We start from the raw sequence: 57,671 nt of genomic DNA, 5'->3' as shown, positions 1-57,671 counted from the left end.
TGATCCTCGGCCAGTCCGGCGCCCGCGCGGCCTACAAGGATGGCCGCGGATCGATCATGATGCGCGCCCGCCACGAGATCGAGGAAGGACGCGGCGACAAGCGTTCGATCGTCCTGACATCGATTCCCTTTCAGGTCGGCAAGTCCGGTCTGGTCGAAAAATCGCCGAAGCCGCGAAAGACAAGCGCATCGAGGGCGTCTCCGACATCCGCGACGAATCCAGCCGCGCCGGTGTCCGCGTGGTCATCGAGCTGAAACGCGACGCGACCGCAGATGTGGTGCTCAACCAGATCTGGCGCTTCACCCCTGCCCAATCGAGCTTCCCGGCCAATATGCTCGCGATTCGCGGCGGCCGCCCCGAAGTGCTGACGCTGCGCGACATCATCGAATCCTTCGTCAAGTTCCGCGAGGAAGTCATCACCCGCCGCACCAAGTTCGAACTGAACAAGGCGCGCGAGCGGGCGCATATCTTGCTTGGCCTGGTGGTTGCAGTCACCAATATGGACGAAGTCGTGCGGATCATCCGCGGTTCCTCCACTCCAGCGGAAGCGCGCGAATCCCTGCTCCGCCGCGAATGGCCGATCGCCGAGATTGCCGCCTATATCCGGCTGGTCGAAGCGACCGAAACCGATGTCGAGGGCGACAGCTACAAATTGTCGCCGGTCCAGGTGAAAGCCATATTGGATCTGCGTCTGCAGAAACTGACGGCGCTCGGCCGCGAGGAAATCGGCGACGAGTTGAAAGAACTGGCCGCCGCTATCGAGGAATATCTCGCTATACTGGCCGACCGGGCGAAACTCTACGCGGTGATGCGCGAAGAGCTGGAAGAAGTGCGCGACCAGTTCGCCACGCCGCGCCTCTCCGAGATAACCGCAGCCTGGGACGGTCTGGAAGACGAAGATCTGATGGAACGGTCCGAAATGGTCGTGACCGTGACTCATGGCGGCTATATCAAGCGGACTCCGCTCGACACCTTCCGGGCCCAGCGTCGCGGCGGCAAGGGCCGCGCCGGCATGGCGACCAAGGACGAGGATGCGGTCACCGAATTGTTCGTGACCTCGACCCATACGCCGGTGCTGTTCTTCTCGACCCACGGCAAGGTCTATCGCCTGAAAGTCTGGAAATTGCCCGAAGGCGGGCCGCAGACCAAGGGCCGGCCGATGATCAACCTGCTGCCGCTGGCAGACGGGGAAACCATTTCGACTGTCTTGCCATTGCCGGAAGACGAAGCCGAATGGGCCGATCTCCACGTCATGTTCGCGACCGCCAAGGGCAGCGTCCGGCGCAACAGCATGGACAGTTTCACCAACGTGCCGTCCAACGGCAAATTCGCGATGAAATTTGACGAAGACAGCGATGACCGCCTGATCGGCGTGAAACTGCTGACCGATGATGACGATGTCTTGCTCGCAACCAAGAACGGCAAGGCGATTCGCTTTGCCGGCGATGCCGTCCGCTCCTTCCAGAGCCGGACATCCACCGGTGTCCGCGGTATCGCGCTGAAGGGCGACGACGAGGTTATCTCGCTGTCCGTCCTGCGCGGTTTCGAAGCCTCGACCGAGGAGCGCGACCAGTATCTCAAGGCCGCTCCATGGAAGGATAATGAGAACGCACCCGAACTGTCCGCCGAACGGATGGCCGAATTCAGCGAGACCGAGGATTTTATTCTGACTGTCTGCGCCAATGGCTATGGCAAGCGCTCGAGCGCCTATGAATATCGCCAGTCGGGCCGTGGTGGCCAGGGCATTCTCAATATCGACAATATCAAGCGCAACGGCACGGTCGTCGCCAGCTTCCGGGCGCGGATGACGAACAGGTCATGCTGGTCACCGACCAGGCCAAGCTGATCCGCATGAAGGTCGCGGACATGCGGGTGATCGGCCGGAACAGCTCGGGCGTGAAACTGTTCGACGTCGCCAAGGGCGAACATGTCGTCGGCGCGGCCAAGATTGACGAGGAAGAAGAACCGGAAAACGAAGCGGAAGACGCAGTGGTCGAGGAAATGGTCGATCAGGCGTTTCCGACGGTGACGTTGCGGCTGAGCCAGAAGCTCCGGAAGAAGACAACGCCGAATGATCTAATGCCGTTCTTCCTGAGCTTGTCGAAGGACGCCTCTCACTAGAAAGAGGTGCTTCGACAGGCTACGCACGAACGGAAAATATCGAAGGGAAAGCCGATGAAGGTTACACCGTCCGGGCAGGCCTGCGGGGCCGAGGTAACTGGCATCGACCTGACCTTGCCGCTTTCTTCCGAACAGATTGAGCACATACGCATCGCCTGGCTGAAGCACCATGTCCTGTCCTTTCCGGGCCAGGCCATGGGTGATGATGATCTGGAGCGATTCACGCGCTATTTCGGTGCCTTCGGCCACGACCCGTTTTTCGACCCGATCGAAGGCCGCCAGCACATCGCCGCAATCCGCCGCGATGCCGACGAGAAATCTCCATTATTCGCCGAAAACTGGCACAGTGACTGGAGCTTTCAGGAGCATCCGCCTGCGGGAACCTGTCTGCTCGGCATCACCATTCCCCCCGTCGGCGGCGACACATTATTCGCAAACCAGCACGCTGCGCTGGATGCGATGCCGCCCGAAATGCGCGCTCGCTATGAAGGCCTGACCGCGATTCACAGCGCCCAGATGGCCTATGCCCCCGATGGTGCCTATGGCGAGAAGGACGAGGGCCGCAGCATGGCAATCCGTCCCGATGAGTCCGCGCGCGAAACCCAGACACACCCGCTGGTTCGCGACCATCCTGAAACCGGTCGCCCCGGACTGTTCAGCTGTCTGGGCTATATTATCGGCTTCGAAGGCGTGGCGCAGGAAGAAGCCCTGCCCCTGCTGCAGCAACTATATGCCTGGCAGAGCCGCGAGGAGTTTATCTATCGCCACAAGTGGCAAGCCGGGATGCTGGTCATGTGGGATAATCGGTCGGTTCTGCACTGCGCGACCGGTGGCTATGATGGGCACGACCGGCTTTTGCACCGGACCACGATTGCCGCTTATCAGGCGTGAACCGGATCGGCGCTGTCGGCAGCCATTTCGTGGCGCAGGGTTCGGACGATGCCGGTCGCGATCATGAACTGGCCGAAATAATATAGGGGCCAGACCAGCAGGGTCGGGATGAAGCTGTTTTCCAGTGCACCCATCCGCGCGAAGATCAGCAGGTCGGAAACCAGGAACATGATCGCCCCCGCGCCGACCTGATAGCGCGAAAAGCGACTGGTCCAGGCCATGGATGCCATCACCGCCACCGACAGGCAGTAGAGTCCGACAACCAGCGCGTCGGCCCTGTTGGATGGCAAAGCCCAGGCGATGAAGACCGAGAGCGGCACCAGAAGAATCGCGAAGATTTTCTGGCTCAGCCCCAATTTGTGGCGACGATAGCGCGAATAGAAACCGATGGCGATCAGATGGCCAATCATGAACGCGCCCGCGCCGATCCGCATGTCATATTCCAGCGTCATGTCGCCAATCGCGCCAAATGCCATGATTGCCCCGACGATCTTGCCATCCAGCCGGTGCAACCGGACCAGAGCGTAGATCGCCAGAAAGCTGACGCCGAGTCCCTTCCAGAGGACAATCAGCGGTTCCGGCAGTTCCGGGCTGTTGAGCACGCAGGCGAAATAATAGCTGATTCCGAACAGCAGGCTGAGCAGCAGGAACGGTCGGTTTTCGGCAAATGCACTTTTCATCGGATTCTGGTCTCCCCCTCGTCGCAGATGTCTCTAACACGCAACAAGCCGGACTGCCAGATTGACATTGCGGCGCTGGCGCAACACTAAGGCGCGCATGACAGATGTACATATTATTGGCGGCGGGCTCGCCGGTTCAGAAGCAGCATGGCAACTCGCGGAACAGGGCGTAAAAGTGCGCCTTTCCGAAATGCGGGGCGGCGGCGACATGACCCCGGCCCATCAGACCGAGGGACTGGCCGAGCTGGTTTGCTCGAACAGCTTCCGCTCCGATGACGCGGAGAAAAATGCGGTCGGGCTGCTGCATCAGGAAATGCGCGACCTCAATTCGATCATCATCGGGGAAGGCGACAAGCACCGCCTGCCCGCCGGCTCAGCATTGGCCGTCGACCGCGACCATTTCTCGGAAGGCGTCACCAAGCGGCTGAGCGAACATCCCAATATCGAGATTGTCCGTGAGCGAATCGACCAGCTGCCCGAAAGCGGTCTGACCATCGTCGCGACCGGTCCCCTCACAGCAATGACTCTGGCCGAGAGTATTGGCGCAGCCACCGGCGAGGATTCGCTGGCCTTTTTCGATGCGATTGCGCCGATCGTCTATAAGGACAGCATCAACATGGACATCGCCTGGATGCAGTCGCGCTGGGACAAGGTCGGACCGGAAGGTGACGGCAAGGATTATATCAACTGCCCGATGACCCGCGAGCAATATGAAGCCTTCATCCAGGGCCTGCTCGACGGCGAGAAAACCGATTTCAAGGAATGGGAAAAGGATACGCCCTATTTCGAAGGCTGTATGCCTATCGAAGTCATGGCGTCCCGCGGTCCGGAAACATTGCGCTTCGGCCCGATGAAGCCGGTCGGACTGACCAACGCCCATACCGGCGAGAGCGCCTATGCCGTGGTCCAGCTGCGGCAGGACAATGCGCTCGGCACGCTCTGGAACATGGTCGGCTTCCAGACCAAGCTCAAATATGGCGCGCAGGCGGAATTGCTCAAGACGATTCCCGGTCTCGAAAATGCCGAATTCGCGCGGATGGGCGGACTGCACCGCAACACGTTCATCAACGCGCCGAAGCTGCTTGACCAGGAATTGCGTCTGAAGAAAGCGCCGCATATCCGCTTTGCCGGCCAGATCACCGGCTGCGAAGGCTATGTCGAAAGTTCAGCGGTCGGCTTGATGGTCGGGCGAATGGTCGCGGCCGAGATCCGCGGCGAGCCCTTCACCCTGCCCCCGCAGACCACCGCGTTCGGCGCCTTGCTGTCGCATATCACCGGCGGTGCCGATGCGCGCGACTATCAGCCGATGAACGTCAACTTCGGTCTTTTCCCGCCCTTCGAGCAGCGGATCAAGAAGAAGGAACGCAAGGAAGCCTATACGACCAGAGCCCGGGCTGATTTCGCCCGGTGGCTGCAACCCCTGTCGTCAGAGGGCGTGCAACTCGCCTAGCATTTGCACCGCGACGCTGATCGTTTCGGCCTTGTCGTCCGGAATTCCGTGCGGGTCAGCCGGCCGTTTCCATCGCTGTCCGCGCCGGCAAAGCGCTCGCTGGTGGAAATCGCCCATTCCTCGAAGGTCAGCAGATTGTTGCCGTCCGTATCCAGCTTGCGGAACGCGTCGGTCCGGCTGCTCATCATTTCCAGACGGGTGATCGCCTCGTCGCGATTGCGGTCATAGCGGTTGAACCGCATTTCCTCCCGCGTCGCCTTATAGGCTTCCGGCGGCGTCGGCCCGACCGTCTCGCGTCCGGGTCGGCAACCGGCAGGATTTCGGGATCAGGCTGTTCCGGCGGTGGCGGTGCCTCGGGTATCGGAATATCCTGGCCCTCCGCCCCGATCCACAGAAACAGGCCTGCGGTCAGCAGCAGCAACATCCCGGCGGCACCGGCGAGAAATTTTGTCATGGGCCCAATCCGCTGTGGAGCGGCGACCGGTCCAGGGTCTAGCGGCCAGCAATCCCGTGCCAGATGATACGCGCGGCGCTGGCCGGACTATAAAGATCGGCAGCCAGTTGCCCCTTTCTAACATCGTGGATCATCAGTTTGCAGAGGATTGAGAGCGGTCGTCCGCTTCTGTCAAAATCCGGTGCGCCCTGGGATTTCACGATGGTGCTGCAGCGATCGAACGCCGATTGCCGCATCCCGGCATCCGAACAATGACGGGCAAAATCCCACAAGGCCCAGGCCCGCGCCAGTTCAGCCTGCCGGGGGTTCAGTAATTGCTCATCCGCGAGTCCGAACGCGAAGAAGCCACGACCGCGCGCGGCAGCATAATTTTCAAACTCGCGGTCGCCCCAGGGGAAGTCGTCCAGCATCGCTTCCCAGCCATCGAGCAACGTCAGAAGCGGCGCAAGATTCTCTCCCTGTTCCTCAAGCATATTGAGCTCAGCGACCAGCGGTTCGCCCGCCGGTCTCTCCGCCGCCGGCTTGGTTAAAATATCGCGCCACCAGGTTAACCGCATCTGTCCAATCAATATTTCCGAAGTCGACCGGATTATATCGGCGAAACGGGCATCGAGCGCGAACAGCAAAGCGTATCGGGGCCGTTGCCCCTGCTTTGCATAAGCGTGAATCAACCTGTGGATAGGCTCCAGTTGTAAAACCGTGTCAGACATGGACGTGGCGTCAACGGTTTTCTGCGAAAATCAAGGTAAACATGGCCTTAACCATGCCTATTGCGCCGTCACTAACCCTTTTCTCGCTATCAGGCACACCGCACTGAAATGGGATGGCGCTGCTGTTCGCATATAAATCAAGGGCATGGCATGGTTAACAGGAACAAGATGAAAACAGCGAAGTCTTTTTGCAAGAGCTGCGTTCAAATACTGCCGGCAACACGCTTGCCATGGCCGGCATGGCGATATTCCCGCTCGCCGCCATGATCGGCGGTGGTGTCGATGTCAGCCGTATCTATCTGGTGCAGACGCGTCTGCAGCAGGCATGCGATGCCGGCGCGCTGGCGGGCCGACGCCAGATGGGCAGCGGCAACTGGACCGCAACCAGCAACACGTCCGCCCAGAATATGTTCAAGGCCAATTTCGAGACCGACGCCTTCGGATCCTATGACGGGACATCCTCCTTTTCCGAAAATGCCGGAACGGTAACCGGCATTGCCTCGGTGAAAGTCGATATGGCGGTGATGCAGATGTTCGGCTTCGGTACCAAGGATGTGTCCGTCGAATGCGATGCTTCGATGAGCATTCCCAATACCGACGTCATGTTCGTTCTGGATACGACCGGGTCGATGAACTGTCCGGACACCGGCTCTTCCTATTGCAGCAACAACGGCAACAGAGAAGCTTCAAACGCCAGAATTCGCGGACTGCGTTCGGCGGTGAAATGTTTCTACGAAACCCTGGCAAAAGGAATAGCGACGAGGATTGCGGATCGACACCGGCTGCGGGCAGCGAGAACACGGCCCATCTTCGCTTCGGCTTCGTTCCCTACAGCACCAATGTGAATGTCGGGAAGCTTCTGCCCAATGATTATATTGCCGACCGCTGGACCTACCAGTCGCGCGAGGCGGTAACCCGGCTGGAAAATGTCGTCGTCGATTATACGCCGGGAACGCCATATCTCTATGGCAGCACATTCTATTACGATGGCGGCTGGAGCGGCAGATCAACGATCGACACCCATTATGATGTCCGCAACAGAAACGCCTGCAATGACCTTCAGCCCGAAGATTATGACGATATGTCGGATTCGGAAGGGTCCAGATATAATGAATATACCTGGACGTCGGGCGGTCAGCAGATCACCCGTTGGTATACCGACGTAAGAGGCAGCAGATATGATTATAGCACCAGCTACAGCAGCCGGAACGATCGGTGCCAAATCAGACTGCGGACGCGGGACATCGTCGAGCAACGTGAATATCGGCAGGTCAATACGCCAGTATATGAACAGCAGCAGGTGTTTTCGCATTATGATTACAAGCCGGTCACCTTCAACGTCAGCGGCCTGAAGGCCGGGGGATCGACGTGGAACGGTTCAGTCGATCTGCCCGTCGGCAACGAGGGTCTGGATACCGGCGTATCCTGGGATGGCTGTATTGAAGAACGGCAAACCGTCAGGACCACCAGTTTCAGCCCGATACCGGTTGCAGCCTATGATCTCGACATCGACCGCATGCCGACCACTGGCGATCCCGCCACCCAATGGGGCCCGCTTCTTGAAACTGCGGTCTGGGGCAGATATGACAACTATGGCAACCGGACCAGCGGAACGGTCTCCACATCCAACAATCTGAGCCGCAACTTTAGCTATACTTGTGCGAACGAAGCCCGCAAATTGCAGCGCTGGGATACACCATCCGATTTCGATGCCTATCTGGATGATCTCGATGCTATCGGCAGCACCTATCATGATATCGGGCTGATCTGGGGCGCGCGCCTGCTGTCGCCGACCGGAATTTTCGCTTCGGAAAATGCCGCATCGGATACCGGCGGAGCGATCGACCGTCACCTGATCTTCATGACCGACGGCGACACCGTGACCAGCAGCACGCAATATACGTCCTACGGGGTGGAATGGTATGATCGCCGCAGAACTTCGGCGAACAGCGCGCCATCGACCAGTGATCTGACGACCCAGGTCAACAGCCGTTTCCTGGCGATGTGCAACGCAATCAAGAACAAGAATATCACCTTGTGGGTGGTCTCCTTCGGCAATGGCGTGAGCGCTGGTTCGATCACCAACCTGCGCAATTGCGCCACTTCCGGAAAATTCTACAACGCCAGCAACAGCGCCGAGCTGCTGACCAATTTCCGCTCCATCGCAAACGACATCTCGCAACTGAGACTGACCAACTGATGCGGAATTTCCTGACCAAATATCGCGCCCTGAAAAAGGATGATGCCGGTGCAGCGCTGGTTGAATTCGCGCTGGTCGCGCCGGTCCTCATCCTGTTGATCATGGGCATGCTGGATCTCGGGCACCGGATTTACGCGACGGCGATCCTGCAGGGTTCGGTGCAGAAAGCGGCCCGCGATGCCAGTCTTGACGATGGCTCGGCAAATGCCAGCTCGATCGATGATCGGGTCAAGGAACTGATGCTGCCCGTCGTGCAGCCGGAACCGGTTTCGGACTTTGAATTTACGCGGAAGAATTACAGCGACTTTTCCGACGTCGCGCAGCCGGAAGATTTTACCGACAATAATGGTGACGGCGAGTGCAATAATGGCGAGCCTTATGACGACGTCAATGGCAATGACAGCTGGGACGCCGACCGTGGCGCGACCGGACAGGGCAATGCCAAGGATGCCGTTCTCTACACCGTCAAGGTGACTTACCCGCGGCTGTTTCCCATGGCCGAGCTGATCGGGCTGTCACAGGACGAAGTCATTCAGGCCAGCACCGTTGTCCGGAACCAGCCATTCGGTGAACAGTCTGACCGGGGAGGGATAAAGAATTGCAGTTGAACAGGAAACTCCGCCGGCGGAAGCCCTTGCTGTCCGTCAAACGCATATTGTCCGCTCTCGCGGTCAATACCAGCGGCCTTGCGCTCATCGAACTGGCCTATTCGCTGCCGATATTAATGGGTATCGGGATGTATGGCGCAGAGATTGCCAATGTCGCGATGGTGCGGATGCGGGTGAACCAGATTTCCATGCACGCCGCCGACAACGCCTCGCGTATCGGCGAAGGCTCGCTGTTGTCCGAAAAGAAGATTTACGAAAGCGACATCAACGACCTGTTTGTCGGCGCGGATCGCCAGGCGGGTAAATATATCGATATATTCGAACATGGCCGGGTCATCATCAGCAGTCTCGAAAAGCACAGCGATGGCGGCCAATATATCAAATGGCAGCGCTGCAAGGGCAAGAAAGTCCACCAGTCCAGCTATGGCACTGCAGGAGCCAATTCGGCCTCCCGCCCGGTGAACGGCATGGGACCCACCGGTGCCAAGGTAACCGCACCCGACGGACAGGCCGTGATTTTCGTCGAAATTTCCTACGACTATCAGCCGCTGATATCGAGCACCTTCACCAGCACCCGCACGATCACGACGCGCGGTGCCTTCAATGTGCGCGATCGCCGGGACCTGACGCAGATATACAACCAGACGGGCAGCGATCCGGTTGCCAACTGCAATGTCTATGACGGCGTCAACTAGACCCGGCTAGAACAGCGCGAACCTATTTGTAGCAGACCTTTTTCACCGCCGCGATGATCCGCGCGCTGTCGATCAGCGCCGCTTTCTCCAGATTGGCGGCATAAGGCAAAGGCACGTCCTCGTTCGTCACCCGCATCACCGGCGCGTCGAGATCATCGAAGCCCTGCTCCATGCACAGCGCAACAATCTCGCTCGCGATCGAACAGGTCGGCCAGCCTTCCTCGGCGACCACCATGCGGTTCGTCTTGGCCAGGCTCTTCAATACGGTTTCGGTATCCAGTGGCCGCAGCGTGCGCAGGTCGATGACCTCTGCCTCTATCCCCTCGCCTGCAAGCGTATCAGCAGCTTCCAGCGCCAGACCGACGCCGATCGAATAGCTGACGATGGTCACATCGCTGCCTTCGCGCATGATCCGCGCCTTGCCGATCGGCAGCGTATAATCCTCGATCTCCGGCACGTCGAACGAGCGCCCATAGAGCAGCTCGTTCTCCAGAAACACAACCGGATCGGGAGTCTGGATCGCTGCCTTGAGCAAGCCCTTGGCGTCGGCTGCATCATAAGGCGCGATAACGATCAGGCCGGGAACAGACGCGTACCAGGGGCCGTAATTCTGGCTGTGCTGCGCGCCGACCCGCGATGCCGCGCCATTGGGGCCACGGAAAACGATCGGGCAGCGCATCTGGCCGCCGGACATATAATTGGTCTTCGCCGCCGAGTTGATGATCTGGTCGATCGCCTGCATCGCGAAGTTGAAGGTCATGAATTCGACAATCGGCTTCAACCCGCCCATCGCCGCACCGGCACCGATGCCGGCAAAACCATGTTCGGTGATCGGCGTGTCGATCACGCGTTTCGCACCAAATTCGTCGAGCAGCCCCTGGGTCACCTTGTAGGCGCCCTGATATTCGGCGACTTCTTCGCCCATCACAAAGACCGTGTCATCCTTGCGCATTTCTTCTGCCATCGCATCGCGCAGGGCTTCCCGCACGGTGATCGAGGCCATTGCCGTGCCCGCCGGAACCGACGGGTCATCAGCCCGCGAGACCGGAGCCGACGGCGCGACCTCCATGATCTCGGGCTTGGCTTCTTCCGCGGATTCGGGCTTGGACTCTTCCCGGGCCGTGGCTGTTGGAGCCGGTTCGGCCTCAGAGCCGGCCTCTTCGTCTTCACCGGTCATTTCGGCGATCACGGTGCCGACCGCGACCTCGTCGGTTCCGGCCGCGACCAGGATTTTCGAGATCACGCCTTCGTCGACGGCTTCGAATTCCATTGTCGCCTTGTCGGTTTCAATCTCCGCCAAAATATCGCCGGAGCTGACTTCATCGCCTTCCTTGACGAACCATTTGGCCAATGTGCCTTCTTCCATGGTCGGCGAAAGGGCGGGCATTTTCAATTGGATAGCCATCAATATTGCTCCACCAGCACGTCAGTATAGAGTTCGGACAATTCCGGTTCCGGGGATTCTTCAGCGAAGTCCGCCGCCTCCATCACGGTTTTCCGGACCTTTTTGTCCATAGCTTTCAGATCTTCTTCCGCCACGCCCTGTTTCAGCAGCGCCGCCTTCAGCCGCTCGATCGGATCGGATTTCTCGCGCACGTCCTGCACCTCGTCGCGGCTGCGATATTTGGCCGGATCGGACATCGAATGGCCGCGATAGCGATAGGTTTTGAGTTCCATCAGAACCGGGCCGCCGCCGCTGCGCACATCCTTCAGCACTTCTTCGACCGCGCCGCGCACCGCCAGCACATCCATGCCGTCAACCTGCACGCCGGGGATGCGGAAGCTTTCACCGCGCCGGTAGAGCTGGTCTTCGGCAGACGAACGGTTGACGCTGGTGCCCATGGCATATTGGTTATTCTCGATCACGAAGATCACCGGCAGCTGCCAGAGCTCGGCCATGTTGAAACTTTCGTAGACCTGCCCCTGGTTGGAAGCGCCGTCGCCAAAATAGGCCAGGCAGACACCGCCGTCTTCCTTATATTTATGGGCAAAGGCGAGACCGGTACCGAGCGAGACCTGAGCCCCGACGATACCGTGGCCGCCGTAGAAACCATGTTCGACCGAGAACATGTGCATCGAGCCGCCCTTGCCTTTCGAAATGCCCGAAGCGCGGCCGGTCAGCTCGGCCATCACGATATTCGGGTCGATACCGCAGGCCAGCATATGGCCGTGATCGCGATAGCCGGTAATGACGCTGTCCTTGCCCGGATTGATCGCCGACTGCAGTCCGGTGACAACCGCTTCCTGGCCGATGTAGAGATGGCAGAAACCGCCGATCAGACCGAGGCCATAGAGCTGGCCCGCCTTTTCCTCGAAGCGGCGTATGAGCAGCATCTGCTCGTAGAAATCCAGCATTTCCGCCTTGCTGGCCTTGTAGATCGGTGCCTTCAGGCCACCGGTCGAATGGACGACCGGCTTGGGCTTTGCGGGTGCGCGCTTTGGCGCTGTAGTTTTTTGGCTGGGGTGGTTTTCCGGGGAGCTTTTGCCACGCGAGCGGGATCCTTTTTTGACTAGCAAATAGCATAGCCAAAACTTTTGCGTTACCCAAGCACTTAGGTTCAGCGCGCGATTAAATAAGCGAATTCCAGCGGCTGGCCGCTATTTCAACGGAACGATGATCTCGTCCGGATGGATGACATTCACCTTCTTGCGCAACAGTTCGCCGATCAGGTCCGGATCGGCGCCACGCGGATCGAGCAGTTCGACCCTGTTCCTCAGCGCGTCCCGCTCGGCTTCCAGCTTGGCCAGTTCGACGCCGCGCTGTTCCAGTTTTGCCTGATATTCGCCCCAGGCCAGAACGCCGGTTGGCCCGAGCACGGCATAGCCGGCAATGGCAAGCAGAGTCATCAGGGCGAAGCCTGGCCCGAGAGCCGCCTTGATCAGACCTGAAATTTTTCGTGCTGCGCCATGGATCACCTTGAATCAGAAAAGTGATTCGCTGGCAAGAGGCTTAACATCCATTTTGGCAGTTCAGCGCCCAAGTGCCCCCCAGAAACGAGGAACCGGCGATCAGTTGAAGATCGAGCGTCCCGCATAATGTGCGACACTGCCCAATTCTTCCTCAATCCGGATCAGCTGGTTATATTTCGCCAGCCGGTCCGATCGCGCCAGACTACCGGTTTTGATCTGTCCGCAATTGGTCGCGACGGCGAGATCGGCAATGGTCGAATCTTCGGTTTCGCCGGAACGGTGCGACATCACTGCGGTATAGGATGCATTATGTGCCATCCGCACCGCCGCCAGCGTTTCCGAAAGCGTTCCGATCTGGTTGACCTTCACCAGCAGCGAATTGGCCAGACCGTCGTTGATACCCATCGACAGACGCTCGGGATTGGTAACGAACAGATCATCACCAACCAGCTGCACACTATCGCCAACCGCATCGGTGATCAGCTTCCAGCCTTCGAAATCATCTTCCGACATGCCGTCCTCGATAGACTTGATCGGATAGTCCTTGCACAGGGCCGCCAGATAGTCCGACATTTCTGCAGGGCTGAGCACCTTGCCCTCGCCCGAAATATGATATTTGCCGTCGCGGAAAAACTCGGTTGCGGCGCAATCGAGCGCCAGCACCACTTCGTCACCGATCTTGAACCCGGCCTTTTCGACCGATGCCATGATGAAATCGAGCGCTTCGCGGGTCGACCCCAGATTGGGTGCAAAACCGCCCTCGTCGCCTACCGCAGTCGCCAGTCCTTTTTCGGACAGGCCTTTTTTCAGCGTGTGGAAAATTTCCGACCCCCAGCGCACGGCTTCCGACAGGCTGTCGGCACCGACCGGCATGACCATGAATTCCTGAAAATCGATCGGGTTGTCGGCATGTTCACCGCCGTTGATGATGTTCATCATCGGCACCGGCAGAACATGCGCCGAGACGCCACCGACATAACGGTAGAGCGGCAGACCGCGCGCATCGGCTGCAGCTTTCGCCGCCGCGAGGCTGACGCCCAAAATCGCGTTGGCGCCAAGCCGCGCCTTGTTGGGCGTACCGTCGAGCGCGATCATCGCCGCGTCCAGTTCTTCCTGGTCCTCGGCATCCAGATCGGTCAGCGCTTCCTTGATCTCGCCATTGACCGCTTCGATCGCCTTGAGGACGCCCTTGCCGAGATATTTGCTCTTGTCACCATCGCGCAGTTCGACCGCTTCATAGGCGCCGGTGGAGGCGCCGGACGGAACCGCTGCCCGCCCGAAACTGCCGTCTTCCAGCAAAATATCGACTTCTACCGTCGGGTTGCCCCGGCTATCCAGAATCTGGCGGGCATGAAGGTCGATAATTGCGGTCATGATGGGGCTCCGTTTGAAGGACAAATGATGGCCACGGCCTTATAGCGATGACCGGCTTCTTGCAATCCATTGAACCGCTTTTATCACTGCTTTCGCCCTTGATTCCGAAGCAAATGATACCATGTCGAATATAAGGGGACCGCAATTGGAACGCTTTCCGCTTGCGGAGTGTTGGCAAGAGACAAATGAAGAAGGAATATTGATCATGGCAGACGTCAAGAAATCAACCGAAAAGGCGCCGGCAAAAGCCGCAGCGAAAAAGCCCGCCGCGAAAAAAGCGACGACAAAAAAGCCGGCGACGACAAAGGACACTTCGGAACAGCGCACGACCAGGGCCCAGAAAGCCGCTCCGCTGAAAGCCGGTGCGACCAAGGCTGCAGCGACGAAAACCGAGACAACGAGTGATTTCAAGGACCGCGCGCTGAGCAAAGCCAAGTCGGCTGCCAGCCAGGGCAAGGAACGTACCGGCACCGCGATCGAGAATCTGAGCCGGATGATCGAGGACAGTGCCAAGACGATCGACGACAATGTCGGCGAGAAATATGGCAACTACGCCCGCTCGGCCGCTGATGCCGTCTCTTCCTTTGCCGAGAAGCTGAATTCCAAGGAAGTCGACGAAATTGTCGAAGACGCGCGCGAATATGTTCGCAAGAGCCCGGCTGTGGCGATCGGCGCCGCCGCAGTGGTCGGATTTCTCGTATCCCGTCTGATCAAATCAGGGATGGATGATAACGACGCATGAGTGTAGCATGGCGTCACCATATTCACGGGTGACGGATGTTGCAGGACAAGGAAATTCCAGTTTTGGATGAGGACCATCTTTCCGCCGACACCGCAGCTACATTTGCGGACGAGCCGGAACCTAAATCGCTAAAATCCCAGCTCGCCGGCCTGATAGAGGACGTGCGTATTTTGGCGCATGCCGAATTCGAATATTATCGGGTGAAACTGTCGGTCAATATGGCGGCAACCAAGCGTGTTGTCGCGCTTGCGGGCGTTGCGATTATCTGCGGATCGATGGCCATCATCGCTTTCATCCTTGGCATATTGCTGGTTCTGTCAGAATATGTTGGTCCCCTGGCGGCTACAGCCATTGTAACAGGTTTGGCTTTGCTTGTGGCTGCGGTTACCATGAGAATGGCGATAGCAAGGGCGAAAAAGCTGCCGCTGGATGAAACGGATGCGTGAGAATGACAATGCCGAACAAGAATGACGATATATTCAGCCTGCGCAATCTGGCGATCAACCGCGACCAGGCGCGCGCCAATCTGAAGCGCGATACAGCGGAAGCCAAAACGCGGCTGAAACCGGAAAATCTGATGGCCGAAGCAAAGCATAATGCAGCCGAGCGCGTTCGCAAAGCCGGGGCGAACGCGATCGACGGCGTCAGGGCTCACCCGGGACTCACTGCAACCGTCGCCGCCACCGCGACCCTGATCGCGATGCGCAGGCCGATTGCCAGACTCATCGCCAACCGCAAAGCATCCGAGCCGGATCAAACCGAGGAATAGACTATGAACAAACTGACCGACAATATCGACAAGGCCCGTGCAGCATCCCGCGAACGGCTCGAATCGGCGAGGGAAAAGGCAACGGAAAGCTCCGCCGTTGCCCGCGAGAAAATGTCGGCCAGCAAGGCCCGCGCGGCAGCCCTGCTCGGCGAAGGCCGCGAGAAAGCGGCGGAACGCGTCGCCGCGACCAGGGATGTTGCCAAGAAGGCCGTCGAAAAATCCGAAGAGACGATCACCAACAGCCCGCTGGCCATCGTCGCCGGTGGTGCGGCGCTGGGTGTACTGATCGGCGTGCTGCTGCCTAAGAGCAAGGCCGAAGGCAAATATGTCGGCGCCGCCGGGCGCAAGATCAACGAAACGGCAAAAACCGCCTATCAGGCGGCCAAGGATGCCAGCCGCGACCAGATTGGCGAGCTTGGCCTGACCAATGACAATATGCGCGAACAGTTCAAAGATATGTTTGGCAAAGCGATCGAGGCTGCTAAGACCGCGATGGCCGCAGCACAAGATGCGGTAAAAGAAGAACATCAGGGCAAGAAATGAACGAAGAACGCAGCAAAATGCATCTGGTCATGGGCGGACGGGTCAAAGATCCGCGCGGACTGGAATTTGTCAACCTCGACAAGATCGATCTCGTCGGCGTCTATCCCGACTATGAGGAAGCCGAGGACGCGTGGCGTTCAAAGGCCCAGATGACGGTTGACGACGCGGAAATGAAATATGTTGTCGTCCACCTGCACAAGCTGCTCGAGCCGGATGTTCCGCTGGAAGACTGAATAAAAACGCGCGGATCGCGGCGTCTAGGCGCTGCGGAAACGCCATTCCAGCAACGGCCGGGTCAGCACCAGTCCGGCCACAAAACCACCGATATGCGCAAAAATCGCAATGCCCTGGAGACTGCCACGGGTAGCGAATCCGATCATCAGCTGAATCGCGATCCACGCCAGGGTCAGCCAGATGATCCGCACGATATGGCTTGGAATCGGCCCCACCGCATCGACCCGGTTGCGCGCGAAGAGCAGCGCATAAGCGCCCAGTATCGCCGATATCGCGCCGCTGGCCCCGATGATCGGGACCATCGAATCACTGTGCGCGGCAAATTCGGCAAAGGCCGCCGCATAAGCGCCCGCGACATAGAGAAGCGCCATCAACTGCGGTCCCAGTGCCTCTTCGACATAGCGGCCGCAGAACAGCAGCATCACCATATTGAAACCCAGGTGGACGAAGCCGCTGTGCAGGAAAGCCGACGACAAGGGCGTCAGCCAGGCCGGCACCATCCAGCCATAGGCCCCCAGATCCAGCGCTTCGCCACTCAGCCGGACCGGAAACATGCCGCCGCGCAGCACCGCCTCCTGCTCCCAGCCGAAAATCCCGATCAACAGAAAGATCACCACATTGGCGATGATCAGCCGTTGGTCAGTTTCCCAGCCGGAATATGCATGGGGTCTAGATGAACTCTATCTTGTCGAGCAGGAAATATTTGTCGCCGGACGGCACCGTCACTTCGATCTCGTCCCCGACGCTGCGCCCGATCAGGGCGCGGCCAATCGGCGAATTATAGCTGATCTTGCCGGCCTTGGCATCGGCTTCCGCCTGGCCGACCAGCTGATATTTCACCGGCTTGTCATCCTCGTCGAGCAGAGTCAGCGTTGCGCCGAACACAGCCTTGTCGCCGGACAGGGTCTTCGGATCGATGACCTGGGCGCGGGACAATTTGTCTTCGAGATCGCCAATCGTCGCTTCGACCTGGCCCTGCCGTTCCTTGGCAGCGTGATATTCCGCATTTTCCGAGAGATCGCCATGCGCCCGCGCGGTTTCGATCGCGTCGACGATGATCGGACGCTCCGCTTTCAGCGCCTTGAGTTCGGCCTCCATTCTGGCGTGGCCTTCGGCGAGCATTGGTACTTTTTCAACAGCCATTATATTGGCCTTTCCTTACTGATACGCTGCCGATTTCTGCCGTGCAGCGTCAAAAACAGTTTTCCGGCGCCCCTCCCTGGAAGAGCGCCCGCAGTGTGACAAAATGTCGGAAAATTAAGTCTGCGAAGCCTTATAATAGGACTGAAGCGCGCGAACTTCAAGAGTCTGATCGCGCAAGGCCTCAATCGCCTGCATCACGGCGTTGCTCGCGGTTGCGGTTGTATAGATCGGAATCTTGCCAACCAGCGCCGCCGCCCGGATCGATTTGGAATCCTTGGTCGACTGCCAGCCTTCGGTGGTGTTGAAGATCAGGTTGATATCCCCGTCCTTGATCCGGTCGACAATATGCGGACGCCCTTCGGCCACCTTGTTGACTTTCTCGACCGTGATGCCGCGTTCCGCCAGATAGGCAGCGGTCCCGGACGTGGCGATCAGCTTGAAGCCCAGCTTCTCGGCCAGACGCGCCGCCGGTTCGATCACCTTCTTGTCGGTTTCCTTGACCGAGATGAAGATCGTGCCGCTATCGGGCAGCCGCGTATTGGCGCCGAGCTGCGACTTGGCAAAGGCAATCGGGAAGCTCTGGTCGATGCCCATCACTTCGCCGGTCGATTTCATTTCCGGTGACAGCACCGGATCGATGCCGGGGAAACGGTTGAACGGGAAGACCGCCTCTTTCACCGCGATATAATCGATATGCCGGTTGATCTTCGGCAGGTCCTTCAATTTCTCTCCCGCCATGACGCGCGAGGCGATCTTGGCAATCGGCACGCCGATCGCCTTGGCGACAAAGGGCACGGTCCGGCTGGCGCGGGGATTGACCTCGATCAGATAGACCTCGCCGTCCTTGACCGCGAACTGGATGTTCATCAGGCCGCGAACCTTCAGGCCGAAAGCCAGGGCCTCGGTCTGCCGCTCCATTTCGGCGATAATATCGTCGGGCAGGCTGTATGGCGGGATCGTGCAGGCGCTGTCGCCAGAATGGACGCCGGCCTCTTCGATATGCTGCAGCACGCCGCAGACCACGACATCATCGCCATCGCAAATCGCGTCGACATCGACCTCGATCGCGTCGCGCAGATACTGGTCGACCAGCACCGGCTGATCCCCCGATACCTGCACCGCGGTGTTGATATAATCTTCCAGCTGCGCGGGACCGTCGACGATTTCCATCGCCCGGCCACCCAGCACGAAGCTTGGCCGGATCAGCACGGGATAGCCGATGCGCTCGGCGATTTTCACCGCTTCGTCGCGGGTCCGGGCCATGCCGTTTTCCGGCTGTTTCAGCTTCAGCTTGTTGACCAGCTTGGCAAAACGCTCGCGGTCTTCGGCCAGATCGATCGCATCCGGCGAGGTCCCGAGGATCGGAATGCCCGCGTCTTCCAGCGCCTGCGCCAGCTTCAACGGGGTCTGGCCGCCAAATTGCACAACCACGCCGACCAGTTCGCCCGACTGTTGCTCGACGTGCAGGATTTCCAGCACATCCTCGGCGGTCAGCGGCTCGAAATAGAGTCGGTCGGACGTGTCATAGTCGGTGGAGACGGTTTCCGGGTTGCAGTTGACCATAATCGTTTCGAAACCGGCGTCCGACAAAGCGAAACAGGCGTGGCAACAGCAATAGTCAAACTCGATCCCCTGCCCGATCCGGTTCGGTCCGCCGCCGAGGATGACGATTTTCTTGCGATCCGACGGTTGCGCCTCGCATTCCGGCTCGCCGAAAATCGGCGCTTCGTAGGTCGAATACATATAGGGCGTCTTGGCCTCGAATTCCGCCGCGCAGGTGTCGATCCGCTTGAACACCGGACGGACGCCCAGCTTGTGGCGCAAGGCCCGCACTTCGGCTTCGGTCGTCGCACCGGCCATGGCGGCCAGCGCGTCATGGACCAGCCCGTGGCCTTCGGCGACCGCGCGCCCGGTACCACCAGCGACATGAACCGAATCAATCGCCAGCTTGGCCAGCCGCTCGTCGGAAAAGCCCATGGATTTCAGCTTGCGCAGGCCCTGCGCGTCATTGGGCAGACCATTGTCCATGATCGCCTGCTCGGCATCGATGATTTCGCGGATCCGCGACAGGAACCAGGGATCGAAACCGGCGATATCGTGGATATCCTGATTGGAAAAACCTTCGCGCATCGCCTGGGCGGCGACGAGAAGGCGATCCGGCGTGGCCCGCGCCAGGGCTGCGGCAATATCTTCCCGCGGCGCGCCGATCAGTTCCTGTACCCGGTTGAAACCGTCGAGACCGGTTTCCAGACCGCGCAGCGCTTTCTGCATGGATTCGTGGATATTGCGGCCGATCGCCATGACTTCGCCGACCGACTTCATCGCGGTGGAAAGCAGCGGCTCCGCGCCCTTGAACTTTTCAAAGGCAAAGCGCGGGATCTTGGTGACGATATAGTCGATCGTCGGTTCGAACGACGCGGGGGTGGCGCCGGTAATGTCATTGTCGATCTCGTCGAGCGTATAGCCGACCGCCAGCTTCGCGGCGACGCTGGCAATCGGGAAGCCGGTCGCCTTGGACGCCAGTGCCGAGGACCGCGACACGCGCGGGTTCATCTCGATAACCACCAGCCGACCATCCTTCGGATTGACCGCGAACTGCACGTTGGAACCGCCGGTTTCGACGCCGATTTCACGCAGCACTGCGATGCTGGCGTTGCGCATGATCTGATATTCCTTGTCGGTCAGGGTCAGCGCCGGGGCCACGGTGATGCTGTCGCCGGTGTGCACGCCCATCGGATCGACATTCTCGATCGAGCAGATGATGATGCAATTGTCGGCCCGGTCGCGGACGACCTCCATCTCATATTCTTTCCAGCCGATCAGCGATTCATCAATCAACACCTCGTTGGTCGGCGAGGCCTCCAGCGATGTCTTCACGAAATGGACGAATTCCTCGCGGTTATAGGCAACCCCGCCGCCGGTGCCGCCCATGGTGAAGCTTGGCCGCATGATCGCCGGCAGACCGATATCCTCGAGGATTTCCATCGCCTGTTCTTCGCTATGCGCAACAGCGCTGCGCGGGCTTTCCAGACCGATCTTGTCCATCGCCGCCTTGAACTTCTCGCGGTCCTCGGCCTTGTCGATGGCTTCGGCATCAGCACCAATCATCTCGACGCCATATTTCTCCAGCACGCCCATCTTGTTGAGCGAGAGCGCCGTGTTCAGCGCCGTCTGCCCGCCCATGGTCGGCAGGATCGCGTCCGGCCGTTCCTTCTCGATGATCTTCTCGACAATTTCCGGCGTGATCGGCTCGATATAGGTCGCGTCCGCCATTTCCGGATCGGTCATGATCGTCGCCGGGTTGGAGTTGACCAGGATGATCCGGTAACCCTCTTCCTTCAGCGCCTTGCACGCTTGGGTGCCGCTATAGTCAAATTCACAAGCCTGGCCGATAATAATCGGGCCAGCGCCGATGATGAGGATGGATTTTATGTCAGTTCTTTTGGGCATTTATCCCGATCCTAGCAATAGATTGACAAGGCGCTTCGCAAGTTCACCAACAGCGCCTCCTGTGAATTTTTCAGAAAGAAATTTAAGTGTAGGCAAGATAAGGCCTTGAAGCCTTGAAACTCGCACAGCACCGGATTGCATGAGAGTCGATGCTGCACTGATTTCAGCCTTTATGGGCTCCATGCTCGTGCCGAGTTCTTCTGCTGCAGAATTACTTCTGTCTAACTCAACACCTAGCTCCGCAAATCCCGAAATTAGATCAGAATAAAGCGTCGGATCACTTATCCGAGACAATATTACGTCTGCATCTGGAGATGGGACATAATCTTCAACTCGAATACCTCGTTCCTCGATAAGCGATTCAGCTGCTTCAATTCCGTGGTCGGTTAATGCATACAAATCAGTTCGGAGTGTATCGGAGCCACCTTGTTCTATTAATTTATCAGCAATCAATCGATTTAGTGCTCGTTCTACGAATGCTCCGGATGCTTCCTCCGGCAGACCATTCTGCATCGCTGGAATATCAACCAAAAGGTTTCATGGTTAGAGGTAAGCATGTAGTCGTAGAGAACAAGAAGAATGCTGTTCTTTACCGTCTCAATTCGAACAGCCATGTGCTAAACCCACGCCTCCCACCACTTATCGGTTAGCTTAGAACTAACCTGTAGGTAAGCTGAGACTTCGGAACGATGCAAAAACCCCATCACGCCGGATTCTCGTCAGAAATCTCGCCATTTTCGTTGCAGGCAAAGCAGCCCCAACCATCATGGTCGATATCATATTCGCTTTCGATCTCGAGGCATTTGCGGGTTAGCTCGCGGATCGTCTCGCGCTTTGTGTCGAGGTCGATCTGTAACTCGATCACCCACTCGCCATCCTCGTTGGAGACCAGAGCCGAGCGAAAGCCCCATTTGGCCGCATCATTCTTCAGCTTGTTGAGATCGGAGACGGCGCCGACAAATTGCACGTTAATTTCGCGCACAACATGCGACAAATCGCCACCCGCTGCCATATTTTGCAGGATTTCGTCATCAATTGCCCATTCTTCGGCAAGATGTGCAGGATCAATCGGTCCGCTCATTGAAATTCCTCCGCCGACTTACAGCTTCTATTATTTATCGAAAAGTCGCAGGTACGTGCCTGCCCAATATGGACCGGGCTGGCACCAATGAGTGGAATGAGAGAGATTAGTAATCTTTTTACCATCACCCGACCAACGCGACGAACAACGCAATAAGGAGTGAACTAACTCCTGCAATATGACTGGCTCGCTCGCATAACTCCCACACCAAAGAGGGTTGCGGAACAGGTGCTTCGCTCAATATGAGAGCACATTCTAGATACGCCTTGGCCTGAGCTACATCAGAGTTGGGAAGTCCAATCTCATCGAGCTTAGAATATGCTTTCCGTATGAAAGCTGTCACCATCGTTTGATATGAAAGCTGCTGAAAGTTTCGAACGAAATCATGTTGGCCTATCATGCCGCCAAAGCCATCGAGTTGATTCTCAAGGTCTTGAGTAGCATGGATAGAAGGGTCGCCTGAAACCAATATCTGAAATCGATCTTCAAGTTTCTTCATCAAATCTTTATCACCGTACTCCTTCGCCGCGCTAAGACAATCTTTCCAGTGCTGCCCAACATAAGCCATTCCATCGGGGGTGATTTCCAAGTCGCCAGTTGTCAACAATGTCGTAGTTGAAAGCGATTCACAAAATGAAGCAACATCGTCCACATCCAAATTATAATCGGCCGCGATCGTTTCGGGACGAATTGCCGAATGCAAGTCTATGTCAGCAATTTTTCTGGAGAATGCGTCCGCTAAGATGAACAATTCCATATCATGTCGTTTGGATATCTTCACCTCAACCCCCCGACAAATTTCTCGAACAGATAGAAACTGTCCTGCGGGCCGGGGCTCGCTTCGGGGTGATATTGGACGCCGAAGGCGCGTTTGCCGATGATCTCGATGCCGCAGTTGCTGCCGTCGAACAGGCTCTTGTGGGTCTCGTGAATATTGTCGGGCAAGCTGTCACCGTCCACCGCGAAACCGTGGTTCATGCTGGTGATCTCGACCAGCCCTTCGGTCTCGGCCCAGCCGCCGCCGATCCGCTGCACCGGATGATTAGCGCCGCGATGGCCCTGGTGCATCTTGACCGTCTTGGCGCCCGCAGCGAGCGCGAGCATCTGGTGACCAAGGCAGATGCCGAACAGTGGCATATCCGCTTCCAGCAACTGTTGGATAACCGGAACCGCATAAGAGCCGGTTGCCGCCGGATCGCCGGGGCCGTTGGACAGAAATACGCCGGCAGGCTTCAACGCCATGATTTCATCAAAGGAAGTTTCAGCAGGAACTACAGTGACTTTTGCGCCAGCCTTCACAAGATTTCTGAAGATATTCCGCTTCGCACCATAATCAATAGCCACCACATGCGGACGCGACGAAGATGCTTCCAAGTCTTCCAATGGCGCATAGCCATGACCGAGCCGCCACGCTCCGCCCTTGTCCCATAAATGCGTCTGGTGCCCGGTCACTTCCTTGGCCAGATCCAGGCCTTCCAGCCCCGGCCAGGCCCGCGCCTTGGCGAGCAGTTCGTCAATATCAAACTGGCCTTCGGGATCATGAGCGATCACCGCATTGGGCGCGCCGGCTTCCCGGATCCGCCGGGTCAAAGCCCTTGTATCGACACCGGAAATGCCGATCCGGCCCTGCTCTGACATCCACTGGTCAAACGGCTTCTGGTCGCGGAAATTGGACGGTGCGGTGATATCCTCGCGAACAATGCAGCCCAGGGCATGCGGGCTGTCCGCCTCGATGTCCTCGTCGTTAGTCCCGGTGTTACCGATATGCGGAAAGGTGAAGGTCACGATTTGCCCGGCATAGCTGGGGTCGGTCATCACTTCCTGATAGCCGGTCATCGCGGTGTTGAAGCAGACTTCACCGACCGCAGAGCCGGTTGCGCCAAAGCCCCTGCCCCAGATGATCGTGCCATCGGCCAATACCAATATCCCTGTTGCACCCTCGGGAGCGGCGGGATTATGGGCATGGGTCATGGGCTGTTCCTTTGGGTCCGTCATAGGCGCAAAATTTCATGGGACCTAGGGCCAGATTTCTGGCGTCACAATCTATGAAAAATATTATGTTCCCGCTATGGTGGTCGCTTATTCCAAAAATATGAGGGACGCCATGATTCGCGAGACCGTGAAAGCCGCGCAAATTGCCGCCATGAAGGCCGGTGACAAGGATCGCACCGCCGCGACACGCAGCATATTGGCGAAGATCAAGGACAAGGACATCGAACTGCGCACCAAGGATGCCGCAGTGGACGATGACGCGATGGTCACCGATGTCCTGCAGAAAATGGCCAAGCAGCGCCGCGAATCGATCGCCATGTTCGAAAGCGGCGGCCGCACCGAACTCGCCGCTGCCGAGAAACAGGAACTCGCCGTGATCGAGGAATTCCTCCCCGCGCAACTGAGCGAGGAAGAAACCGCCGCGCTGATCGCCGGCATCAAGACCGAACTCGGCGCCGACAGCATGAAAGACATGGGCCGCGTGATGGGCGAACTGAAGAAGCGCCATGGCACCGAAATCGACATGAGCAAGGCCAGCGCGCTGGTGAAGGCGGCTTTGAGCTGAAAATCCCCCTCCCGCCTGCGGGAGGGGTTAGGGGTGGGACTGAAAAGAAAAACAGTGGTAGTTTTCAAACCAAGAAATACCGACCGCGCCAAATCCCTGCGCAATACAGCCACACCGGCTGAACGAAAGCTCTGGAAATATTTGTCGAAACGGCAGCTTGGTGGACGAAAATTCAGCCGACAGATGCCCGTTGGCCCCTATTATGCTGACTTCCTGTGCCGCGAGCTGGGATTGATCATTGAAATTGACGGATATTCGCATGAGACGCAGCAAGCCTATGATGCGAAGCGAACAAGGGATCTTGTCGCGCACGGGTATAAGGTCATTCGATTCACAAATGATGATGTTTTGAGCAATGTTGAGGGTGTTGTTGGGCGGATTGAGCAAGTCTTGGCTGATATGCCCACCCCTAACCCCTCCCGCAGGCGGGAGGGGGATTTATGACCCTCACCCCGCAATGGCTGGAAGAACTGCGCTCGCGTGTCACGCTGTCGACGCTGATCGGGCGCACGGTCAAGATCCAGAAGGCGGGTCGCGAATATAAGGCCTGCTGCCCGTTCCATAACGAGAAATCGCCCAGTTTCACGATCAACGACGAAAAGGGCTTCTACCATTGCTTCGGTTGCGGCGCCCATGGCGACGCGATCAGCTGGATGACCGAGCAGCGCGGGCTGGGCTTCATGGACGCGGTCAAGGATCTCGCCGCCGAGGCGCAGATGGAAGTCCCTGCCCCCGATCCCCGCGCGGCGCAGCGGCAGGAGGTCCGCGCCACGCTGCATGACGTGATGGCGGCGGCGCAGGACTGGTTTGTCGAACAATTCAACAGCACCGAGGGCGCGGCGGCGCGGGACTATCTGAAAAACCGCGGCATTTCGGAAAGCACGATCCGTGAATTCGGCTTCGGCTTTGCCCCCAATTCGCGCGGACGGCTCAAGGACGCCCTGTCGAAACATGGCGTGGACCGGCTGGTCGAGGCGGGTCTGCTGATCAAGGTCGATGACAAGGAGCCCTATGACCGGTTCCGCGGCCGGCTGATGATCCCGATCCGCGATCCGCGCGGCCGAGTGATCGCCTTCGGTGGCCGGATATTGGGCGATGGCGAGCCGAAATATCTCAACAGCCCCGACACGCCTTTGTTTGACAAGGGCCGGACGCTTTACAATCTGGACAAGGCTTCGCCGGCCTCTCGCCAGACCGGCCGGATATTGGTGGTCGAAGGCTATATGGATGCGATTGCACTGGCTCAGGCCGGCTTCAAAGACGTGGTTGCGCCGCTCGGCACGGCGCTGACCGAGCATCAGATCGAGCGGATCTGGAAAATGGTCGAGGCCCCGATCCTCTGCTTTGACGGCGATAATGCGGGTCAGAAAGCGGCGATGCGCGCAGCCGTGCGCGCCCTGCCCATCTTACGCCCATCGCACAGCCTGAATTTCATTTCGCTGCCCGCCGGACAGGATCCCGACGATCTGATCCGGGCCGAGGGTGCCCATGCCTTTGCTGCCCTCATCGCCAGGCCGCAGATGCTCGACGAGAAGATCTGGCAAGTCGAATATGACGCAGAACCGCTCAACTCGCCCGAAACCAAGGCGGGTCTAAAGAAACGGCTGTTTGACCATGTCCGCGATATCGCCGATCAGGATATCGCCCAGCATTACCGGCAAGTATTCAACGAACGCTACCAGTCGACCTTTTTTGCCCGGACGGACAATCGTTCCGAAGGCCGGCGCCCGCAAAATTCGAACCGCAAGTTCCCGTCGAAATTTGTCTCCTACAAGCCGACGGATGATACAAAATCCTTCCTGATCGAAGGCTATGACCTGCAGATTGCGAAAGGCATATTGGGCGGCCTGATCCGGCATCCGTGCCGGATTTCCAGCCATTTCGAGGAGCTCAGCGCGATCCGGCTGGCCGATTCGCAGATGCAGTTGCTGCTCGGTGAACTGATCAATGTCGCGATGCGCAAAGAAACGCTTGATATGCAGGGCCTTCTTACCATATTGGAGAAGACAGATTGTTATAATGTCGCAAAAGGGCTGTTACGGGCCGATGCGCTGAATTTCACTTTCAACCGCAAACTGCCAGACGATGCCCCTTCGCTATTGATCGAACGGGCGCATCGGGACTTGGCGGAAGCGATAAAAGTGGTGACGGCGCGTCCCGGACTGGAAGCGGCTCTCGCGGAGGCAACGCGGCGGGTGCAGGATGATCTTACGGAAGAAAGTTATGCCGAACAGCAACGCCTTCGCAAAGCGAAACAGTTATTTCACGAGCGGTTGGTCGAACTGACCCAGATCGACGACGCAATATAGTTTTTAAATTAGGGGCCTGAGCCATTGGCAAGTAAAGCAAAACACACCAAAGCCGAAGACGAACCGTTGATTGATCTCAACGATAGCGCCATCAAGAAATTGATCGCTCAAGGTAAGAAGCGCGGCTATCTGACGATTGACGAGCTGAACGAAGCCCTGCCCCAGGACCAGAACGAGCAGATTGAGGACGTCATGTCCGCGATTTCCGAAATGGGTGTCCGGATTGTCGAGAATGACGAGGAAGCCGCCGAGGAAATGGCCGGCGAAGAAGTCGAATCCATCGACGGCAAGGACAAGGACAAGAAATCCGCTGCTGCCGCTCCGAAAAAGGCGACCGGTGACCGCACCGACGATCCCGTTCGCATGTATCTGCGCGAAATGGGCGCGGTTGAACTGCTCAGCCGCGAGGGCGAGATTGCCATCGCGAAGCGTATCGAGGCCGGCCGCGACACGATGATCTGGGGCCTTTGCGAAAGCCCGACCACGTTCAACGCGATCATCGAATGGTCGACGGCCCTCAACGACGGCGAAATGCAGCTGCGCGAAATTCTCGATCTCGACGCTATGCTCTCCAAGGATCCTGTTCCGGAAAATCTGGAAGAGGCCGAAGACGATGATGATGGCGAAATCAGCGAGAAAACCGCCGGCCCCTCGTTCAAGGATGATGACGAGGTCGAAGACGAGGAATCGGCCGATGGCGAAGATGATGATGAAGCCGAGCTGACCGAACGCCGCACCAAGCGGGTGGTCGAAGAGGAAGAGGAAGACAACACCCTTTCCCTCGCGCAGATGGAAGAAGCGCTGAAACCCGACGCGCTGGAAAAATTCGCGCTGATCACCTCGGTGTTCAAGAAATTCTCCAAATTGCAGACGACCCGGCTGGAATCGCTGGCGGCGGGCAAGGAATTCCCGGCAGCTTCGGAGAAAAATATCACGATTTGCGCGAAGAACTGACCGCTTTGGTCGAAAGCGTGCAATTTCATGCCAATAAAATCGAGTTTCTGGTCGACCAGCTTTACTCGTTCAACCGGCGCCTGACCACGCTTGGCGGGCAGATGCTCCGCCTTGCCGAGCGCCACAAGGTTCCGCGTCGCGCCTTTCTGGAAAGCTATGTCGGCAACGAACTGGACGACAACTGGCTGTCCAGCATGGCAAAAGTCGACAAGAAATGGGCGGCTTTTGTCGAGAAGGAAGCCGATGCGGTTGATCGCATCCGGGCGGAAATCTCCGATATTGCCAATGCCACCGGCACCTCGCTGGTCGAATTCCGCCGGATCGTCAACATGGTCCAGAAGGGCGAGCGCGAAGCGCGTATCGCCAAGAAGGAAATGGTCGAGGCCAATCTCCGTCTGGTGATCTCGATCGCCAAGAAATATACCAACCGCGGCCTGCAATTTCTCGATCTCATCCAGGAAGGCAATATCGGCCTGATGAAAGCGGTCGACAAGTTCGAATATCGCCGCGGTTACAAGTTCAGCACCTATGCCACATGGTGGATTCGCCAGGCGATCACGCGGTCTATTGCCGATCAGGCGCGGACCATCCGTATTCCGGTCCATATGATCGAAACGATCAACAAGCTGGTTCGCACCAGCCGCCAGTTCCTGCACGAACAGGGCCGCGAACCGACACCGGAGGAAATGGCCGAACGCCTTTCCATGCCGCTCGAGAAAGTGCGCAAGGTGATGAAAATCGCCAAGGAGCCGATTTCGCTTGAAACGCCGATCGGTGACGAGGAAGATTCGCACTTGGGTGATTTCATCGAGGACAAGAATGCGATCATTCCGGTGGACGCCGCTATACAGGCCAATCTGAAGGAAACCGTGACTCGCGTATTGGCCAGCCTGACTCCCCGCGAAGAGCGCGTGCTGCGTATGCGCTTCGGGATCGGTATGAACACCGATCACACGCTCGAGGAAGTCGGCCAGCAGTTCAGCGTGACTCGCGAGCGTATCCGGCAGATCGAAGCCAAGGCCTTGCGCAAGCTCAAGCACCCGAGCCGCAGCCGCAAGATGCGCAGTTTTCTCGATCAGTAATATTGGAAACAGGAACCGGCTGCTATGGTTTGCAAATCCCTAACAGCCGGTAAACCTACTCTTTAGGTATCGTTGTTATATTCGAAGACTGACGAGGGTGCTCAACGCATTTTCGCAACCTTATTCGGATATCGGAAACGCGATGCTAGGACAAAATGCACAATTGATGACACAGCCAGGGTTCGCCGGGCAATTCGTTAGTTTTGGCAGCGATTCAGCGCCTTATGTACAGCTTGTCTTGGAGGATTTTTCCGTGCTGTCCGGGGCTGATATCGCCGATATCGTGCATTTCCTGTGCGTTTTGCACGGACGGCATCCGGGCGTAATCGATCATGCGGCGACCAAGACCGTCGATGATGCCGCACGGGAATGGCTGATCCAGGCGACCGACGGCTTTGCCGCCGAACGCGCCTTTCTGACCAAACTGACCGTAGCTGCCGGCCCGATTTCGGGCGTCAGCCTGGATGACCAGAGCAACGCTGCAGTTCTGGGGCAACGCAAGGCGCTGGATATGCTGTCCCAGTCGGAACGCGCGGGATGCGCGATCGGCGCTGCCATCGCACTGGTTGCCGACTGGCATTGCGTCCGAAATATACTGGAACAGATCGCCTTGCGCGTCGGTGTAGAAGCGCGGGCGTCGATCTTGCCGAGCGTTGCGGCGACCACCGAGCTTAACAGCCTGCTGGCGAACACCCCTGCCCTGGAAAGAGCCCTCAATTTCGGGGCGAGCAATTGCTCAACCAGCATCGCGGGCTGTGGCAACTTCTGGAAGCGCGCCGGAACATGCGGCTTTCCCGATAAACCTGGCGGCGGTTTCCGCAAAATTAACTAAATGATTAACTTGCCTGGAAGGGGAGTTTTCCCTATCGCCTTTGCTTTGACGTTCACGGCAAGGAATAGAAAATCATGCGTTTTGACGGTACCAAAGACTATGTTGCAACCGATGATCTGAAGGTTGCTGTCAATGCTGCCATGACCCTCCGCCGCCCTCTGCTGGTCAAGGGTGAACCGGGCACCGGCAAGACGGTACTGGCCTATGAAATCGCCAAGGCGATGGGCACGCCGCTGATCGAATGGAATGTCAAATCCACCACCAAGGCGCATCAGGGTCTTTACGAATATGATGCGGTTGCGCGGCTTCGCGACGGCCAACTGGGCGACGAGCGGGTCCATGATATTTCCAACTATATCCGCAAGGGCAAGCTGTGGGAGGCCTTCACTGCCCCCGAACTGCCCGTGCTGCTGATCGACGAAATCGACAAGGCCGATATCGAGTTTCCGAACGACCTGTTGCAGGAACTCGATCGCATGGAATTCCACGTTTACGAGACCAAGGAAACGGTCAAGGCGACGGAACGTCCGATCGTAATCATCACTTCGAACAACGAGAAGGAACTGCCAGACGCCTTCCTGCGTCGCTGTTTCTTCCACTATATCAAATTCCCGGATCGCGAGACGATGCAGGATATCATCAACGTCCATTTCCCCGACATTCAGGGCATATTGGTCAAGAAGGCGATGGATATTTTCTACGATGTCCGCGACGTTCCCGGCCTCAAGAAAAAGCCAAGCACCAGCGAATTGCTCGATTGGCTGAAGCTGATCCTCAACGAGGACATGCCGCTCGAAGCGCTGCAATCGAACGACAGCAGCAAGGCGATCCCGCCCCTGCACGGCGCGTTGCTCAAGAACGAACAGGACGTGATGCTGTTCGAACGCCTGGCCTTCATGGCGAAACGCGAAGCGCGCTAGGCAAAGGCAGACACGATGTTCTTTAACTTCATGGACGAACTCAGGGCGGCTGGTATTTCAGCGTCGCTCAAGGAACATCTTGTGCTGCTCGAGGCGCTCGAAAAGGACGTTATCCAGCGTAGTCCGGAGGAATTCTATTATCTCTCCCGCGCAACCTTCGTGAAAGACGAAGGCTTGCTCGACCGCTTCGATCAGGTTTTTCAAAGGTCTTTAAAGGCATCGAAACCTCCTACGGCACGGAGGAAGAGGATATCCCGCTCGACTGGCTGAAAGCGGTTGCCGAGAAATATCTTTCCGAAGAGGAAATGGAAAAGATCAAGTCGCTCGGTAGCTGGGACGAGATCATGGAAACGCTGAAAGAGCGGCTCGAGGAACAGCAGAAACGCCACGAGGGCGGCAACAAATGGATCGGCACCGGCGGCACCTCGCCTTATGGCAATTCCGGCTATAATCCAGAAGGCGTCCGGATTGGCGGCGAAGGCGGCCAAAAAAGGCAATCAAGGTCTGGGACAAACGCGAATTCCAGAATCTCGATAACACCAAGCTGCTCGGTACGCGCAATATCAAGGTCGCGCTCCGGCGCCTGCGCAAATTTGCCCGCGAGGGTGCTGCCGACGAGCTCGATATCGACCGGACAATCAATGGCACGGCCAAACAGGGCTGGCTTGACATTCACATGCGCCCGGAACGGCACAATGCGGTGAAGCTGCTATTGTTTCTCGACGTCGGCGGGTCGATGGATCCGTTTATCAAGCTATGCGAGGAGCTGTTCAGCGCGGCGACCACCGAGTTCAAGAATCTCGAATTTTTCTATTTCCACAACTGCCCTTACGAAGGCCTTTGGAAAGACAATCGCCGCCGCTTTTCAGAACGCACCAACACCTGGGATGTGCTCCACAAATATGGTCATGACTATAAGCTGATCTTCGTCGGCGACGCGTCGATGAGCCCCTATGAAATCACCCATCCGGGCGGTTCGGTCGAGCATTTCAACGAGGAAGCCGGCGTGACCTGGATGCAGCGCCTGACCAATACTTACCCTGCTGCGGCCTGGCTCAACCCGGTTCCGGAAAAGCAATGGGGCTATTCCCAAAGCGTCAAGATCATCCGTGAACTGATGAATGACCGGATGTATCCGCTGACGGTCGACGGGCTGAGCGATGCGATGAAAGAATTGACCCGGAAACAGGGCTGAGGCTCAGCCCTCGATTGCGAGCAGGGTCGTTCCGTCATATTTTTCGGCGGCCGGTTCAAAGACGTCCGACTTTTCGAAATGCAGGTCTTCCACGCGCACATCTTTCAGGCCGGAAAGCTTGAAGGTTCCAAGCTTTACCTCCCGCGGCGGTTGCCCGTCTTTTTCCAGCGGAACGGCGTCGACATACATTTCGTCATGGCGCGTATAGAGAATATGCGGCGCCAGCTTGAAGGCCGTATTGTTGTAAGTGGCGGCCACGCATTTTTTGAGCGCGACGCCTTCGAAAAACTCTTTACTCGGTAACATGGCGGCTGATTACCAGATCACGGACCAAATGCAATAAATATGTTGCAGTGCAGCATAGTCAGTAGAGCCAAAATTCCCTCGACGTCGCGGCCCAGGAATTTTCATCCGGAACCGCTATCGCGTCCAGATCATCTGCCGTCGAAGACGAATTCTCGATCCACTCCCGCAACGATGGCCCGCCGTTGATCACATCGAACGCCAGCTTGTCATTTTCATATTCGTAGGGGAAATCGCGCCACAATTCATATCCGTCGTGGAGATTCGAAATCGCCTTCAGCGCTACAGCCTGCAATCGCCAAGGCCGGAAGGCGGCGTGATCATAGCCTGGCCCCTCGGCATGGATCTGCACGCCGTTGCACAGCTGGCCCTGATGTTTGTGGAAGGTCGGTTCGAACCAGATTTCCCGCAAAAGGCAGTCTTCGAGCCATTGCGGTGCGATTCGCTGCATTTCCGCAATCACCGGCCGCGCTTGGATATCCGGCGCGCCGAAAAGCTCCAGCGGCCTGGTCGTCCCCCGCCCTTCGGACAACATCGTCCCTTCCAGCATGACGGTGCCCGCATAGGCGCGGGCCATATTGACATTGGGCGCATTGGGGCTCGGATTGATCCAGATACGGTCCTCGGGCCAGCCATAGCCGGGGCCTTCGGGTTGCCAGCCCTGCATTTCAATGACCCGATAATCGACATCAAGGTCAAAATGGGTGATCATCCAGCGGCCCATTTCGCCCATGGTCAGTCCGTGCCGCATCGGCATGGGCCCTGCGCCGACGAAACTCTCCCATCCGTCTTCCAGCAACGTGCCCTCGACGGGCCTGCCGGCGGGATTGGGCCGGTCCAGCACCCAGACCGTCTTGCCATGCTCGGCAGCGGCTTCCAGCATATAGCGCAAGGTGGTGATAAACGTGTAGATCCGGCAGCCAAGATCCTGAAGGTCGATCAATATTGCGTCGAACGTCGCCATTGATTGCGCAGTCGGCCGTCGCACTTCGCCATAAAGGCTGAACACCGGGATATCGTGGACCGGGTCGTTGAAATCGGGCGACTCGATCATATTGTCCTGCTTGTCACCGCGCAGGCCATGTTGCGGGCCGAAAGCAGCCGTCAGGTTGATATCCTCCAGCGCCGACAGCGCATCCAGACTGTGCACCAGATCGCCTGTTACCGAAGCGGGATGCGCCAGCAAGGCGACCCTTTTCCCTGCCAGAGGCCGGCGCAGGTCCGCGTCCTCGATCAGCCTGTCTATTCCGAATTTCATCAAAGCGCCGCCGCCTCCATTTTGAGCGTAAATCCATCCCGGTGATGGAAATCCGGCCTAGCGGCGGGATGCGCCAAAGCCCAGAGTGATTTCGCTCCATCCTGCATCTCGATAACCGCCGCCAGGCCGGCATCAAGTTCTTTCGCCACCCAGAGATCGGGCAATCCCAACATGGCCTCGAGAGCCACATGGGTATCGCTGAAATCCATGTATATCTCAGGTGCTTCAGACATCGGAAGCGGTCTCATCCCCTCACGATAGCGATCGAAACCATAGGCCGCCCAATTGCCCGAAGGCGAAAAGTTGAACTCGCAATATTGTTCGGCTCCCGGCTCGCCGAGGAAAAGTTCGAAACAGCTATGTTGCCACAGATCATCCGTCCGGCTCGACTGGCCCAGATCGGCTGGCAGGCTGACTTCCTCGACATTTCCCTCTGCGTGATATCGCAGCCAGATCGTGCCGGTCTCCGACATTGACCATTCTACGGTAATATTGTCGATCGCAGACACCGGCGTCTCCGGATGGCTTTGCAAGTTCAAACGCATATTGCGACTTTCGTTGTCCCCATGTAACGCACCAATCCATGACCCATTATCAATCCGATCTGCTGCGTCTACTGAATGATCGCGGCTATATCCACCAGTTAACCGATGCCGAGGCATTGGATTCACTTGCCAGCAAGAGCGTGATTCCCGGCTATATCGGATTTGATGTTACCGCGGATTCGCTGCACGTCGGCAATCTGGTGCAAATCATGCTTCTCCGCCGGCTGCAGCAGGCAGGCCACAAACCGATCGTCCTGATGGGCGGCGGCACCACCAAGGTGGGCGATCCTTCCGGCAAGGACGAGATGCGAAAATTGCTGGATGATGACGGGATTGCGTCAAATTTTGCCAAAATCCGGACCAGTTTCGAGAATTTTTGACATTTGGTGACGGTCCTACTGATGCCGTGATGGTCAACAATAATGACTGGCTGGGCGAGCTGGAATATATTCCGTTCCTGCGCGATATCGGCCGGCACTTCACGATCAACCGGATGCTGACCTTTGATTCCGTCAAACTGCGGCTGGAGCGGGAGCAGCCGCTGACCTTTCTCGAATTCAACTATATGATCCTGCAGGCTTACGACTTTCTTGAATTGTCGCGGCAGCATGGTTGCCAATTGCAGCTTGGCGGGTCTGACCAATGGGGCAATATCGTCAACGGAATCGAGCTTGGCCGGCGGGTAGACGGAGCCGAACTGTTCGGAGTCACCACCCTCTGATCACCAAGGCAGACGGGTCCAAGATGGGTAAATCCGTCGACGGCGCGATCTGGCTGAATGCAGAGCGGCTGTCGCCTTACGATTACTGGCAATTCTGGCGCAACACCGACGATCGCGATGTCGGCAAGTTCATGCGATTGTTCACCGACATCGATCTGGAAGAAATTGCGAGACTGGAAACGCTTCAAGGGTCGGAAATCAACGAAGCCAAGAAAATACTGGCCGATGCCGCCACCGCGATGGCACACGGGGACAGCGCCGCAGCGGATGCCGCCAAGACCGCGCAGCAGACCTTCGAACAAGGCACTGCGGGCGACGATTTGCCTGTTTTCGAAGTGACGGGCGGCGAGATTTCAATTCTCGACGCTCTTGTCGGTATCGGCTTTTGCGCTTCGAAGGGCGAAGCCAAGCGACTGGTTGCCGGCGGTGGCGCCCGGATCGACGACGAGCCGGTTCGGGATGCGGGATCGATGGTTGCTGTGACAGGTGAAGACAGGAAAATTTCTGCCGGCAAGAAAAAGCACGGGTTGCTTCGCCGAGCCTGATCATGCGCGCCCATGAGCGGCCCCTCTCACGCTCATTTACCATTTATTCTTGATCAACCGTTATGGTCGCTATGAACCATATACGGAGCTCGCTGCGAATGACCGGTCTACCACCTCAAACAGCCTCAGATATGCGTCGTGCCACGCGTTTTTCGGTCGATTTTGAGACCATATGCGAATTTCATCCCAATCAGGAAATCCGGGTGCGAATCGCCAATATTTCCGCAAACGGCATGATGCTCGCCGATCCCATCGACATGGAAAAGGGGGACCGGGTGACCGTTCGCCTACCGGTTGCGGGACGTATCGAAGCCTATCTGGTCTGGTCCCATCAAGGGCGCCACGGTTTCAAGTTTGAGCGGGTTATCCGGGAACCGGATTTCTACGCCATGCTGGAAAAATAAACGGCAACTAGGCGCTATCCACTGCGCAACAGACTGACGCCCCAGTCCCTCTCAAAAAGATAAAGGGCAACACGCGCTGCCTGCCCTCTTTCGCTGTCCAGGCCACCATCCCGTTCGAGCAAAAGCCTCGCATCATCGGTCGCCGCTCCGATAAATTCATTCACCTGTGCGGGCGTCGCAATACGAAAGCCGGCATCACCCGATTGTCGGGTACCGAGCAGTTCCCCCGCCCCGCGCAACCGCAAGTCTTCCTCGGCGATACGAAAGCCGTCGTTGGTCTCGCGCATCAGCGTGAGGCGGCGCGCGCCGTTTCGCTCAGCGTTTCGCCTCGAATCAGCAGGCAGTTGGACTTGACGCTCCCCCGGCCCACCCGTCCGCGGAGCTGGTGCAACTGGGCGAGACCAAAACGGTCGGCAGCTTCGATAATCATCAGGCTGGCATTGGGCACATCGACCCCGACCTCGATCACCGTGGTGGCCACCAGCACCTTAATCTCGTCGCGCTGGAAGCGGGTCATTACCAGATCTTTTTCCGGCCCCTTCATCCGGCCGTGCACCAGGCCGACCTGATCACCGAAGCGTGCAGACAATGCAGCGGCGCGGTCCTCAGCCGCCGCGAGATCGCTCTTCTCGCTCTCGTCAATCAGGGGACAGACCCAGTAGGCCTGACCGCCGGAAGCGATATGGCGGGCCAGCCCCTCAACCACGTCCGCCATTCGTGCGTCGGAGATCACGCTGGTGTCTATCGTCTGCCGCCCGGGTGGCAGTTCGTCGATGCGGGACACATCCATTTCGCCATATTGACTCAAAGTAAGCGTCCGCGGGATCGGGGTTGCGGTCATCGCCAGCAAATGCGGCGTACGCTCGGCCTTTTGCGTCAGCATAAGGCGCTGAGACACGCCGAATTTATGCTGCTCATCGATGACCGCGACGGCGAGATTCCTATATTTCACATGGTCCTGAAATATCGCGTGCGTTCCGATCAGGATATTGATCGAACCATCCATCACTCCCATCAGTGTCGCCTCGCGAACCTTCCCCTTGTCGCGTCCGGTCAATATGGCGATGTTGATCGGAAGGCCCGTCAGCAATTTCTGGAGTCCTTCGTAATGCTGCCGTGCCAAAATTTCCGTCGGTGCCAGAAAAGCACCCTGATAGCCCGCTTCTACCGCAGACAGCAGCGCCATCAGCGCCACCAGAGTCTTTCCCGAGCCGACATCACCTTGAAGCAGACGTAACATCGGAGCGTTTTGCGCGAGATCGCCTTCAATTTCGACAATGCAACGTTTCTGGGCATCGGTCAGCTCAAACGGCAGCTTCAACCTGTCGCGTAACCTGCAATCGCCTTGAATAGGGATGCCTTTCTTGCTCCGGTTGCTGGCGCGCACCAGCATGAAGGCGAGTTGGTTGGCAAATACCTCATCATAGGCGAGCCTGTCACTGCTATCTTCGCTTTCGACGCGATGAAGCGCAACGATACTGTCCTTCCAACTCTTCCAGTCTTTCGCAGCAAGCTGGCTCGGTTCGATCCATTCCGGTAACGTCGGAGCTAGCGCCAAGGCCTGCCCAACCAGCTGCTTCATTCGCCCATTGCCCAACCCTTCTGCTAACGGATAGATCGGCTCCAGAAGCGCGATGCTGTCGCCCTGCCCGGGTTCGAGAACCTGATCCGGATGGACCATTTGCAGTTCGTCGCCATAGCGTTCGAGCTTTCCGGAAATGACCTTGGACTCACCCAGCGGCAGCAGTTTCTTGGGCCAGCCCGGATTCCGTCCAAAAAAGGTTAGACTGATATAGTTGCCCAACTTGTCCGTAGCGTGGACCCGCAAGGGACTGCGTGGCCCGCCGGTACGATAATCAACAGGTGTCACCTCAACGATGATCGTCTCGCCGACATCGACTTCATCGAGTTCCTCAACGCGTTTGCGATGCATCCAGTAGCTTGGTTGATGGTAGAGCAGATCTTTGACCCGAGTCAGCCGCAGCTTTTCAAGCGGCTTGGCCAGCACCTTGCCGACGCCTTTGAGCGACTGGGTTTCGCCAAATAATGGATTGAGTATCTCGGGCCGCATGTCTATCCGCCTTTATACCCCCGCTGGCCCATTATGCCAGCCAAGTTGGAGCAGTAATTATGGATCGCGAAACCAAGCTGAAACGGCTGCAATTTCGCGCCTGGCATCGCGGGACCCGCGAGGCGGATTTTCTCATTGGCGGTTTTTTGATCGCTATAGTCCTAACTGGTCCGAAGAGGATATCGACTGGTTCGAAAAGCTGCTCGTTGAAGACGACGTGGATGTCATGGCCTGGGCAATTGGCACGCTGCCCGTTCCTTCGGCTTTCAGGGGGCCGCAAATGGATGATATGCAGAAACTCGACTATATCGATGCAACGAAATAATATTCCTGTCCTATATCCAGAAGCGATCCCCAGTGTCTTATCCAGATAGATTATTATCCGCCGAACAAGGCATGACCATAGTCGGTGTGCCGGCTGGCTATCGCCCGCTGTTCCTGTCGGAAGTTGCGACCCAATCGGGCCGGCGCACGATGTTTATCGCGACCGATGACGCGGCGATGAGCGCGGTTGTCGAAGCGGCCCGCTTTTTGCACCCGATCTCGATATCATCGAATTTCCGGCCTGGGACTGCCTGCCTTATGACCGTGCTTCCCCGGCTCTTCACACCACTTCGGACCGGCTCGCAGCCTGGCAAAACTGGCTCAGCCGTTCTCGGGCGCGCAGTTGCTGGTCACGACGGTCAACGCGGCAACACAGCGCGTACTAGCGCCATCGCGAATCAAGGAATTTGTTACCCGCTTGGCACCCGGCACGATCGTCGAGCAGGAAAAGCTGATTTCATTTCTCTATGCCAACGGATTTGTCCGCGTCGACACGGTGGCTGACAGCGGCGAATTTGCGGCCCGTGGCGGTCTGATCGATCTCTTCCCGCCGGGCGCCGAGCTGCCCATCAGGATTGACCTTTTTGGCGACGAAATCGAAACGCTGCGACAGTTCGATCCCGCAGACCAGCGAACCGTCGGCAATATTGATAGCCTGGAACTGCTCCCGGTATCGGAATTCCTGCTGGACCCGGAGAGCATTACGCGTTTTCGCACGCGCTATCGCGATCTCTTTGGTGCGGTTGCGACAAGCGACGCACTCTATCAGTCCATATCGGAAGGACGCCGTCTGGCAGGGATGGAACATTGGCTGCCGCTGCTCGAAGACCAGCTCGCAACCATTTTCGATTATGTCGGGGATGACAGTCTGATCTTGCGGGATACGGCTGGAACTGCAGCGGCAGAGGCGCAATTTGTCGCCATTGCGGATTATCACAAGAACCGGGTCGAAGCCGATAAGGCCAATCTGTCGAGCTACCGCCCGCTACCCCCGGAAATGCTCTATCTGACGCCGGAAGAATGGCGGACCCGCGAGAATGACGCGCCCATCCATATTCTAAGCGAATTTGACGAACCGGAATCGGACAGCGTCATGTCGATGTCGGTGTCTTCACCCCGCGACTTTTCTCCGGAACGAGCCCGCAACGAGAATATTTACCAGGCACTAGGCAGCCATCTCAAAGGCCTGACAAAGGCCGGAACCACGGCCATAGTCGCCAGCTATAGCAAGGGATCGCGCGCCCGTATCTTCGACCTTCTCAAGGACCATGATGTCAAGGGAGCCGTGCTGTGCGATGATTGGGCATCCTGCCTCTCGGCTGCGCCTGCAATAGCACTGACAATCTTGCCCCTGTCTTCCGGATTCCGATCGGAAGACCTGTCTTTGCTCACCGAACAGGATATTTTCGGAGACCGGCTGGTTCGCAAGTCGAAGCGGCGCAAAAGCAGCGACGCCTTCATCGAGGAACTGTCCGCGCTGAGTCTGGGCGATCTGGTCGTCCATCTCGAACATGGCATCGGGCTTTACGAAGGCATCGTCTCCATTCCGGTCGGCGACAGTCCGCATGATTGCGTTCATCTGAAATATGCCGGCGGCGACAAGCTTTATGTCCCGGTCGAGAATATCGATGTTCTCAGCCGCTATGGCGAAGGCGGCGAGAGCGTTGTCCTGGACAAGCTGGGTGGCGAAGGCTGGCAGCGGCGCAAGTCAAAGCTGAAGGAACGCATCCGGGCGATTGCCCACGTACTCCTGAGAACGGCCGCTGCACGTGCCTTGCAGCCGGCCACCCCGGCTCGCGTGGAGGCCAGCGAGATGGCTGGCTTTGTGGACCGATTTCCCTATCAGGAAACCGATGACCAGCAGCAGGCAATCGAGGAAGTTCTCGGCGATATGGCCTCCGGCAAGGCGATGGACCGCCTGGTCTGTGGTGATGTCGGTTTCGGCAAGACTGAAGTCGCGATGCGCGCTGCCTTTGCTGCCGCAATGGCCGGTATGCAGGTTGCGATCATAGCGCCGACAACGCTTCTTGCACGCCAGCATTTCAACAATTTCGAAGAGCGTTTTCGCCCCTTTCCCGTCAAGATCGGTCGGCTGTCCCGTCTGGTTCCACCAGCGGAAGCCAAGAAGACCAAAGAAGGCCTGGCGAGCGGTGAAGTCGACATTGTGATCGGCACGCATGCCCTGCTCGCCAAATCCATAGAATTCCAGCGGCTCGGCCTGATCATTATCGATGAAGAGCAACGTTTCGGGGTCACCCATAAGGAACGATTGAAGGCGATGAAGGCGGATGTGCACGTCCTCACCCTGACCGCCACGCCTATTCCTCGGACGTTGCAGATGGCGATGACCGGCATGCGCGAACTGTCGGTCATCCAGACTCCGCCTGTCGACCGGCTGGCGGTGCGCACCTACGTCATGCCATGGGACCCGGTACCGCTGCGCGAAGCGCTGTTGCGCGAACATTATCGCGGCGGCCAGTCTTTCGTGGTCGTGCCGCGGATCGCGGATCTTGCCGACATCGAAGATTCTTCAAGAAACATGCACCCGAGCTCACCTATGTTGTTGCCCATGGACAGATGCCGCCGGCAACGGTGGAAGAGCGGATGTCCGCTTTTTACGACCGTAATTATGATGTGCTGCTTTCGACCACTATCGTCGAAAGCGGTCTGGATATTCCCAGCGCGAACACACTGATCATCCACCGTGCCGACCGGTTCGGCCTAGCCCAGCTCTATCAGCTGAGAGGCCGTGTCGGGCGCTCCAAAACGCGCGCTTATGCTTATATGGTTACCCCAAAAGACCGGATCATTACCGAAAAGGCGGAGAAGCGACTGAAGATCCTCGGCGATCTCGACAGCCTTGGTGCCGGCTTTGAGCTCGCCAGCCATGATCTGGATATCCGCGGTGCAGGCAACCTGCTGGGCGACGAGCAATCGGGTCATATCAAGGAAGTCGGCTTCGAACTTTACCAGTCAATGCTGGAGGATGCGATTCTCGAGGCGAAGGCCAAGGCTCCGGCCTGCAAGCCACCACCGACAGCTTCTCTCCGCAAATCACGGTCGATGCGCCCATATTGATACCGGAAGCCTATGTTCCCGATCTTTCGCTCCGGATGGGGCTCTATCGCCGCATGAACGGGCTTAAAACCCTTCAGGAAATCGAATCCTTTGCCGCGGAAATGATCGACCGGTTCGGCGACCTGCCTATCCAGACCGACAATCTGCTCAAGCTCATGCATATCAAGATGAATTGCGTGAAAGCGAAGATTGCGAAAATCGAGATGGGGCCGCGCGGGGCTCTGGTCACGTTCCACAACGACAGCTTTCCCAACGTCCCAGGCTTGCTCGATTATGTCGACCGTCTCAAAGGAACCGCCAAGATCAGGCCCGATAACAAGCTGTTCATCGAACGCAAGTGGCGCGATCCCAAGTCCCGCCTGCATGGCCTGACCCAATTGACGACCGGCCTATCGAAACTCGCGCAACGCGTGTCTGCCTAGCTGCTGCGCAGGGCGAAGGCTTCGAACTCGTCCGGCGACAGCGCACCGGAACGCAGGAAACCCTGAAAAACTCGCAGCCCTGATCGGCGAGAATATCAAGCTGGGATTCGGTTTCGATGCCTTCGGCGACCACGCTCAGGTCAAGACTATGTGCCATGTCTATTATCGATCGCACGACAACCTGGTCCTTGGGCGAACCACTCATGTCCCCGGTCAACCCGCTGTCGATCTTCAGATAGTCAACCGGCAGTTCCTTGAGATAGGACAAGCTGCTGTAACCGGTGCCGAAATCGTCAATTGCTATGCAGATGCCTTTCTTGCGCAACCGGTGCAATTTGGTCGCCGAGGCCGACAAATTGCCGATCAGCTCTGACTCGGTGATCTCGAGCGTCAGATGGGCCGGATCAAAGCCGGCGGTTTCGACTTGCCCCAGCATGTCATCGACAAATGTTTTCGCCGCCAGATCGCCGGCGGTGATATTCAGCGACAGCCGCAAGGACCCGAGACTTGCCGGCCATCGAGCGGCTAGTGTCAACGCCTGCTTGTGTATCTGGGTCGATAGCGAATCCATCACCCCCGCCCGCTCGGCAACGGCGAACAAGGTGGACGCGCCGAGTAATCCATATTCGGGATGCTCCCACCGCGCCAGAGCCTCTGCACCAAATAATGCTCCGCTATCGACCTTGATTTGCGGCTGGAATACGATGACGATTTCACCGCGCCCCATAGCTCCGGGCAATTGCTCCTCCAGCACCTCTTCCAGATGGACATCGGCTTCGGACACGGTGCTGAAATGGATCGGCAGAGCGTCCGCGGCGGTCGCTTCCGCGAGCGCCAGGACCGCTTTTCTGATCAATGTTTTGTCGCTGGAATCCTTGGTCCCGATCGCGACGCCCGCCCGTACGACGGGATTGATCGGCCGCCCCTCGAGCTGCAAGTCGCCAAAGATGGCGCCGATCAGTTCATTGGCAAAATCCGAGACCTTGCTATTGCCGAAATCGGCAAGCGCTATCAGAAAATTCTGACCGTCAAGACGCGCCACGAGATGCGGTCCCGCATATTGACGATGCGCCTGGTCCATCAGCCTGTGCCCGACAATCCGCAGCAACTGGTCCCCAGCATTGCGTCCGAACGCGGCGTTGATCATCCGGAAATTCTTGATCCCGATCGCAATCAGGGTCAGCTGGCTGCCGTCATCCAGTTTCCGCCTGATCCACGTCCGCGCCGATGCCGCATTGCGCAACCCGGAAAGCAGATCCCGTCCGGTCCAGTCCTCCGCGTCCCCGCCACTGGCGAGATATTCGATTCTGCCGGAAATGAGGCCATCGGCCTCGTGCAGATGATGGATCACCGGGCGGCCATTGAACCGGTGCGGTACCGCCGCTTGCCTGGCACCATCCCGCAAACGCCCCATGGCTCCTCGCACACGACACCGCTCCTCGGGCGAGAGCGTGCGATAAATGCCGGTCAGCGGATAACGCCCGAAGTCAATCTCGCCAGCAGCGGCCAGCAGGCTATCGCTGATCCAATATTCCCTGAGGCTGCCGCCGGTCATCGACCATTGCAGATCTCCCAGTGTCAGCAGCGATTGTTCATGGCTCGCGCGTTCGGCGCCACCTCTGAAATTTTCGACATAGCGATAGGCATAGTTGATCGCCTGGTTCAGATTTGCACCGGTATCGGCGAAATCCAGATAATGGGTCGCGCCGGCCTCGAAACATTGCGCGATAGTCTCAGCATCGTGGCTGCTGTCGACCAATGCCAATATCGCGATGCCGCTTTCGGTTGCCGTGCTCGCAAGCTCGGCGATTGCCTGTGCGCCTTCCCGTTCGGATTGACGGACATCGATCACCGCGATCATCGCGCCGGCGGAGAAGAACCGGGCGCTGAGATTATCCAGCCGGCGGGCCGAATGCACCCGCCATCCCAAAGCCGCGATTTCAGCCGCCAGCGGATCGCGCTCGTGGAACGAAAGCAGAAACAGGTTTCTGAATTCGGCCGGACGGACAGTCGGGGTGGACGATATTTTGACTTCGAGACTCCTTGAACCGGGTGACCTGAACGCCGTTTTACAGGCGGCAGACTATCTTTTCCGTAGCAGGAAAACCTTTATAGGGCGTTGCCTGCCTATCCGGAAAGCGCTAGCCCTATAGCATTGAATCGACATGAGGCGCCCAATGCAAGACGGTTTCGGACGCAAAATTGATTATCTTCGCATTTCGGTCACCGACCGGTGCAATTTCCGCTGCCAATATTGCATGTCGGAGAAGATGACCTTCATGCCGAAGTCCGAGCTTCTGACACTGGAAGAGATCACTCTCATCGCCGAACGTTTTATCGGTCACGGCATCCGGAAGATCCGGCTGACCGGCGGCGAGCCACTGGTCAGACGGGATATGAAAGACGTGATCCAGCGGCTGGGCAGGAAGGTGGCTTCCGGCGAGCTGGAAGAACTGACCCTGACCACCAACGGGTCCTTGCTCACCGAATATGCCGATCATCTCGCGAGTCATGGCGTGCGGCGGATCAATGTCAGCATGGACACGCTCGATCCCGCCCGCTTTGCCGAGATCACCCGTGGGGCCGATGTGAGCGTCGTGCTGGACGGCATAAGAGCCGCCAGCGAAGCCGGTATCCGGGTCAAGATCAACATGGTTGCGGTTCGCGACTTCAACGAAGCCGATCTCCTGCCGATGGCCGAATATTGCGCCGAACGGGGACATGATCTGACGGTTATCGAGAGCATGCCTCTGGGCGATGTAGGGGCTGATCGAAAGCTGGCCCACATTGCCGCCGATGCGTTCCTGGCGCCCTTGCAGGACCAATATTCCATCCAGCCCATTTCCCACCGCAGCTCCGGCCCCGCGCGCTATGTCTCGGTCGAACCCCTGGGTCTGCGCCTCGGCCTGATCACACCGCTGAGCAACAATTTCTGCGATGATTGTAACCGCTTGCGCCTGACCACCGACGGCAAGATCTTCATGTGCCTTGGTCACAACGCACATGTCGATCTGCGCGCGGCGGTTCGCGAGAATGGCATCGCTGCCGTTGACCAATTGCTCCAACAGGCTCTAAAGCTCAAACCGCAGCGCCATGATTTCAATGCGCAGCTCGATGGGTCCGCAGAGATATTGGAGCGTCATATGAACGTCACAGGCGGATGAACGACAAGAAATGGGCACTGATCGTGTCTCCTACGGCGCCGGCGCAGGAAGCGGCCGACAAGCTGAAAGCGCTGCTCGACTGGGTTCCGGTCGAAGAAGCCGATCAGGCCGTGGTTCTGGGCGGCGACGGTTTCATGCTGCAGACCTTGCACCAGATGCTCAATCGCCGGAAGATCATGCCGGTCTATGGCATGAACCTGGGCACGGTCGGCTTTCTGATGAACAACTGGCATCTGGAAGATCTGAACGAGCGCCTCGCCAAGGCCCGCGCTTTCAAGGTCAAGCCCCTGAAGATGGATGTCGAGACCATTTCCGGCGCCAGCTTCACCCTGCCCGCGATCAATGAAGTGTCGCTGCTGCGCGAAACCCGGCAAACAGCAAAGCTCGAAATCGAGATCAACGGCCGGATCATGATGGAAGAGCTGGTCTGCGATGGCGTTCTCATTGCCACGCCCGCCGGCTCGACCGCCTATAATCTGTCCGCAAACGGTCCGATTCTTCCGCTGACCTGCAATCTTCTCGCGCTGACCCCGATCAGCCCCTTCCGGCCACGCCGCTGGAAAGGCGCCATATTGCCGGACAAGATGGAGATCACCATCCGCGTCCTCAACCCCGAAAACGGCCGGTTAGCGCAGTTGGCGACCAGCAGGAAGTCCGCGATGTCAGCTGCGTAAAGGTGGCCATTGACCGCAGCCAGTCGCTGACCATGTTGTTCGATCCGGAACATGCACTGGATGATCGCATCGCCATGGAACAATTTGTCGTTTGATGGCTTGCGGGACGCAAATGACATTGTTATAGGCGCGCTTCACCATGAAAGGCTCGGTCCAGAATCGAGCGTGTTCCCCGATAGCTCAGTGGTAGAGCATTCGACTGTTAATCGAATGGCCGTTGGTTCGAATCCAACTCGGGGAGCCATTTTCCTACCTCCACCTCCCAGAAAATATCCGTTCTCCGGCCGGTGCATGGCGTAAAACCCGGTCTGGCGGTGGCAGAACCTGTCTTTCGAATCAGCGGATATGGCGGTCTATCACGGCTGGCCGACTGTAGGAAAGCCGGCCCTGACCGCGGCTGCCCCGGAGAATCAGGCCGCCTGCGCCAGCGCAACCTGGTTACGACCGTTGCGCTTGGCCTGGTATAGCGCCTGATCGGCGCGGTCCATGGCATCGGTCAGCGAATCGGCATCGGTCAGCACCGCCAGTCCGAAGCTCGCGGTGACCTTGTGATCGGGCGCCAGTTCCGGATGGGCAACGAAGCGCAGCGAATCGCACATATGCTGCGCCAGAAGCTGCGCGGTCTCGAGCGGAATCCAGTCGGTCAGGATCGCAAATTCCTCGCCACCGGTGCGGGCCACCTGCCCCTGTTCCTGACACAGGCCGGAGGCCGTCTTTGCAACCCGTTGCAGAACCTTGTCGCCCGCCGCATGGCCATATTGGTCGTTTACCCGCTTGAAATGGTCGATATCGAACAGGATGACCGCCCGGATATACTGCCTGTCCCGGTCGTCTGCCCCGGAGCTGTTGAACAGTCCTTTCAGCCCGCGCCGGTTCAGCAGGCCGGTCAGCGGGTCGCGATTGGACTGTCCGTGGAAATGCCAGACCATGTCCAGCCCGGCGGCGTATAACAGCACCACCGCAAGACCCAGCGCGCAGATGCCGCTGGTGAAATGGAATATCCAGGCATATTCCGATTGCGAATAGCTCTGCTCGGTCAGAGTCAGGCCATGCAGCGAATAGACAATCAGGATACGCACCACAAATATCGCCGCAACGGTCGCAATCACGCCGAACAGCACCCCGTCGATCACCTTTTCGCCCGCCTTCCACAGAGGCGGGAGCGCGAGCGCCAGCAGGATCGCGGCCACCACGCTGACCAGAACCGAACGAATCGATATGTCGGGGGCGACGAAGGTAAGGACGGTAAAGGCCGTCATCGCCGAGGACAGGATAAGCCCCACGATAATATTGGGAAATGCGGCGTTGCACCGGACATAGACCGCCTTGGCAATCGCCAGGCTGAATATCCAGAACATACTGGTGGAGACGAAGATGAAGCCGACGCTGGTCGACGGGGTTCGCGTGCTGTCGATGATATAGGCCGCCAGAGCCGCCGAATAGGCGACCGCCACCCATCCCGGGAACGGCTGGCGCTTGTTGAAAAATGGATCAGCCAGAATACCAGCGCAAAAATCGCCAATATGAGGACGGTCTGGATATGAAAGCCGGAATTCTCTGACATCGGATTCAACATAGCAATGATCTGCCAACGAATTGTTAACCGCCGCATTTCTGTCTGCCGCCTCCCTCTGGTTCGTCAACGATAGCAGTCAGGACCGCTTTTTCACGATCATATAGTCCGTTGCAATTACCTCCTTCAATCTGTTGTAATAGCGGAAAATTCGCAAAAATTAAAAATCAGGGTCACACGGGTCACACCCCCTAAAGCGGAAAAAGCTTTGCCGGCGGAAAGGGCTTATCGGGGCAGGAAGCTGACAGCCATTTTATGCCCGGAAAAATCGTGCCCGAAGCCGAAAGCAACCCGCCGGGACGCAGAGCGGCGGGCGGGTGGCTGAATGTGCAGTATCATCGTCATGGCACCGGTTTATCAGATCGGCAATACTGTAGGAAAGAGCGGATTGGGTCATATTACAGACTGATGCAGCTTCTCCTGTGAGCGAGACGAAAAGCGCAAATGCTGAAGCGGTCGTGACCAAAATTCCATGGACTCACGCGAAGCCGCGAAGGCGCGAAGGAATTGCGCCTTGTCTTAAGGCCTCGGTGGGTTGGTAGCTTCGTGCGATTCAAGAACCTGCCGTTCCCCGTCACATGGCGCGGCATATCGGATAGAACTAAACGGGCGAGGCGAGCCAGGTGCTCTTAGTTTGACAATAGCAGCACTCGGTAAACGGCGGAAGCTTGTACGTTACGGTCAGGAAATTCGCGGCATTATGCAGGAGTTACAGGAAGGTCAGCGGGAGCACGGGGAAAGGCCCGTGGGTAAGCTGATCTTGGTTATGTTTTTAGCTTGCGTGTCTGCTCCCAGCGCAAAGGCTGAACGGTTCCTTCACCCCGTTGCTAACATACTTCCCTCCGGTGCTTCGTTCATTGTCGAAAACATCTCGATAAGTAACATTGATGGTGACAAAGGTTTGGAATTCTCCGCTACTTATTTTTCCCAAATTTCGTTGTCCAAACGATGAAAAATATTTTTGATGGCAATATCATTTGGGGGAGCGACGGAGAAATCACTTTCGTCCCTTTTCATTCGCAGAATCATATCACCATCTTTGGTCGCAATATGACTATCAATCACCATGTACGCGCCATGGGCTGGCGTCACCCCATAGTTTTTGATGATTACGGTAAGACCTGTGCCAGTTTTCGTGCCTTCGCTAGGCATAAGGTCGGAAGAACTATAATGAACAGAATCTATGTCGACATAGGCACGTAATTGAATTTCGCTGGTGTGACGCGCAATTCTATTAGATTCCCTCATTTCGTCGGTAGCCTCGCCGGTATCTTCAACGGCCTCACGAGTGAGCATGATCTGCCAATAAAGGCCAATTGTACCAGCAATCGTGACGGCTAGGCCAAGCCCGGTGAGTACCAAAAGCCAGAAAGCCCATTCGGCCATATCCCGTTGAGCGTTAAGATCATATTCGGCGCGCAGGCTTTCGCGTCCGGTTGCTATGGCTTGCTCTATACATTCCTGACGGTGGGAAAGTTCGGGATTGTCGAAACAAATGTCTATGCTCTTGGCAGTGCTTTCGGGATATTTACCGGCATAACCATAGGACTGAGCCTCATTATAGCCTGATAAATTACCAAGCTGGAACGAATAAGCTAAAGTTGCAAATGCGATACCTGTCATAATTAGCCCGACTAGGAAAGCTGCAAAGTATCGACCTTTATCGCTTCCAGACATTGTAATTAAAACACCACTGTAGATTTACCCGACAGATGTTATTCCTTACATTCGGCTAAGAGTCCATCTCCGTTGAGTTAAATGCATTATAAATGGTGTTTATTGAAATTACGGTGACAGTTGCAACACCCTCCCCCGGTTTCACCCCCTCAAACCCACAAATCCGCACCGCCACATAGAGGATCAACAACGCCGTCAGCCGCCTGATCCAGATCTCGGGCAAGGCTTTGCTGGCCAACAGGCTGCCGACCTGCCCGCCGAGCAGCACGCCGAGGAACAGCGGCCAATAGGCCAGGATCGCCTCGCCGCCGCTGCTCCATCCTGATTTGCCAATTGTCCGGCCAGGCCGGCAACCGAATTGACCAGAATGAAGACGCTGGCGGTCGCGGCGATGCGGCGGCTGTCGGACCAGCGGGTGAGCAAAAGGATCGGAGCGAGGAAGATGCCGCCGCCGATGCCGACCATGCCGGAGAGGAAGCCGATGCCGGTGCCGGTGGCGGGGGCGAACAGGCGGTGGCCGGTCCATTGTCCCGCGGGGGCGCTATCCCCTGCCCGCTTGATGAACGGTTCGATGATCAGCAACAGGCCCGCGGCCGCCAGCGACAGGCCGAGCAGCAACATGAAACTGTCCTGCGCCAGAATCATGCGCCCGCCCAGCCAGGCGGCCGGCACGGACAGCAACAGGATCGGCCAGATCCTGCGCCAGTCGATCAGGCCGCGCGACTGGAAGCGGATGGTGCCGCCGGTCACAACGATGATATTGCACAGCAGCGCAATGACCGGCAGCGCCCGATAGTCGAGCGATGCCAGTGCCAGCAGGGCGATATAGGTGGAGCCGCCGCCAAAACCGACGCTGGCGTAGAGCGCGGCGGTCAAAGCAAACAGCAGGGCCAGGACGGGAATTGAAAAATCCATCTCAGTTCCCGCCCGGCTGCCGGTGTTTCAGATCAAAACTTGCCGTGGCAATGCTTGTATTTGCGGCCCGAACCACAGGGGCATGGCGCGTTACGGCTGACCTTGCTGCCGTCGAAGGCATCTTGCGGATTGTCCATTTGTCCGGATTGCCGTGGCGGCAAGGCGGTGGATACGGTCCCCAGGGTGCCGCCGTCGATATCATTGCTGTTATCCTCGCCGGTCAGCGGATCGATGTGCGTGGTCAGGAAATCGGGCAATTCCGGCAGATCGGGCACAACCAGCTCTTCCTGCTGGTGGAACTGGCTGATCGCGATGGTCTTCGTCACGCCTTCGCGGATGATTTCCAGCATCCGCTCGAACAGCCCAAAGGCTTCCTGCTTATATTCGTCGAGCGGCTTTTTCTGGGCATAGGCGCGCAGGAACACAACCTGACGCAGCGCGTCGAGCGTGGCGAGATGCTCTTTCCAGTGATGGTCGAGCAATTCGAGCAGGATCGACTTTTCGATATCCTCCCACACGCCGGGCTTCTCGGCATCGACCTGCGCCTTTTTCGCAGCAAAGTCGGCATCGGCCAGCTCGGCGATCCGAGTCTCGATCAGCTCGGGTTCGACGGCGTCTTCCTGCAGCCAGCTGTCGATATCGGGCGCGAGGTTGAGCACGTCCTTGACGCGGGTCTTCAGCCCTTCGATATCCCATTGCTCGGGATAGCTGCCCGGAGGACAGGCATCGGCGACCATTGCGTTGACGGTTTCGTGCCGCATGTCCTCGACGACATCGCCGACCGTGTCGGCATCCATGATTTCCGAGCGCTGCTCGTAGATCACCTTGCGCTGGTCGTTCATCACGTCATCATATTCGACGACCTGCTTGCGCGCTTCATAGTTGCGCGCCTCGACCTTTTCTGGGCGGTTTCAATGGCTTTCGACAGCCATTTGCCACCGATTGCCTCGCCGTCCTCGAGATTCTTGTTCATCATCTTGGCGAACATCGTTTCGGTGCCGAAGATGCGCAGCAGATCATCCTCGAGGCAGAGATAGAAACGGCTCAGCCCCGGATCGCCCTGGCGACCGGAACGGCCGCGCAGCTGGTTGTCGATCCGGCGGCTTTCATGCCGCTCGGTGCCAAGCACAAAGAGACCACCTGCCGCTCGTACTTCCTCGCGCAGCGCCCGGACTTCTTCCTCGATCTTGGCGATGGCCTTGTCCCGTTCCGGCCCCTCTTCCATATCGGCAAGTTCTTCCTCGATCCGGAAATCGATATTGCCGCCAAGCTGGATATCGGTGCCGCGACCGGCCATGTTGGTCGCAATCGTCACCGCACCGGGAGAACCGGCCTGCGCGACAATATGCGCTTCCTGCTCGTGGAAGCGGGCGTTTAGCACATTATGCTTCACGCCTTCCTTGTTGAGGAAGTCGGAGAGCAGCTCGGATTTCTCGATCGACACGGTGCCGACCAGAACCGGCTGGCCCTTGTCACTATGTTCCTTGACGGTCTTTGCAATGGCGGCAAATTTGTCGAGCGTATTCTTGTAGAATTCGTCATTCTCGTCGATCCGCTGGACCGGCTTGTTGGTCGGAATGGTGACGACATTCATCTTGTAGATTTCGAAAAATTCCGCCGCTTCGGTTTCCGCCGTGCCGGTCATGCCGGACAATTTGGGATACATGCGGAAATAATTCTGGAAGGTGATCGAGGCCATGGTCTGGTTTTCCGGCTCGATCTGGACGCCTTCCTTGGCTTCCACTGCCTGGTGCAGGCCGTTGGACCAGCGCCGTCCGTCCATCATCCGGCCGGTAAATTCGTCGATGATGATGACCTTGCCGTCCTTGACGATATAGTCGGTGTCGCGTTTGCGCATGACATTGGCCATCAGCGCCTGGTTGAGATGGTGGACGACCTGGGTATTCTCGAAATCATAGAGATTGTCACCGACCAGCAGACCGGCTTCCTCGAGCAGGCGTTCCGCCTTTTCCGTGCCTTCTTCGGTCAGCGAGATATTGCGTGATTTCTCGTCCTTTTCGTAATCTTCCTCGGTGATGTGCTGGACCACCGCGTTGACCTGCAGATAGAGGTCGGACTTGTCGTCGGTCGGGCCGGAGATGATCAAAGGCGTCCGCGCCTCGTCGATCAGGATCGAGTCGACTTCGTCGACGATCGCGAAATTGAACGGCCGCTGGACCATCTGGGCGCGCTCGTGCTTCATATTGTCGCGCAGATAGTCGAAGCCGAATTCATTGTTGGTGCCGTAGGTAATGTCCGCCGCATAGGCTGCGCGGCGCTCGGCCTCGCCCAGATTGGGGACGATCACGCCGACTTCCAGACCAAGGAAATTATAGACCTGGCTCATCCATTCCGCATCACGGCGGGCGAGATAGTCGTTGACGGTGACGACATGGACGCCCTTGCCCTCGATCGCGTTGAGATAGCAGGCGAGCGTCGCGACCAGCGTCTTGCCCTCACCGGTCCGCATTTCGGCGATTTCGCCGCGATGGAGCACGATACCGCCGATCAGCTGGACATCATAATGCCGCTGGCCCAGCGTCCGCTTGGCCGCTTCGCGAACGACCGCAAAGGCTTCCGGCAATATGTCGTCGAGCGTCTCGCCGCCGGCGACCCGTTCCTTGAACTGCACGGTCTTGGCCGCCAGTTCAGCGTCGGAGAGCGGTTCGACTTCCGTTTCGAACGCGTTGACCGCATCGACCACTTTCTGCATGGATTTGACGTACCGGTCATTGGCTGACCCGAAGATGGATTTGGCTAAACCGCCGAACATGACATTTTCCAATTTGTAAATTTTGACGGCCGGTAGCCGGCCGCGAACAGGATGAATTTGGGGAGAGTCTTTCGCCGTTCAATATCGGCGAAACAGAAAATGGCGCTAGGGCGCGCCTTCTTCATGCTCCAGCTTGTCGCCGGCTTCGCTGCGCATCGCGACAACGGCCCAGTCCGGCATGTTACTGCCGGTTTTCCGATAGTGCGCGACGCGACCAGGCAGGCTTCGGCCCAAGCGCAGGACTGGTGATCCGGTAGCGTATAAACGGCCGCTGCGATAATGGCGGAGGATTCGGCCTCTGCGGCCTCCGACAGGCTCGCCGCGCTGCCCAGTTCCGGCACCACGCGTTCCGCAGCCGCTGCCGACGCGGGCACGGCGAGGCCGACAGCGTTGAATAGCAGCAACATAAAACTTGCAAAATATGCGTTCATGGACAAGGCCTCGTCATATCAGCGCGTTCTATCAAAACATTGTATAAAGGCAAGTTAAGTGTCGGACAAACTTTCGCCCCTGGCGCCAGCACAATCTCCCGTTTTACCGGATATCGAGGGCGTATCCTGCCGCATTGCCCGCGCGCAGTACAAGGAGTGGGACCGCTGCGACCTGACCTTTGTCGAACTGGCAGCGGGCACAGCAGTCGCAGGGGTGCTGACGCAAAGCAAATGCCCTTCGCCGGAAGTCGAATATTGCCGCGAAGCGCTGAAAGGCGGCAAGGCGCGCGGTCTGGTCGTCAACGCCGGCAACGCCAACGCTTTTACCGGCGCGCGCGGCATCGCGGCCGTGCAGAAAATATTGTCTCTAGCCTCGGCGCATCTTGGTTGCGGGGAACATGAGATATTCGTGTCCTCGACCGGGGTGATCGGCGTGCCCTTGCCGCAGGACAAGGCCGAAGCGGGCCTGAAAGCGGTGTTTGCAGCGGATCCCTGCAGCTGGGAAGAGGCCGCGGCAACGATCATGACGACCGATACATTCCCGAAAATGGCGACCGCGAGCGCCGTCGTCGGCGGTAAGACCGTTCATCTGAGCGGCATCATCAAAGGGTCGGGCATGATCGCCCCGGATATGGCAACAATGCTCGGCTATATTTTCACCGATGCGTCGGTGGAGGCCGGCTTTTTGCAGCAGATGCTGAGCGCGGCGACGGCAAAAGCTTCAACTGCATCACCGTCGACAGCGACACGTCGACCAGTGATACCGTGCTGGCTTTCGCCACAGGGAAAAGCACGGCCCCTGCCCTGACGTCCTTTGACGACAATGGTGCCGATGCCTTCCAGGCGGCGCTGAGCGATCTGTGCATGCAAATGGCGCATCTGGTGGTCCGCGATGGCGAAGGCGCGAGCAAATTTATCGAAATCGCTGTGACCGGTGCGGAGAGCGATGACAGCGCCAAGCGCATTGCCCTCTCGATTGCCAATTCGCCGCTGGTCAAGACCGCCATTGCCGGCGAGGACGCCAATTGGGGGCGGGTCGTCATGGCGGTCGGCAAGGCCGGTGAGCCGGCGGACCGTGACCGGCTGGCGATCGGCTTTGGCGGCGTCACCGTCGCCCGCGACGGCTTGGTTGTGCCGGATTATGACGAGGCACCCGTCGCAGCGCATCTTAAAGGCAAAGAAATCGATATTACGGTCGACATTGGTCTGGGCGAAGGCCGGGCAACGGTCTGGACCTGCGACCTCACTCACGGCTATATCGAAATCAACGCCGATTACAGGAGTTAGGTCCTTGCATATTCTATATCAGCCCGTCCTCGACATCATCGAAAAGGCGGCGCGTGATATTGTGCTGCCTTATTACCAGAATCTGACATCGCACCAGATTGACGAGAAAACACCTGGCGATCTGGTGACCGTCGCCGACAAGCTCAGCGAGGAATATATCGCCGGGGCGCTTTCGGCCTTGCTGCCGGAGACCAAGATTGTCGGCGAGGAAGCCTTTGCCGCCGATGAATCGGTGCTGGACCAACTGGCCGACGGCCAGGTCTGTATCATCGATCCGATCGACGGGACCGGCAATTATGCTGCCGGACGGGGCCGTTCGGGATCATGATTGCCTTGGTCGAGGAGAATGAAACCGTCGCCGGCTGGCTTTACGATCCGCTGACCGGGCGCATCTGCCACGCGGCCAAAAACGGCGGCGCCTCATAAACGGGGAGCGGGTCACGGTTCCGGAAGACCATCCGGACAGGCCGGTGGCAGCCCTAGCAACCGGGTTCATGACGCCGGAAGAGCGCGACACTCTGCTCGCCGCAGCGCAGCCTTTTTACGAAATTGTCGATATTCCGCGCTGCGCCGCCGAGCAATATCCGAGACTGGTCGAGGGAACCAACCATCTCTCCGTATTCAAGCGTACACTGCCCTGGGACCATGCGTCCGGGGTATTGTTTCTCAATGAAGCCGGGGGAAAATGCGCGCGTTGGGACGGATCGGACTATCGCCCCGCAGACCGCAGGAAAGGCCTGCTCGGCGCCTCATCCCCGAAACTCTGGGACGAGGCAGCCGAGCGGCTCGGGGATATTTTCAGAAACTAGGCAGGTAGGCTGGATTCAAGCCAGGTTTTCAGCTGGCTTTTCGGAGCCGCGCCGACCTTGGTTTCAACCGGTGCACCATTGTGGAACAATATCATGGTCGGGATGCCACGCACGCCATATTTGGCGGGTGCATCGGGACTATCGTCGATATTGAGCTTGGCGATGGTCACCTTGCCGGCCAGTTCGTCGCTGATTTCTTCCAGCGCGGGGCCGATCATCTTGCAGGGGCCGCACCATTCCGCCCAGAAATCGACGAGCACGGGGCCGTCAGCCTTCAGGACATCGCCTTCGAAACTTGCGTCGGTAATTGCTTTGGTAGCCATAACGAATCTCCAATTGTTCAGACCCTATCTAGTTATGGTCAGGCCTCGGCTCAAGCGCGGTAGCGGAAAGCTTTTTCATATCGGCTCAAAGCCCGGCTTGTGCCGCTCAATCAGATCCGGGGCCAGTTCCAGCATTTGCGGGCCGTGCGAATAGAGCAGCCCTGCCTTGATCGGACGATCCGGAAAAATCTTTTCCAGCGCGGCGACATAGGCCGCCATCTGGCGCAGATAGGCGACCGGCGCCTGTTCGGCGCTTTCCGGCACCCGGCGACCGGTCTTGAAATCGACGACATAGATCTGGTCATCGGTGATCAGCAAACGGTCGACCGTACCGGAAATAACATGGTCGCCGACAACCGCAGCAATCGGCGCTTCTGCAAGGCTTTCCGGCGCAAAAAGAGCGGACCAGGTCGGGTTGTCCATGACCGCCAGAACCGTTTTGATGATCTCCGAACGGCGCGCCGGATCGGTGATCTGCTTCTGCTTTTCCAGCCAGCGGTCGGCGACATCCATCCTGCGCGCCGGCGCGATATTCGGCAATCGCTGAAACAGGCTGTGCAACAATATCCCGCGTTCGGCAGCGTCACGCATGGTCAGGTCCGGCGGGGGATTGCTGGCATCGTCGGGGCCGAGATGCGAGGGGGTCAAGGGTCGCGGCGGGCGGGATTCTTCCGGAGCAGCCCGGAACAGCCAGTCCGGTGGCGGCAGATGATCCCCTGCCCCGTCAGCAGCCCGTTCGGGGGCTGCCGGTGCAACGGGCCTGTTCCGGCTCTCCGTCCGATATTCCCGCACAGCCTGCCAGTCCGGATCTTCGCGCCATTCGCTGCCCAAGGCCGTCAGACCGCGCTCCATCGCCCCATACCAGCTCAGTTCCGGCACTTCGCCTTTCGCTCTGGGGCCAAGAACGCCAGCCACGACCAGATGTTCTTCCGCCCGGGTCATCGCGACATAAAGCAACCGCCAATGTTCCTCCATCGCGACCTTGTCGGCATAAGCGGCATGTTCGGCCAAAATGCCGACACGCTCTGCCTTGCGGACCGGCACCACCGGATATTCCAGCTCGCGATCGGTCCCCTCGCCCAGTTTGATGCTGAAACCGCCGCTTTTCTTACTCGCCGGGTCAAAGGTCGCATTGGCGAGGATCACTAGCGGCGCCTGCAATCCCTTGGCGCCGTGCACGGTCATCAGCCGCACTTCGTTGCCGCCCTCGACCTGCTCCCGCTTGATCTCTACATCGCCACGGTCGAACCAGTCGAGAAAACCCTGTAAGGTCGGGATATGGTCTCGCTCGAAAGCCAGGGCGGTCGCCAGCAGCTCGTCCAGCGGGTCGACCGCCGCATGGCTGAGGCGGGACAGCAATTTGCGCCGGCCCTGCATCGGGCCGGACAAGATCGTTTCGAGAAATTGGTAAGGCGTGTTGAAATCGGCCATCGCCAGCAATTGCTGCAACGGCTTTATCTGCTCTCCCAGGCCGTCCTGTCTGCGCAGAAATTCCCAAAGACTTTTCTCGCCATGGTCCTTGCCGCGATGACCGCGCGCCAGCAAATCCTCCTGGCTCCAGCCGAGCAGCGGCGACACCAGCAGACTGGCGAGATTGAGATCGTCATTGGGCTGCAGCACGAAGCGGATCGCCGCGAGCAGATCCTGCACAACCAGCGGCTGGTTGAGGCGGATACGATCAATCCCCGCCACCGGAACCTTTTCGGCAAACAGACGGGCAACGATGAGCGCACTGAGCTCGTCGCGCTTGCTCACCAATATCAATATATCCTTGGGTTGCAGCGCCCGTTTTTGCCGTTCCAGCCAAAGCGGGTTTTCCGGCGACAGCCATTGCCTGATCTGCACAGCCAGCTGCTGGGCAAAGACCCTTTTCTCTTCGCTGGCCCAGGATTCCTCGTCCTCATCGTCGGCATCGCTTCTGTTGGCAATCGGTTTCCACAAGGTCACGCTACCGCTCGCATCCTGATAGTTGCTGCGATGTTCAGGGACCCGATGATCGAGCCCCAGTTGTTCGTGGCCGAGCTGTTCCAGCGTCGCATCGACCACTTTCAATATCGGCGGTGAGGAGCGGAAACTGCGGTCCAGCGACAGATCGCCAAACGGCTGTTCCGATGCCTCTGCCAGCGCGAAAAATTCGGTGCGCGCATTGGCATAATTATGCGGGCTGGTACCCTGAAAGCCGAAGATTGCCTGTTTGAAATCGCCCACGGTGAACAATGTCCGGTGCCGCTCGGGCTCCACGCCCATGCCGGCAAAAATTCGCTGGCGAGCGCGCGGACGATATCCCATTGCGCGACATTGGTATCCTGCGCCTCGTCGATCAGGATATGATCGGTACGCTGGTCGAGCTTGTAGCGGATCCATTCTGCCATATCGCTTTTCTGCAACAGCCGGGCGGTCATCCGGATCATATCGTCGAAATCGACCACGCCGTGCAGCTTTTTGGCATCGGCATAGCGATAGTAGAAAG

The 57,671-nt window shown here is 57.9% G+C and carries 42 protein-coding genes, 1 tRNA gene and 12 pseudogenes (2 of these 55 cut by a window edge); 28 read left to right on the top strand and 27 right to left on the bottom strand.

Annotated elements, in window-relative coordinates:
* A pseudogene (gyrA, locus tag C8024_RS15985) lies at window positions 1-2,121 on the top strand (DNA gyrase subunit A) (it extends 678 nt beyond the left edge of the window).
* A gap of 54 nt (window positions 2,122-2,175) precedes the next feature.
* On the top strand, window positions 2,176-3,012 hold the full coding sequence (locus C8024_RS15980) for a TauD/TfdA family dioxygenase (RefSeq protein ID WP_173206949.1): 837 nt from the start codon (window positions 2,176-2,178) through the stop codon (window positions 3,010-3,012).
* Here the strand turns inward: C8024_RS15980 and C8024_RS15975 are convergent.
* Window positions 3,003-3,692 (bottom strand): lysoplasmalogenase, encoded by a 690-nt coding sequence (locus C8024_RS15975; RefSeq protein WP_100094969.1) that lies wholly within the window; start codon window positions 3,690-3,692, stop codon window positions 3,003-3,005. The genes C8024_RS15980 and C8024_RS15975 overlap by 10 nt on opposite strands.
* Before the next feature lie 97 nt (window positions 3,693-3,789).
* Between C8024_RS15975 and trmFO the strand changes: the two genes are divergently transcribed.
* Complete coding sequence (gene trmFO / locus C8024_RS15970) at window positions 3,790-5,142, top strand: methylenetetrahydrofolate--tRNA-(uracil(54)-C(5))-methyltransferase (FADH(2)-oxidizing) TrmFO (protein ID WP_173206946.1); 1,353 nt, start codon at window positions 3,790-3,792, stop codon at window positions 5,140-5,142.
* Here the strand turns inward: trmFO and C8024_RS22070 are convergent.
* Window positions 5,139-5,596 (bottom strand): annotated as a pseudogene (locus tag C8024_RS22070) (hypothetical protein). The gene trmFO and the pseudogene C8024_RS22070 sit on opposite strands and share 4 nt — an antisense overlap.
* 38 nt (window positions 5,597-5,634) lie before the next feature.
* On the bottom strand, window positions 5,635-6,306 hold the full coding sequence (locus tag C8024_RS15955; RefSeq protein ID WP_173206938.1) for a hypothetical protein: 672 nt from the start codon (window positions 6,304-6,306) through the stop codon (window positions 5,635-5,637).
* Between the two features lie 188 nt (window positions 6,307-6,494).
* On the opposite strand from C8024_RS15955, the gene C8024_RS15950 reads away from it, so the two are divergent.
* Genes C8024_RS15950 through C8024_RS15935 form a run of 4 tightly spaced genes read left to right on the top strand, consistent with a single transcriptional unit; the run spans window position 6,495 to window position 9,809 of the window.
* Window positions 6,495-7,151, top strand: coding sequence for a TadE/TadG family type IV pilus assembly protein (locus C8024_RS15950; protein ID WP_173206936.1), 657 nt, complete (start codon window positions 6,495-6,497; stop codon window positions 7,149-7,151).
* Window positions 7,148-8,506, top strand: a complete 1,359-nt coding sequence (locus C8024_RS15945; RefSeq protein ID WP_173206934.1) for a hypothetical protein — start codon at window positions 7,148-7,150, stop codon at window positions 8,504-8,506. The genes C8024_RS15950 and C8024_RS15945 overlap by 4 nt, the downstream gene beginning before the upstream one ends.
* The gene (locus tag C8024_RS15940) at window positions 8,506-9,114 is read left to right on the top strand and encodes a TadE/TadG family type IV pilus assembly protein (protein ID WP_173206932.1); all 609 of its coding nucleotides are present in this window, start codon (window positions 8,506-8,508) and stop codon (window positions 9,112-9,114) included. Before C8024_RS15945 ends, C8024_RS15940 begins: the two co-directional genes overlap by 1 nt.
* Window positions 9,111-9,809 (top strand): TadE/TadG family type IV pilus assembly protein, encoded by a 699-nt coding sequence (locus C8024_RS15935; protein ID WP_173206930.1) that lies wholly within the window; start codon window positions 9,111-9,113, stop codon window positions 9,807-9,809. Before C8024_RS15940 ends, C8024_RS15935 begins: the two co-directional genes overlap by 4 nt.
* A gap of 22 nt (window positions 9,810-9,831) precedes the next feature.
* Here the strand turns inward: C8024_RS15935 and C8024_RS15930 are convergent, their stop codons facing one another.
* From C8024_RS15930 to eno, 4 genes are all read right to left on the bottom strand, one after another.
* On the bottom strand, window positions 9,832-11,214 hold the full coding sequence (locus C8024_RS15930) for a pyruvate dehydrogenase complex E1 component subunit beta (RefSeq protein ID WP_173206928.1): 1,383 nt from the start codon (window positions 11,212-11,214) through the stop codon (window positions 9,832-9,834).
* Entirely contained in the window at window positions 11,214-12,326 is a 1,113-nt protein-coding gene (gene pdhA / locus C8024_RS15925; protein ID WP_254306002.1) for a pyruvate dehydrogenase (acetyl-transferring) E1 component subunit alpha, read from the bottom strand. Before pdhA ends, C8024_RS15930 begins: the two co-directional genes overlap by 1 nt.
* 81 nt (window positions 12,327-12,407) lie before the next feature.
* Entirely contained in the window at window positions 12,408-12,656 is a 249-nt protein-coding gene (locus C8024_RS15920; RefSeq protein WP_173206926.1) for a septum formation initiator family protein, read from the bottom strand.
* 162 nt (window positions 12,657-12,818) lie between these two features.
* Window positions 12,819-14,093, bottom strand: a complete 1,275-nt coding sequence (gene eno, locus C8024_RS15915; RefSeq protein WP_100094978.1) for a phosphopyruvate hydratase — start codon at window positions 14,091-14,093, stop codon at window positions 12,819-12,821.
* 205 nt (window positions 14,094-14,298) lie between these two features.
* On the opposite strand from eno, the gene C8024_RS15910 reads away from it, so the two are divergent.
* The 5 genes from C8024_RS15910 to C8024_RS15890 are packed head-to-tail and all read left to right on the top strand — an operon-like array spanning window position 14,299 to window position 16,380.
* A complete protein-coding gene (locus C8024_RS15910; protein ID WP_173206923.1) occupies window positions 14,299-14,835 on the top strand; it encodes a hypothetical protein in 537 nt (178 codons plus the stop codon).
* A 38-nt stretch (window positions 14,836-14,873) separates the two neighbouring features.
* Entirely contained in the window at window positions 14,874-15,281 is a 408-nt protein-coding gene (locus C8024_RS15905) for a phage holin family protein (RefSeq protein WP_173206920.1), read from the top strand.
* Between the two features lie 8 nt (window positions 15,282-15,289).
* Window positions 15,290-15,604: a hypothetical protein gene (locus C8024_RS15900; protein WP_217272255.1), complete on the top strand. Its 315-nt coding sequence runs from the start codon at window positions 15,290-15,292 to the stop codon at window positions 15,602-15,604.
* Window positions 15,605-15,607: 3 nt separating this feature from the next.
* Window positions 15,608-16,147 carry a YqjD family protein gene (locus C8024_RS15895; RefSeq protein ID WP_100094982.1) on the top strand — a complete coding sequence of 180 codons (540 nt, stop codon included), beginning with the start codon at window positions 15,608-15,610 and terminating at the stop codon, window positions 16,145-16,147.
* Complete coding sequence (locus C8024_RS15890) at window positions 16,144-16,380, top strand: DUF4170 domain-containing protein (RefSeq protein WP_173206917.1); 237 nt, start codon at window positions 16,144-16,146, stop codon at window positions 16,378-16,380. Before C8024_RS15895 ends, C8024_RS15890 begins: the two co-directional genes overlap by 4 nt.
* 24 nt (window positions 16,381-16,404) lie before the next feature.
* Here C8024_RS15890 and C8024_RS15885 read toward each other — a convergent pair whose 3' ends face one another.
* The 7 genes from C8024_RS15885 to carA form a co-directional block, all read right to left on the bottom strand.
* Window positions 16,405-16,995: a rhomboid family intramembrane serine protease gene (locus C8024_RS15885; RefSeq protein WP_367947386.1), complete on the bottom strand. Its 591-nt coding sequence runs from the start codon at window positions 16,993-16,995 to the stop codon at window positions 16,405-16,407.
* Window positions 16,996-17,050: 55 nt separating this feature from the next.
* Window positions 17,051-17,527, bottom strand: a complete 477-nt coding sequence (gene greA, locus C8024_RS15880) for a transcription elongation factor GreA (RefSeq protein WP_173207007.1) — start codon at window positions 17,525-17,527, stop codon at window positions 17,051-17,053.
* Window positions 17,528-17,638: 111 nt separating this feature from the next.
* On the bottom strand, window positions 17,639-20,974 hold the full coding sequence (gene carB / locus C8024_RS15875; RefSeq protein ID WP_173206914.1) for a carbamoyl-phosphate synthase large subunit: 3,336 nt from the start codon (window positions 20,972-20,974) through the stop codon (window positions 17,639-17,641).
* Window positions 20,975-21,505, bottom strand: coding sequence for a hypothetical protein (locus C8024_RS15870; protein WP_173206897.1), 531 nt, complete (start codon window positions 21,503-21,505; stop codon window positions 20,975-20,977).
* 172 nt (window positions 21,506-21,677) lie between these two features.
* On the bottom strand, window positions 21,678-22,055 hold the full coding sequence (locus tag C8024_RS15865; protein WP_173206895.1) for a ribonuclease E inhibitor RraB: 378 nt from the start codon (window positions 22,053-22,055) through the stop codon (window positions 21,678-21,680).
* Between the two features lie 124 nt (window positions 22,056-22,179).
* Window positions 22,180-22,812 (bottom strand): hypothetical protein, encoded by a 633-nt coding sequence (locus C8024_RS15860; RefSeq protein WP_173206892.1) that lies wholly within the window; start codon window positions 22,810-22,812, stop codon window positions 22,180-22,182.
* Window positions 22,813-22,832: 20 nt separating this feature from the next.
* Window positions 22,833-24,026 (bottom strand): glutamine-hydrolyzing carbamoyl-phosphate synthase small subunit, encoded by a 1,194-nt coding sequence (carA, locus tag C8024_RS15855; RefSeq protein WP_173206890.1) that lies wholly within the window; start codon window positions 24,024-24,026, stop codon window positions 22,833-22,835.
* A 133-nt stretch (window positions 24,027-24,159) separates the two neighbouring features.
* On the opposite strand from carA, the gene C8024_RS15850 reads away from it, so the two are divergent.
* The 7 genes and pseudogenes from C8024_RS15850 to C8024_RS15820 all read left to right on the top strand — a co-directional run bounded on the left by C8024_RS15850 (window position 24,160) and on the right by C8024_RS15820 (window position 31,904).
* Window positions 24,160-24,612: a GatB/YqeY domain-containing protein gene (locus C8024_RS15850; protein WP_100095713.1), complete on the top strand. Its 453-nt coding sequence runs from the start codon at window positions 24,160-24,162 to the stop codon at window positions 24,610-24,612.
* 54 nt (window positions 24,613-24,666) lie between these two features.
* On the top strand, window positions 24,667-25,056 hold the full coding sequence (locus tag C8024_RS15845; RefSeq protein ID WP_173206878.1) for a DUF559 domain-containing protein: 390 nt from the start codon (window positions 24,667-24,669) through the stop codon (window positions 25,054-25,056).
* Complete coding sequence (gene dnaG / locus C8024_RS15840) at window positions 25,053-26,921, top strand: DNA primase (protein WP_173206875.1); 1,869 nt, start codon at window positions 25,053-25,055, stop codon at window positions 26,919-26,921. Before C8024_RS15845 ends, dnaG begins: the two co-directional genes overlap by 4 nt.
* Before the next feature lie 24 nt (window positions 26,922-26,945).
* Window positions 26,946-28,957 (top strand): annotated as a pseudogene (rpoD, locus tag C8024_RS15835) (RNA polymerase sigma factor RpoD).
* Window positions 28,958-29,210: 253 nt separating this feature from the next.
* Window positions 29,211-29,789, top strand: a complete 579-nt coding sequence (locus tag C8024_RS15830; RefSeq protein WP_173206872.1) for a hypothetical protein — start codon at window positions 29,211-29,213, stop codon at window positions 29,787-29,789.
* Window positions 29,790-29,863: 74 nt separating this feature from the next.
* Window positions 29,864-30,709 carry a MoxR family ATPase gene (locus tag C8024_RS15825; protein ID WP_100094994.1) on the top strand — a complete coding sequence of 282 codons (846 nt, stop codon included), beginning with the start codon at window positions 29,864-29,866 and terminating at the stop codon, window positions 30,707-30,709.
* A 15-nt stretch (window positions 30,710-30,724) separates the two neighbouring features.
* Window positions 30,725-31,904: pseudogene (locus C8024_RS15820) on the top strand (VWA domain-containing protein).
* 3 nt (window positions 31,905-31,907) lie between these two features.
* On the opposite strand, the gene C8024_RS15815 reads toward C8024_RS15820, so the two are convergent.
* Genes C8024_RS15815 through C8024_RS15805 form a run of 3 tightly spaced genes read right to left on the bottom strand, consistent with a single transcriptional unit; the run spans window position 31,908 to window position 34,010 of the window.
* Entirely contained in the window at window positions 31,908-32,210 is a 303-nt protein-coding gene (locus C8024_RS15815; RefSeq protein WP_100094996.1) for a hypothetical protein, read from the bottom strand.
* A 58-nt stretch (window positions 32,211-32,268) separates the two neighbouring features.
* Window positions 32,269-33,465 carry an exo-beta-N-acetylmuramidase NamZ domain-containing protein gene (locus tag C8024_RS15810; RefSeq protein ID WP_173206869.1) on the bottom strand — a complete coding sequence of 399 codons (1,197 nt, stop codon included), beginning with the start codon at window positions 33,463-33,465 and terminating at the stop codon, window positions 32,269-32,271.
* The gene (locus C8024_RS15805) at window positions 33,465-34,010 is read right to left on the bottom strand and encodes a DOMON-like domain-containing protein (RefSeq protein WP_173206866.1); all 546 of its coding nucleotides are present in this window, start codon (window positions 34,008-34,010) and stop codon (window positions 33,465-33,467) included. The genes C8024_RS15810 and C8024_RS15805 overlap by 1 nt, the downstream gene beginning before the upstream one ends.
* A 38-nt stretch (window positions 34,011-34,048) precedes the next feature.
* Here C8024_RS15805 and tyrS point away from each other — a divergent pair.
* Window positions 34,049-35,276 (top strand): annotated as a pseudogene (tyrS, locus tag C8024_RS15800) (tyrosine--tRNA ligase).
* Between the two features lie 131 nt (window positions 35,277-35,407).
* Entirely contained in the window at window positions 35,408-35,680 is a 273-nt protein-coding gene (locus C8024_RS15795) for a PilZ domain-containing protein (RefSeq protein ID WP_173206863.1), read from the top strand.
* A gap of 14 nt (window positions 35,681-35,694) precedes the next feature.
* On the opposite strand, the pseudogene recG reads toward C8024_RS15795, so the two are convergent.
* A pseudogene (gene recG / locus C8024_RS15790) lies at window positions 35,695-37,751 on the bottom strand (ATP-dependent DNA helicase RecG).
* A 59-nt stretch (window positions 37,752-37,810) separates the two neighbouring features.
* Here recG and C8024_RS15785 point away from each other — a divergent pair.
* Both C8024_RS15785 and mfd read left to right on the top strand, forming a co-directional pair.
* Window positions 37,811-38,076 (top strand): annotated as a pseudogene (locus tag C8024_RS15785) (succinate dehydrogenase assembly factor 2).
* 32 nt (window positions 38,077-38,108) lie between these two features.
* Window positions 38,109-41,575: pseudogene (gene mfd / locus C8024_RS15780) on the top strand (transcription-repair coupling factor).
* Here mfd and C8024_RS15775 read toward each other — a convergent pair.
* A complete protein-coding gene (locus tag C8024_RS15775) occupies window positions 41,478-43,493 on the bottom strand; it encodes a GGDEF domain-containing phosphodiesterase (RefSeq protein WP_173206860.1) in 2,016 nt (671 codons plus the stop codon). The pseudogene mfd and the gene C8024_RS15775 overlap by 98 nt on opposite strands.
* A gap of 259 nt (window positions 43,494-43,752) precedes the next feature.
* On the opposite strand from C8024_RS15775, the gene moaA reads away from it, so the two are divergent.
* From moaA to C8024_RS15760, 3 genes and pseudogenes are all read left to right on the top strand, one after another.
* Window positions 43,753-44,739 carry a GTP 3',8-cyclase MoaA gene (gene moaA, locus C8024_RS15770; RefSeq protein ID WP_254306001.1) on the top strand — a complete coding sequence of 329 codons (987 nt, stop codon included), beginning with the start codon at window positions 43,753-43,755 and terminating at the stop codon, window positions 44,737-44,739.
* A pseudogene (locus tag C8024_RS15765) lies at window positions 44,736-45,508 on the top strand (NAD kinase). Before moaA ends, C8024_RS15765 begins: the two are co-directional and overlap by 4 nt.
* Before the next feature lie 74 nt (window positions 45,509-45,582).
* A tRNA-Asn gene (locus C8024_RS15760) sits at window positions 45,583-45,657 on the top strand.
* A 166-nt stretch (window positions 45,658-45,823) separates the two neighbouring features.
* Here the strand turns inward: C8024_RS15760 and C8024_RS23670 are convergent.
* From C8024_RS23670 to C8024_RS15735, 5 genes and pseudogenes are all read right to left on the bottom strand, one after another.
* Window positions 45,824-46,867: a GGDEF domain-containing protein gene (locus C8024_RS23670; RefSeq protein WP_173206854.1), complete on the bottom strand. Its 1,044-nt coding sequence runs from the start codon at window positions 46,865-46,867 to the stop codon at window positions 45,824-45,826.
* A gap of 1,037 nt (window positions 46,868-47,904) precedes the next feature.
* Window positions 47,905-48,609 (bottom strand): hypothetical protein, encoded by a 705-nt coding sequence (locus tag C8024_RS15750; protein ID WP_173206851.1) that lies wholly within the window; start codon window positions 48,607-48,609, stop codon window positions 47,905-47,907.
* A 249-nt stretch (window positions 48,610-48,858) separates the two neighbouring features.
* Window positions 48,859-49,578, bottom strand: a complete 720-nt coding sequence (locus tag C8024_RS15745) for a sulfite exporter TauE/SafE family protein (protein WP_254306000.1) — start codon at window positions 49,576-49,578, stop codon at window positions 48,859-48,861.
* A 32-nt stretch (window positions 49,579-49,610) separates the two neighbouring features.
* Window positions 49,611-52,351 (bottom strand): annotated as a pseudogene (secA, locus tag C8024_RS15740) (preprotein translocase subunit SecA).
* A complete protein-coding gene (locus C8024_RS15735; RefSeq protein WP_173206848.1) occupies window positions 52,336-52,782 on the bottom strand; it encodes a hypothetical protein in 447 nt (148 codons plus the stop codon). The pseudogene secA and the gene C8024_RS15735 overlap by 16 nt, the downstream one beginning before the upstream one ends.
* A gap of 58 nt (window positions 52,783-52,840) precedes the next feature.
* On the opposite strand from C8024_RS15735, the pseudogene argJ reads away from it, so the two are divergent.
* Together argJ and C8024_RS15725 are read left to right on the top strand one after the other, a co-directional pair.
* Window positions 52,841-54,069 (top strand): annotated as a pseudogene (gene argJ, locus C8024_RS15730) (bifunctional glutamate N-acetyltransferase/amino-acid acetyltransferase ArgJ).
* Window positions 54,070-54,073: 4 nt separating this feature from the next.
* Window positions 54,074-54,878 (top strand): annotated as a pseudogene (locus C8024_RS15725) (inositol monophosphatase).
* On the opposite strand, the gene trxA reads toward C8024_RS15725, so the two are convergent.
* From trxA to C8024_RS23660, 3 genes are all read right to left on the bottom strand, one after another.
* Complete coding sequence (gene trxA, locus C8024_RS15720) at window positions 54,875-55,201, bottom strand: thioredoxin TrxA (protein ID WP_100095014.1); 327 nt, start codon at window positions 55,199-55,201, stop codon at window positions 54,875-54,877. The pseudogene C8024_RS15725 and the gene trxA overlap by 4 nt on opposite strands.
* A gap of 75 nt (window positions 55,202-55,276) precedes the next feature.
* Window positions 55,277-56,386, bottom strand: a complete 1,110-nt coding sequence (locus C8024_RS23665; protein ID WP_367947389.1) for a PD-(D/E)XK nuclease family protein — start codon at window positions 56,384-56,386, stop codon at window positions 55,277-55,279.
* Window positions 56,387-57,249: 863 nt separating this feature from the next.
* Window positions 57,250-57,671, bottom strand: partial view of a UvrD-helicase domain-containing protein gene (locus tag C8024_RS23660; protein ID WP_367947388.1) — the end only. 487 nt of this gene lie beyond the right edge of the window; the window shows 422 of its 909 coding nt (coding positions 488-909); its start codon lies beyond the right edge, outside the window — the gene reads right to left on this strand; the stop codon is at window positions 57,250-57,252.

It is taken from the genome of Sphingopyxis sp. BSNA05, assembly GCF_013265645.1.
Taxonomy (GTDB): domain Bacteria; phylum Pseudomonadota; class Alphaproteobacteria; order Sphingomonadales; family Sphingomonadaceae; genus Parasphingorhabdus.
This window is presented reverse-complemented; position numbering and strand designations above follow the sequence as displayed.

Excerpts from the sequence above, each read along its gene's own strand:
- C8024_RS15980 (WP_173206949.1), top strand. The coding sequence starts at position 2,176 with ATGAAGGTTACACCGTCCGGGCAGGCCTGCGGGGCCGAGGTAACTGGC.
- C8024_RS15975 (WP_100094969.1), bottom strand. The coding sequence starts at position 3,692 with ATGAAAAGTGCATTTGCCGAAAACCGACCGTTCCTGCTGCTCAGCCTG.
- trmFO (WP_173206946.1), top strand. The coding sequence starts at position 3,790 with ATGACAGATGTACATATTATTGGCGGCGGGCTCGCCGGTTCAGAAGCA.
- C8024_RS15955 (WP_173206938.1), bottom strand. The coding sequence starts at position 6,306 with ATGTCTGACACGGTTTTACAACTGGAGCCTATCCACAGGTTGATTCAC.
- C8024_RS15940 (WP_173206932.1), top strand. The coding sequence starts at position 8,506 with ATGCGGAATTTCCTGACCAAATATCGCGCCCTGAAAAAGGATGATGCC.
- C8024_RS15930 (WP_173206928.1), bottom strand. The coding sequence starts at position 11,214 with ATGGCTATCCAATTGAAAATGCCCGCCCTTTCGCCGACCATGGAAGAA.
- C8024_RS15920 (WP_173206926.1), bottom strand. The coding sequence starts at position 12,656 with ATGACTCTGCTTGCCATTGCCGGCTATGCCGTGCTCGGGCCAACCGGC.
- eno (WP_100094978.1), bottom strand. The coding sequence starts at position 14,093 with ATGACCGCAATTATCGACCTTCATGCCCGCCAGATTCTGGATAGCCGG.
- C8024_RS15910 (WP_173206923.1), top strand. The coding sequence starts at position 14,299 with ATGGCAGACGTCAAGAAATCAACCGAAAAGGCGCCGGCAAAAGCCGCA.
- C8024_RS15900 (WP_217272255.1), top strand. The coding sequence starts at position 15,290 with ATGCCGAACAAGAATGACGATATATTCAGCCTGCGCAATCTGGCGATC.
- C8024_RS15895 (WP_100094982.1), top strand. The coding sequence starts at position 15,608 with ATGAACAAACTGACCGACAATATCGACAAGGCCCGTGCAGCATCCCGC.
- C8024_RS15890 (WP_173206917.1), top strand. The coding sequence starts at position 16,144 with ATGAACGAAGAACGCAGCAAAATGCATCTGGTCATGGGCGGACGGGTC.
- carB (WP_173206914.1), bottom strand. The coding sequence starts at position 20,974 with ATGCCCAAAAGAACTGACATAAAATCCATCCTCATCATCGGCGCTGGC.
- C8024_RS15865 (WP_173206895.1), bottom strand. The coding sequence starts at position 22,055 with ATGAGCGGACCGATTGATCCTGCACATCTTGCCGAAGAATGGGCAATT.
- C8024_RS15860 (WP_173206892.1), bottom strand. The coding sequence starts at position 22,812 with ATGGAATTGTTCATCTTAGCGGACGCATTCTCCAGAAAAATTGCTGAC.
- carA (WP_173206890.1), bottom strand. The coding sequence starts at position 24,026 with ATGACCCATGCCCATAATCCCGCCGCTCCCGAGGGTGCAACAGGGATA.
- C8024_RS15850 (WP_100095713.1), top strand. The coding sequence starts at position 24,160 with ATGATTCGCGAGACCGTGAAAGCCGCGCAAATTGCCGCCATGAAGGCC.
- dnaG (WP_173206875.1), top strand. The coding sequence starts at position 25,053 with ATGACCCTCACCCCGCAATGGCTGGAAGAACTGCGCTCGCGTGTCACG.
- C8024_RS15825 (WP_100094994.1), top strand. The coding sequence starts at position 29,864 with ATGCGTTTTGACGGTACCAAAGACTATGTTGCAACCGATGATCTGAAG.
- C8024_RS15815 (WP_100094996.1), bottom strand. The coding sequence starts at position 32,210 with ATGTTACCGAGTAAAGAGTTTTTCGAAGGCGTCGCGCTCAAAAAATGC.
- C8024_RS15810 (WP_173206869.1), bottom strand. The coding sequence starts at position 33,465 with ATGAAATTCGGAATAGACAGGCTGATCGAGGACGCGGACCTGCGCCGG.
- C8024_RS15805 (WP_173206866.1), bottom strand. The coding sequence starts at position 34,010 with ATGCGTTTGAACTTGCAAAGCCATCCGGAGACGCCGGTGTCTGCGATC.
- C8024_RS15795 (WP_173206863.1), top strand. The coding sequence starts at position 35,408 with ATGCGTCGTGCCACGCGTTTTTCGGTCGATTTTGAGACCATATGCGAA.
- moaA (WP_254306001.1), top strand. The coding sequence starts at position 43,753 with ATGCAAGACGGTTTCGGACGCAAAATTGATTATCTTCGCATTTCGGTC.
- C8024_RS15750 (WP_173206851.1), bottom strand. The coding sequence starts at position 48,609 with ATGACAGGTATCGCATTTGCAACTTTAGCTTATTCGTTCCAGCTTGGT.
- C8024_RS15745 (WP_254306000.1), bottom strand. The coding sequence starts at position 49,578 with ATGGATTTTTCAATTCCCGTCCTGGCCCTGCTGTTTGCTTTGACCGCC.
- C8024_RS15735 (WP_173206848.1), bottom strand. The coding sequence starts at position 52,782 with ATGAACGCATATTTTGCAAGTTTTATGTTGCTGCTATTCAACGCTGTC.
- trxA (WP_100095014.1), bottom strand. The coding sequence starts at position 55,201 with ATGGCTACCAAAGCAATTACCGACGCAAGTTTCGAAGGCGATGTCCTG.
- C8024_RS23665 (WP_367947389.1), bottom strand. The coding sequence starts at position 56,386 with ATGACCGTGCACGGCGCCAAGGGATTGCAGGCGCCGCTAGTGATCCTC.